Here is a 49314-nt window from a genome sequence, read left to right as displayed (position 1 = left end):
TAGGCGAGTTGCAGCCTACAATCCGAACTGAGAGAAGCTTTAAGAGATTAGCTTAGCCTCGCGACTTCGCGACTCGTTGTACTTCCCATTGTAGCACGTGTGTAGCCCAGGTCATAAGGGGCATGATGATTTGACGTCATCCCCACCTTCCTCCGGTTTGTCACCGGCAGTCTTGCTAGAGTGCCCAACTAAATGATGGCAACTAACAATAAGGGTTGCGCTCGTTGCGGGACTTAACCCAACATCTCACGACACGAGCTGACGACAACCATGCACCACCTGTCACTTTGCCCCCGAAGGGGAAGCTCTATCTCTAGAGTGATCAAAGGATGTCAAGACCTGGTAAGGTTCTTCGCGTTGCTTCGAATTAAACCACATGCTCCACCGCTTGTGCGGGCCCCCGTCAATTCCTTTGAGTTTCAACCTTGCGGTCGTACTCCCCAGGCGGAGTGCTTAATGCGTTAGCTGCAGCACTGAAGGGCGGAAACCCTCCAACACTTAGCACTCATCGTTTACGGCGTGGACTACCAGGGTATCTAATCCTGTTTGCTCCCCACGCTTTCGAGCCTCAGCGTCAGTTACAGACCAGAGAGCCGCCTTCGCCACTGGTGTTCCTCCATATATCTACGCATTTCACCGCTACACATGGAATTCCACTCTCCTCTTCTGCACTCAAGTCTCCCAGTTTCCAATGACCCTCCCCGGTTGAGCCGGGGGCTTTCACATCAGACTTAAGAAACCGCCTGCGCTCGCTTTACGCCCAATAAATCCGGACAACGCTTGCCACCTACGTATTACCGCGGCTGCTGGCACGTAGTTAGCCGTGGCTTTCTGGTTAGATACCGTCAAGGGGTGAACAGTTACTCTCACCCTTGTTCTTCTCTAACAACAGAGTTTTACGATCCGAAAACCTTCTTCACTCACGCGGCGTTGCTCGGTCAGACTTTCGTCCATTGCCGAAGATTCCCTACTGCTGCCTCCCGTAGGAGTTTGGGCCGTGTCTCAGTCCCAATGTGGCCGATCACCCTCTCAGGTCGGCTATGCATCGTGGCCTTGGTGAGCCGTTACCTCACCAACTAGCTAATGCACCGCGGGTCCATCCATCAGCGGCACCGTAAAGCGCCTTTCAAAACGAAACCATGCGGTTTCGATTGTTATACGGTATTAGCACCTGTTTCCAAGTGTTATCCCCTTCTGATGGGCAGGTTACCCACGTGTTACTCACCCGTTCGCCACTCCTCTTTTCCCGGTGGAGCAAGCTCCGGTGGGAAAAGAAGCGTTCGACTTGCATGTATTAGGCACGCCGCCAGCGTTCGTCCTGAGCCAGGATCAAACTCTCATAATATGCTAGTTCCTCACAGCGAAAGCTGATGTGGAACTGTAGTTCGAAATTTACTTTCGAACATCATATAGTTCATTTGTTAAGCTCAATTGTTTGCTAGCATATTGCTTGCTTGTTAAAAATGTTTGTTGTCTTGAATTGAATCAAGACGCCCTACACATTTGGTTTGTCTTACTTTGTTCAGTTTTCAAAGGTCTATTCTTTCTTATTTAACAACTTTTATATCTTAACATTTCTTTAAGAAGTTGTCAATAAGTTTTTCTTTCTTAACTTAGAAAGTTGTTTGTCGTTGTTTCTTGGCGACTTCATTAATATATCATGTCAGTTGTTATTTGTCAACAACTTTTTTGTTGGTATATTAAGGTTTTTATCACCTTATTTTTAACGACTCCGTTATTATAACACAGCATCAAAACCTCGTCAACATTTAAATTCAACAATTTATCATGACGTTTCTTACTGCTTTGTCAGAACAAATAATAATATATCAAGGACTTAAAAAAATTGCAATAGAAAAAATGCTTTTTTCAACGATTATTTTCAAAGCCGAATATTCGTAGAAGATGTTTAAAAATCAACAGTTTTTTGATGTTATTTAATTGTATTATTCTAGTATTTCTCAATTAAAGTTCGTCTCTTTTTAAGGGGAAAGCTACGTAAGAACTTCTTAGAAATCAATAGCCTAGGGAAGTTTGTCAATAAACCCATAAAAAAAACAAGCAAAGTCATCACTTTACTTGTCTTCTGTTCGTACAATTGGTACAAAAATTCTAAAAATCGTCCCTTGCCCTACTACACTCTCTGCTAATATTCTTCCTTTATAGCTTTCCACAAGTTGTTTGGCAATCGACAATCCTAAGCCATTTCCACCTTTTGTTCGTGCTCTTGCTTTATCTACACGATAAAAACGATTAAATATTTTCTTCAAGTCCTCTTCAGGTATTCCCTCACCAAAATCTTGGATCGCGATCTCAAATTCGCTAAGCGTGGATGAAATGGAGATATGGACTTCTTTTCTTGTCGTTGAATACTTTACCGCATTATCTAAAATGATGATAATCAATTGTTCAAAATGATTTCTAAAAATTTGTAGTGTTACTTCTTTAGGTAAGTCATCATCCAGTGTAATAACATAATCAGGATAAAGTAATTTAAAATTATTGAATACTTGGTAAGTCACTTCTTTTGCATTCGTCGTTTCGTTGGCATAATAAACATCCACTTGCTCTGCACGTGATAGATCTAGCATTTCTTGTACTAAGCTTTTCATCCGACTGATTTCTTGCATACTTGCAGTTAGGGATTCTTCTAAAATTTCGGGATCATCTTTCCCCCAGCGATTCAATAAGCTGAGATGCCCTTCAATAATTGCTACAGGTGTTCTTAATTCATGTGATACATCTTCCACAAATTGTTCTTGTTGTTCGATATACAGACGCATACGATCTAGCATTTCATTGAAGATCTCAGCAAGGTCTGCTAACTCATCATCTGTATCAATCTCTGGCATATGGATATCTGATTGTGGATCTTTACGGATCGTATCCATCGTATCTCGTAATACTTTTAACGGTTTTAAGAAGTAGGAAGATAGGAAGAAACCTAAGATACTACTTAGTATCAAGGAGACAATCTCTAGCACGATCAAAGTCAACAAAAGATTATTTCTTATATCATAGAAAGATGAAAGTTCATAAAACGTTTGAGTATAGCCGATTTTTTCTCTTGTTTGTTTAGAATAAATAGGTTGGATCGATAAAAAGCCAGTTTTCCCGTCTAAAGTAACGATCGTTGGGATCTTCCTGGTCGTTTGGATCAATGAACGACTTTTTTCGTGTGTTTTAAAAATCAATTTTTCATCCAGATCGTAAACATACAGATCCATCGATGCTTGACCAAGTTCGGAAATAAAGGAGTCGATTTTCATCAAGTTCCCTTCAATGACAGCAGTATCATCTCCAGTACCACCGGTTTGGTCAGCGTTCGTTAAGTTTCGATAGGCATTGATCAATGTCAACTCCTCATCTGAATTTGATAAACGAGAAGCCGCTTCAGAAATGGTATGTTCGACATTTGCTCTTTCCTTAGCTACGATCAGATTGATCGATGATTTATAGGTGATCACTGCAAAAATCGTAAAGACGACAAATATGAAGAAAGAACTTGCAAAGGCCCACTTGATCGTCAAGGATGGACCTTTAAGTTCTCTTTTTTCGGTTTGATTGTAATTGCTCACGAGCGCATCACGTAACCAGTCCCACGTACTGTTTGAATATAGCTTTCCTCACCAGGAACGTCGATTTTATTACGGAGATAACGAATATACACATCCACTACGTTTGTTTCCACTTCGGTTTCGTAGCCCCAAACTTTGTTTAATAAAACATCCCGTGCAAGTACCACGTTGACATTTTCCATCAAAGTAAGTAATAGTTCATATTCACGCTTCGTTAATTCAATGACTTCATTGCCACGACGTACGACTCTATTTTCTTTTTCGATCGTTAAGTCGCGATAAGTGATCGTTGTTTGTTTTGCCACATTTTTGTCTCCTTCGATGTCGATGCGGCGTAATAAAGCACGTAGACGCGCTAACAATTCTTCGATTGCAAATGGTTTGACGATGTAATCATCTGCACCATGATCTAAACCAGAAACTCTATCAATGACAGAATCTCTCGCAGTCATCATGATAATTGGTGTATTTTTCGCTTGGCGTACGCGACGACAAACTTCAAGTCCGTTCAATTCAGGTAACATCAAGTCTAATAAAATTGCATCCCACTCATTATTCAAAGCAGCATCCAGACCTGTTCGTCCGTTGTAATGTACTTCAGCATTATACCCTTCATGTTTTAATTCTAACTCGACAAATCGGGCTAAGTTTTTCTCATCTTCAATGATTAGAATATTACTCATTCAATTTTGTCCTTTCTCTCCTAGGCTTCTAAACTCCATTATTATACCAATAGTTAATTTAAAATCTATAATCATTTTATCATGGAATACTATTTTAAAAAAGAACTGAAGTCGCCCTCTATAAAATGACCTCAGCTCTTTCATTTATTACTTATTTGTTTAGCATGTTGAAGAATAAAGAAGCTGATTAATCTTCGTTATACCATGAGTAATGGAAGATTCCTTCTTTGTCAACACGTTCATACGTGTGTGCGCCAAAATAATCACGTTGTGCTTGGATGATATTTGCAGGCAAACGTTCGGCTCTGTATGAATCAAAGTAAGCAATCGCTGAAGAGAATGTTGGTACCGGTACGCCTGCTTGAACAGCTAATGCAACAACTTCTCGCACGGCTTGTTGGTATTTCTTAGTGATCTCAACAAAGTAGTCATCCAATAATAGATTTTCAATGTCAGGATTGTTTTCGTAGGCATCAGTGATTTTTTGTAAGAAACGAGCACGGATGATACAGCCGGCACGCCAGATTTTTGCAATTTCACCGAATGGTAAATCCCAGCCATAGTCTTTCGATGCGACACGTAGCTGTGCAAACCCTTGTGCATAGCTCATGATTTTGCTGAAGTATAACGCTTCACGAATTTTTTCGATAAATTCTTTTTTATCGCCGTTGAATTCAAAATCATTCGTATGTGTCAAGATTTTGCTTGCTTGTACACGTTCATCTTTGTATGCAGAGATATAACGGGCAAAGACAGACTCTGTGATCAATGGAAGTGGCACACCAAGGTCTAAAGCACTTTGACTTGTCCATTTCCCTGTTCCTTTATTCCCTGCAGCATCAAGGATCACGTCTACGATCGGTTGACCTGTACCTTCATCGTCTTTACGTGTCAAAATGTCCGCAGTGATTTCGATCAAGTAGCTATCTAATTCACCTTCGTTCCATTCTTTGAAGATATCAGCCATCTCATCGACAGATAAACCTAAAATATTTTTCATCAAGTCATAAGATTCAGCAATCAGTTGCATATCACCATACTCGATCCCATTGTGGACCATTTTGACATAATGACCTGCACCATTTGGACCAATGTAAGTTACACAAGGGGTGCCGTCTTCTGCTTTTGCAGAAATTTGTTCAAGGATCGGTGCAACTAATTCATACGCTTCTTTTTGTCCACCAGGCATGATCGAAGGTCCTTTCAACGCACCTTCTTCTCCACCTGAAACACCAGTCCCGATAAAATTGATACCAGAGTTGGCTAATTCTTCATTTCGACGAATCGTATCTTGGAAGAAGGTATTCCCGCCATCGATCAAAATATCACCTTTGTCTAAATGTGGTAATAATTCTTGGATCGTTGCATCTGTTGCTGGTCCTGCTTTGACCATCAAAAGAATACGACGTGGTTTTTCGATTGAATCAACAAATTCTTCGATCGTGTATGTTGCTTTGAAGTTTTTGTCTGGATGTTCTTCTACCACATCTGTTGTTTTTGCTCCTGTACGGTTGAATAGTGCAACAGAGTAGCCGCGGCTTTCAATGTTAAGGGCTAGATTTTTACCCATGACGGCCATTCCGACAACGCCGATTTGTTGTTTTGACATATAAACTCCTCCTACATATGGGATGTTCTCCCTAATCTCTCTAATTATAGCTTAACATAGCTTACTTGCAAACCAAATAAGTACGAATCGGTGATGTTTCTTACTTCTTATCATTCCGAATACAATTGTTATTTCAGAATCAAAAAAATAAACCTCAAGGCTCCATGGTTAGCCTTGAGGTTTTACATTTTCTAAATAAAATGTATTAAGCTTCTTTAGACATTACGTCCTTACCATCGTAGTAACCACAACTTGCACATACGTGATGGCTTTTTTTCATTTCACCACAGTTTGGACATTCGTTCAATCCTTTGATTGTCAATTTGTAATGAGTACGACGTTTTGCTTTTTTAGCTTTCGATGTTCTTCTAGCTGGTACTGCCATTTTGCTACACCTCCTTGTAAAGTCTCGTATCAATATTTGATACAATATATTCCAATCTTACGCGTTATCATTTTCTTCTGATGCTGAATCAAAAAATTCTGATAGTTTTGCAAGACGAGGATCTACTTTTGTCTCAGCTTCTTCCGTTTTGCGTTTTTCGTACTCTTCTTCGGATAGCACTTCCCAATCGTTCCCTTTCGGTAATTCAGTGGAATGCTCTTCTTCTTCTGTGAGTACACGCATCGGAATCGCCAATAAAATGTTGTCTTCGATCGACTCTGTCACATCTAGATGCGTTCCTTCGATTAAGAGGATCTCTTCTGAAGGTAACTGTACATCTCTACGTTGGTATTGCTCCATCGTCATAAACAATTCATCTACAGACAGTTTGATTGGTAATTCAACTGGTGTCAATGAACGAGTGGACGGAACAGTCAGTGTCGTCTGCGCAGTGTAATGAACGAGATAGCCTTTGTTATCTACTGAGACTAGACCTTCGACTTCCACAGGCGCAACATCTAAAATTGAATCGTCTCGCTTCATAAGAGCCTTTTTTACGTCAAGGGTCTCATGAAAAGTTAACGGTGTCTCTTGGTATTTTCTCAATTCCAATAAAGACCATTTCATAGTTTCATCACTCCTAAGCAACAAAAGCTATTATACAGGGCAAAAAGTCGGTTGTCAATGAAATTTTCTTGACACCTTACACTTCATAAAAAAACACAGAGCGTTTTTCTCATCTACGTGAGATTTATTCGCTCTGCGTTTACTTTGTCGCTAGCTATCACCGTTTGATCAGATATCAAATGTATTGGATCAATTGCATTAAAATAGGTACAACGAACACAAATAGTAAGGTACTCGTCGTGACAAGATTCGTTGCATACTTCACATCACCGTGTGCTTCATTTGCAAGGATTGGTAAGACAGCTAGCATAGGTGTAGCTGACTGTACGATCAACGTTTGTTTCAGTAGAGGGGCTAGTTCTGCACCAAAGGCATATTTACCTATTACCATCAGTCCAATCAATATAGCTGGTGCTAAGATAAATCGACCGATCAAAGCCACGATCGTATCCCGATCAAATCGAATACTTTTCAACCCTGCATCGTATAAAACAATTCCGATATAGATCAATGATAATGGCGTCACGATCCCGCCTACATAATTTAGTGTTGAATTGACAAAATCAGGTACAGGGATCTCTAACACCAAGAAGAAAAGCGCAAGGATAAAACCTAATAAAGGCGCTGGCAAAAGCTTTTTCCAATTCAGCTTCGTTTTCTTTTCTGTTCGATCTTTTGTCGGGTCATCATTAGCGATCAAAAACACACCAAATGCCCAGGTCGATACGGTATTTGTCACATAATAAATTAAAAAGTAAGGTAAAGAGGCTTCGCCAAAAAGGGCAATATTGAGTGGCAAGCCAATAAATATCGTATTGGCATTCACTACTGCATTCATAAAAATCCCCCGTCTACCTGGTTGTATCTTGAGTAATTTTGTTAGTACATAAGCAATCAAGTAGGAAATGATCACTGCAGCGATCGGATATATCAAACTTCCAGATAGTTCAATCAAACTGCTTTTAGTTAAATTCTTCATAACTGAAACAAAAATCGAGGCGGGTAAAGCTACTTTAGTGATCAAGGAAGAGATACTTCCCCCAAACTGTTCATCAAACCACCCCAAGCTTTTTAGTACATAGCCTAATCCAATCATCAAGATTATACTGATCACACTTTCAATTGATTGAAAAAATACCATTTCTTCCATCTCCTCAGTAACCATTTAGTGAAGCAATCTCTTTGTAGATATGAGCCAGCACTGCTCAAACATGTTGCTTCTTCTATTTTTTGTTTTAATCTAAAAGACGATTCGCGTGCCACTAGCCTAGCAGATTACTTATTTCTTTTTTAAGTGTAGTCTTTTAGGTTTGTTATAGTCAAAATTATCGATTACAATAAACATTATTTATATGTCAAGGGAGCGAATCGATTCATGAATACAAGAGATCTTGAATACTATGTTCAAATCGTCAAACAAAAAAACTTTACTAAGGTGGCTAAGTTTTTTGAGGTCAGTCAACCGACGATTACTTATGCCTTACAACGCCTAGAAAAAGAAATTGGTGCCACACTGATTACAAGAGATCGTTCCCATCATGAATTGATTATCACTCCTGCTGGTAAGCAATTATTGATCCATGCACAATCCGTCTTACAAGAAATTACACTTGCTAAGGCAGAGATTGCTCAGCTACAAAAGAAAAAATTGCGCTTTGGTATGCCACCTATCATTGGCAATGAATATTTCCCAAAATTATCGAGCTATTTTATCAAGCATCAATTAATGGGTCAAATCGATATCATCGACGGAGGTTCTCGTGATCTATATGGCATGATTCATCAAGGGCGGATTGATCTTGCGATTCTTGGATCAACGCAACCGATCGTTGATCAAAAGCTAGAAGTCGAGCCATTGTTGGATAAATGCTTCATGATCGTTGTGTCCCCTTCACACCCTCTAGCAGATCGTACAAGCGTTTCTTTTAAGGAGCTAGTCAACGATCAATTTGTTTTATTAAATGAACACTACGTCCATCCTGCTGCGTTTACAAAGCTTTCTAAGCAAACGCATATTGTACCTAAGATCGTTTATCAGAGTAATGACTTAACTATTTTGAAAAGCATGATCCGAGAAAATATCGGGATTGGCTTTCTCACCGAGATCGCGATTCATCCTGAAGATAATCTCGTAGCTATTCCTTTAGCAGATACTGCTCAACCACGTTTTTTGATTTCATTAGCCACTCGTGCACAGCAGTTACCAACGGTTTTACATGAAAACGTGATCGAAGTCATCCATGAATTTATGAAAACCCAAAAATGACTTGCTCAACTCACACACAATAAAAAACAAAAAAAGAGTGCTGAGATTTCTCTCAACACTCTTTTTGATTTTGATTTCAATTAGATAGCTGTTGTTTCTCCGCGATAAACGATACCACGACGAGCGTCAACAGTGATCAATTCACCATCTTTGATCGTTGAAGTTGCATCTTTCGCACCAACGATTACAGGAATATCTTGTGCAATTCCCACAACTGCTGCATGTGAAGTCAAACCGCCTTCTTCAACAACTACTGCTGCTGCTTTTTCGATTGCAGGCATGAATTCTTTGTCAGTTGAAGGAACAACTAATACCATACCATCTTTTGCTTTTTTGATTGCTTCTGCTGCTGATGAAGCAACTACAGCGTTCGCTACAACAGATTGTTGACCGATTCCTTGTGCTTCAAGCAATTTTGAACCAATCATTTGAATCTTCATTACGTTTGTTGTTCCACGTTCACCAACTGGTACACCAGCAGTGATCAAGATCAAGTCACCTTCTGAAGCGAAACCTAATTCGACTGCTTTTTTCGCAGCTAATTCAAACATTTCGTCTGTTGTTGTTGGTTTTTCTGCAACTGTTGGATATACACCCCAGTTAAGCATCAAACCACGTTTTGTGCGTTCGTCAAATGTGACAGCTAAGATATCAGCATCTGGACGGTATTTAGAGATCATTTTTGCTGTATAACCAGATTCAGTTGCAGCAACGATTGTTTTTACGCCTAAGTTTTTCGCAGCACGTGCCACTGATAGACCGATTGTTTCTGTTACATCAGTTTTGTCAAATTCATTTAATTGGAATGAACCTAATTCTGCTAATGCTAATTCAGCTTGTTGGTCGATACGAGCCATTGTTGCAACAGCTTCAACAGGATAGTCACCATTTGCTGATTCACCTGATAACATTGTTGCGTCTGTTCCGTCAAATACTGCATTGGCAACGTCAGATGCTTCCGCACGTGTTGGACGTGGGTTTTCTTGCATTGATTCTAACATTTGTGTTGCAGTGATTACTGGGATACCCGCAGCGTTACATTTTTTGATGATACGTTTTTGAACCATTGGTACTAATTCAGCAGGGATCTCAACACCCATGTCTCCACGAGCAATCATGATACCATCAGAAACTTTGATGATTTCATCAATGTTGTCGATACCTTCTTGAGATTCGATTTTAGGGAAGATTTGAACATGTGTCATGTCTTTTTCTTCTAAAATTTCACGAATATCTAATACGTCTTGTGCTTTACGAACAAAACTTGCAGCGATGAAGTCGATGTCGTTATCTAGTCCGAAGCGGATATCGTCTGCATCTTTTGGTGTAATACCTGGTAAGCTGATTGAAACGCCTGGTGCGTTAACACCTTTACGTGATCCCAGCATACCTGCATTTTTCACTTCTACTACTAATTCACGCGTTGCTTCATCTTTTTCAATGATTTCCATGTCGATCAAACCATCATCGAATAAGATATGTCCACCTACATGAACGTCTTCAAAAAGACCTGGATAAGTTACTGCGATTTTTTCTTTTGAACCTACATGTTCAGGGTCCATTGAGATGCGTGTTTTGTCGCCAACTTCAAATTTGATGTAGCCTGCACGGCCAAAATCTTCTTCAGTTGTGCCTTGAACTGTTGTACGGATTTCTGCACCTTTTGTATCTAAAAGGATGCCAACATCTTTACCAGTTTTCTTCACTGCTTCGCGAACCATTACCATACGTGATAATTGTTCTTCATGGTCACCATGTGAAAAGTTGAAGCGGAAGACATTTGCTCCAGATTCAATCAATTTAGAAATAGTTTCTACTGAATTACTGGCTGGTCCTAATGTACTAACGATTTTCGTTTTTTTCATTTTACAAAACTCTCCCATTCAAATTGTTTATTTAAAGCCATTCAAAGCTTAAATATCTGTTAGATATTGGGAAGACCTGCTTCCCACTCCCATATATATCTATTGATTTATCTGACTACTTTTCTTTATTAGAAAGAAAGTGAGTTGTTCAAGTCATATAATGATAAATCTGGTTGGTGTTTGTTATTTTCTAGTGTGTCGATGATATCAGCCTCAACGATATCGTTGTCGCGAATACCGATACACAAACCACCTTTACCTTGTTGCAATAGTTCAACAGCATGTGCACCAAATTTACTTGCTAATACACGGTCGCGTGCAGTTGGTGAACCACCACGTACAACGTGTCCTAAGATCGATACACGTGTATGATAATCGCCATATTCTGACAATTTTTCTGCAAATTCGTTTCCGCCCATTACGCCTTCTGCCAAAATGATCAAGCAATGTTTTTTGCCACGATCGCGGCCATCTTGGATTTTTTTGGCAACAACTGCCATATCAAAATCATGCTCAGGAATGATGATCTCATCCGCTCCACCAGCAACACCTGACCATAAAGCGATATCTCCAGCATTACGTCCCATCACTTCGATCACGAATGTACGAACGTGCGAAGTTGCTGTATCACGGATACGGTCGATTGATTCTAATACTGTGTTGATTGCTGTATCAAAACCGATCGTAAAATCAGTTCCTGGAATATCGTTATCGATCGTACCTGGTACACCCACTGCTGGGAAACCACGTTTAGTCAAAGCCATCGCGCCATGGTAAGAACCATCGCCACCGATCACAACAAGACCTTCGATACCGAATTTTTTCAATTGTTCGATTCCTTTTAATTGTCCTTCTTCTGTTGCAAATTCAGGATAACGTGCAGAGTATAAGAATGTACCTCCGCGTTGGATCTTATCACCGACATCTGCAACATCTAATCGACGGATATCTCCGGCAACTAGTCCAGCAAAACCATAATTGATCCCGTAAACTTCCAATCCTTCATATATACCTTTACGAACGACTGCACGAACTGCTGCATTCATCCCAGGAGCATCTCCACCACTAGTCAAAATTCCGATGCGTTTCATATTCATCTTCACCTCATTAAATTACTTTATCCTAAGCAAGACTTAGGTTTATAACCTTCTTTGTATTAACCACGACTAACATTCTAACATTATTTTGCTCACTTGTCTTGATTTCCTGATAAAAAAATGAAAAAAAATGAAAGCAAATAGTATCTTTTACCGTAAGTTATTTGAAAACAACATTTTCTTCTTTTAAAAGGTAAGCTAATTGCTTCTTGAGACTGTCTGAACCATCGAGCCAAAAGGCTTCAGATAACACAACTTTTCGTTGGTCTTTTTCATGATACATCACAACAGGAATATATCCTGGGAATTTTTTGAACAATTCTTGCAGTTGTTTCATCGTATCTGGTTGATCTGCCTCTTCTCTGATTCTCAAATAACACGTTTGTTCTGGATACTGCTGTTGCAATTCTTCAGGATCAGCGACTACTTCTGCAATCAGCTGCAATTCTTGATTGTATTTACTGATTTCTGAACGTCCTTGCACGAAAATCACTTGATTTTCTTTGAATAATGGACGCGCTTGTCGGTACAGCTCTGGAAAAACGGTAATAGCTATTTCTCCACTACTATCTGTTCCGCTGACAAAAGCCATCAACGCTCCTTTTTTCGTACGGATCTCTCTTACCTCTTTGACCATCACTAAAACATTTGTAGCTTGTTTAGGGACGATTTCTGTGACTAAATGGACTTTTTTTGCTAATTTAAGTCGCTCATACCCTTCTGTCGGATGACCAGATAAATAGACACCTAAATGCTCTTCTTCTAATTGAAGCTTCTCTTCGAGGCTATAATCTGCGACTTCTTCCTCTTTTAAAGCCATGATATCTAAAAGGTCTAAACTACCACCACTATATAAGATGTTTTGGATCTTACCTTCCAGATCCAACATCAACTGTCTGCGGTTTCCTACTAATTCATCAAAAACACCTGATGCAACTAACGTTTGTAGCAACTCCAATTTGAGCCAACGTTTATTGATACGAATCAGAAACTGATCAACCGAACGGAATGGCCCATTTTCTTTTCGTTCACGAATGATCTCCTCAACAAAATCTCGACGAACACCTTTGATTGCTGTCAATCCAAAACGAATGGTTCCTTTATCCGTCAGCTCAAAACCATAAAAACTTTGATTGATGGATGGAGGGGTCAGCTTTATTTTATACTTTTTTGCCTCAGCAATATACTCTTTTAACTTTGCCGTGTTGTGACGGACGGAATTCATCAAACTCATAAAAAATGCACCAGGGTGATGAACTTTGAGATAGGCCATTTGAAAGCCAACAAAGGAGTAAGCAAACGCGTGGGAACGATTGAACCCATAGTTAGCAAAGCGTTCGATATATTCGTACACTTCATTGGCCTTTTCCTTACTGTACCCTTGTTGGTTGGCACCTTGAACAAAATGATCTCTTTCTTGATCAATCACGTCTTTTTTCTTTTTACTGATTGCTCGCCTCAAAATATCCGCTTGTCCAAGAGAAAATCCAGCCATGGTTGAAGCAATCTGCATAATTTGTTCCTGATACACAATGACGCCATACGTATTTTTCAACATCGGTTGTAGTGAATCGTCGGGATAATGGATTCTTTCCTTCCCTTTCTTACGAGCGATAAATGTATCGATATTTTGCATTGGTCCAGGACGATACAAGGCGTTGACAGCGGCAATATCTTCAATGTTTTCTGGTCCTAATCTTCGCAAGACATTCCGAATCCCGGCAGATTCGAATTGAAAGACCCCTGTTGTTTCGCCACGTTGGAAAAGCTGTAAAGTTTTAGGATCATCTAATGGTATTTCTTTTAGTTCGATATCTTTGTTTTCGACACGTTTGATTGCTTTCACTGTGTAATCGATAATAGACAGATTTCTTAATCCAAGAAAATCCATTTTTAACAACCCAATAGCTTCGACATCATTCATTGTATACTGAGTCAAATATGCTTCATCTGATCCTTTTTGTAAAGGAACTAACTCTAGTAGATTCTTATCACTTAAAACGACACCAGCTGCATGAGTAGAAACGTGTCTTGGCAAACCTTCAAGTATTTTTGCAGTATGGAACAACAATTGATTTTTTTCACTCGCTTGTACTAATTCAACCAGCTTGTTAGAAGTTCGATAAGCCTCATTCAACGTCATTTTCAATTGATTAGGAATCGCTTTAGACCAACGATTTGCTTCGCTTTGTGAAAGGCCAAAGACACGTGCCACGTCTCTTAGTACCATTTTAGCTGCCATGGTCCCAAACGTGGCGATTTGTGCCATATGGTATTGACCATATTTCTCACGAACATAAATCAGCACTTCTTCTCTGCGATTATCAGGAATGTCTAGATCGATATCTGGCATCGTGTATCGTTCTGGATTCAAAAAACGTTCAAATAGCAAGTCGTACTCCAATGGATCTACATCTGTGATCTCCAACACATAGGCGACTAATGACCCCGCAGCTGAACCACGACCAGCACCAGTAACGATGTTGTTTTTATGAGCAAAAGCCATGACATCCCAAACGATCAAGAAATAATCATCAAATCCCATCTGGTGGATCACTGACAGTTCATAATCTAAGCGCTCTTGATAAGCTGCAGTGATCTTTTCTACACGCTTACCTAATTGCTTCTGACAAAGTTCCTGTAAATACTCTCCTGCACTTCGATTTTCTGGTACCGGATAATGTGGTAGTAATTTCTGATGGAACTGAAATTCAAAAGTTACTATTTTAGCTAATTGCTGCGCATTGTTCAACGCTTCTTCCAATCCTGCGTTTATGAATCTTTGTCGTAATTCTGCTTCGGGAAGTAAAAAACCTGTGGCTGAATCACGAGTCGTTTGTCGCACTTCATCAAAAGAGAGTTGCGTTCCTTCACGCAGATGTTTCATTGTTTCCAAAGAAAAAAGTTCCTCTTGGTGCAAACTAGCAATCGGATGTACTGCACAAAGTTGAAATTGATTTGCTCGTAAATAAGCTAGCCATTCTGGAGCTTCTAGAGGCGTTTCTTCTGTGACACCTACATAAAGATGAGAAGATGCTATTTTTTCTTGCAAACTTTGCCAATGGCTATCAAATAATGCTGACACACCGTAGTCATCAGCAATCGATTTTTTGGTTGGTAAAACGACAAGCAAATGATCGAGTTCATCGATCTCGTGAAGCTCGATTTTTTCTCGGATCATTTTCTTGCTTGAGAGCTTGATCAATTGTTGGTAGCCGATCCTATCTTTTGCGTAGAGTAGTAACTCATAATGACGTTCTTGAAACTGGTAGGTCAAGTTCAGTCCAATAATTGGTTGTATTTTTTCACTCATACAGATGCGGTAAAATTCCGCTGCCCCAGATAGCACATCCTTATCTGTGATCGCTAATGTCTGATAGCCTAGTTTCTTTGCTTCTCGAACGTATTCGTTTATGCGAATCGTACTTTGCAACAAAGAATACGAGGTGATCGTATAAAGTTGTGGAAGAAACATTTTTACATACCACCTTTTCCATTCACTTTCTTTTTAGGGGAATATTCGTAACATCAGCTCGTTATCTTGTATGACTGGTTACGTGTATTCGTCTTTCATCATGCTTTTCCCATCCGATGAACGATCTATACTTTTTATACTATCCACTGACGTTGAATGCCTGTTTCTCCCTTTACATTCAAAAAAAATCTGGTAAACTGAACTTAGAAAAGAGGTGTTTGATATGCGATATATCGTCACATTATTTTGGGCAGTCATTTTAGGTCAAGTGGTTGGCTATATCGGTGGTGCATTGTCTAGTAGCCCATATGATTTTACCATGACGACTATTATTTCATTGGTTGCAGGATTGATCGTCATTTTGATCAGCGCTGTTGCAACACCTAAAAAAGAAACTTCGTCCGCTTCACATTCATAAAAGCCGAACAGATTGGAGAAATACTCCAATCTGTTTTTTTCTTGATCATAGTTTTTGATGAAGTACTTTTCTAAAATTAAATAGTGATAAAAGAATATTCGTCAGAACAAAGAGACTAGTCACAATAAACACTGTACTATAATTGTACGCATGAGCGACTGTCGAACCTAACATCGGTCCTAGTACTTGACCAAAGTTCGTAAACATTTGGTTATAGCTGTATACTCGACTGACACCTTCTTCTGGTGTGATCTTGCTGATCAATGTATTGATCGATGGCATCAACGCACCTGTCGAAAAACCTAATATAAAACGTAAGATCCCTAATTGTAAGGGCGTAGTCACAAATGCCATTGGTAAGTAACAACAAAACGAAAGTACCAAACCTGCTAACAGCACCTTCTGATTTCCGATCTTATCCCCTAATTTCCCCAGTCTTGGAGAAGAAAATACTGCTGAAACACCTGATACTGAAACAATCAATCCACTAACAAATAAGATATTTGATGTGTCACCACTCAATTCCCGAATGTACAATGTCAAGATTGGACTGATCGTGGTGATCCCTAACTGTAAGATCAGAGTAGTAACAAATAAACCGACTAACACAGAAAAGTGATCCATTTTAGCAAAAACTTCTTTGGTACTGATCATATCTTTTTTCTCTACCGGTTGGAAATCTTCTTTTACCATGAAAATCGTTAAGATCGTGGTGATCAGTAATAACCCTCCAGTAATCAAAAAAACATTTTCCATTCCGAACCATTGCGCCAAAGCGCCTCCCATTGACGGACCAATCAGCGTCCCTGCCACTGCCCCAGTAGAAAGCGTGCCTAACGCCCAACCACTTTTCTCTTTAGGCGCTTGTGAAGCAATCATCGCTGTCGCATTAGGTATGTATCCAGATAAAATCCCATTAAAGAAACGCATGACTAAAAGCCAATAAGCATTTGGGACAAAAGCTAGTGATCCCATAGTGATCGTCATACCTGCTGCTGCCCGGATCATCATCATTTTCCGTCCTTTTCGATCAGCTAGATTTCCCCAAATAGGCGCAACGATCGCCGCAGCAAAGGCTGTTACTGAAATCGCTAATCCTGAAAATAATTCAATTTGATCCTTAGGTGTACCTAGTTGTTCGACGTAAACTGGAATGAACGGCATGACTAAACTGATACTTGAACCAGTAAAAAAGCAGCCTATCCAAGCTACGAATAAATTTTTTCTCCATTGAACCTTCATCTATCACCCTTCTTTCGTCTCTATTATCATACCTATTTTTGTACGTGTGTGCAACGTATGTGCCAGTATCATTCATTTTTGTCAAAGAGGACATAGACCAAATAAAATAGGAGCAAAGAGTTAGCCTACTCTTCACTCCTATTAAAAATGTCTTTTAAATGATTGCTAAAATGACGAAGTTGAGAATGAATAAAATATCAACAACCCATAAAGCAATTGAAATCTCGTTTGTTTTACCTTTGATCACTTTCATGATCGTGTAGAAGATAAAACCAGCAGCGATTCCGTAAGAGATGCTGTAAGCTAATCCCATGAAGATCGAAGCAAAAAAGGCAGGTAATGCTTCTTCCATATCTAACCAATTGATATCAGCAAACGAAGCCATCATCATCACACCAACTAAGATCAATGCTGGTGCAGTTGCTTGTGCCGGTACAATAGCGATCAGTGGAGAAAATAAGCTACTTAAAGCAAATAATGCGGCTACGACAACTGAAGTCAAACCTGTACGACCACCAGCGCCAATACCAGCTGCTGATTCGACATAAGTCGTTGTATTCGATGTTCCGAAAATCGCACCGATCGATGTTGCGATTGCGTCAGCGAACAACGCTTTATCCATTTTAGTTTTGAATCCTCGTCCATCTTCCAAAGCTTCCTCATCTTCTTTAGAGAAAATACCTGTACGCCGTCCAGTACCGATGAACGTACCGATCGTATCAAATGTATCGGATAAACTAAAGGCAATGATCGTCATCAGGACTTGTGGGATCTTAGAGCTATCGCTGAATAAAGATTGCATCCCTTCCGCACCAAATGCTGCACCAAACGTCGTGCCTAGTTCATTGATTGAATTGCCTAAAGAATTTTGTTCCCAATCGATCGTTCCTAGATCAACAACACCCATCAAGATCCCGATGATCGTTGTTACTACGATACCGATCAAGATTGCACCACGAACATTTTTAACAACTAAGATCGATGTCAAAACTAATCCAATGACAGCTAGTAGGATCGGCGCATTATTAAAGTTTGCAAGTTCTGGAACGATGCCACCGTTGATCGTCACATTCGTCACTTGACCATTATCAAACACAGAACTAGTTATCGCTGATTGATCTGCAGAGAAAGACAAAAATCCAGCATTTTTGATCCCAACGTATGCAACAAAAATCCCAATACCACCGCCGATTGCATGTTGTAAACTCTCAGGAATAGCATGGATGATCATTTTCCGAATATTTGTTACTGTAATAAATACATTAATCAACCCACAAATAAAGACCATGGCTAATGCTTCTTGCCAAGAATAACCTAACCCAAAAACAACTGTAAATGTGAAGAAAGCATTCAAACCCATTCCTGGGGCTTGTGCATAAGGCACATTAGCAAATAATCCCATAACTAAAGTACCGATGATCGAAGCAATGATCGTCGCTAAAAAGACTGCCTGAAATGGCATGCCAGCAGCTGACAAGATCGTCGGATTAACAAATAATATATAACTCATGGCAAAAAACGTTGTTACACCAGCCATTATTTCTGTTGGTACATTTGTATTATTTTTCTTTAGTTGGAAAAACTTTTCCATAAAAATTTCCACTCCCTGATTTTTTCTAACGGACTATATAATATGTAAAAATAAATCCAAATATAATTTTCCGTCGAACATTTATAGATTATATAGACATTTCATTCGTTTTTCAACACAAAACTTTATGAAATGTCATTTTCATATTTTAATGTTCGTGTTTAGCTCAATTCGGTTTGATTCTTTTCTATTTTTGCTTTAAAGCATTTATTTTTCAGAAAAATCTGTACCTTGTTTATTCATTGAAATATGCTAGACTGAAACAAATCGTTGTTTGAAAGGAATGACAGCATTGAACAAAAAATTGATTGCGATCGACTTGGATGGAACAACGTTGAATCCTGAGTCGATCATTACTTCTAAAACCCAAGAGACATTGAGAAAAGCCATTGATGGTGGCCATCATGTCAGTATTGCAACCGGACGTCCTTATCGAATGAGTTATCAATATTATCAACAGTTAGAATTGACAACACCGATGGTCAACTTTAACGGTGCGCTTGTGCATATCCCAAATCAACAATGGGCTGGAGAACAAGAAACATTGATCAATAAAGAGATTGTTTTTGAGATCTTAGCGCAAAAAAATCAATTGAATCTAGATTTTATTGCTGCGGAGAATCGCGACACTTTCTTTATCGATACTTTTGATTTTTTTGACGCAAAATTCTTTGCTTCACCAAATCCTAAACCAGAAAACCTACTGTCTCCACGAAATCTAACAACTAACCCTACGTCCTTATTGGTACGTACAGAAAAACAATATGCTGAACAAGTTTCTGCCGAACTAACACGTCAATTTGGGAAGCATGTCGATGTAAGGACTTGGGGTGGACCAATGGCGATACTAGAGATTGTTTCAAAAGGGATCGAAAAAGCGAAAGGAATCCATCAAGTAGCGAATTATCTATCGATCGAACAAAAAGATGTGATTGCTTTTGGTGATGAACACAATGACTTAGAACTTCTTGAATATGCGGGCTGGGGTGTGGCAATGGCTAATGGGACTGAGCAACTAAAAGGCGTAGCCAACGATGTCACTGAACAAACAAATGAAGAAGACGGTTTGGCGAATTACCTTGAAAAATTACTTTCATTATAAAAAATCCGTCTGGGGCATTCGTCCTCTCGCACCACTTAAAACCAAATAAACAGAGGGAGCAGAAGTAAGCTCTTCAAAAATAAGGCGCCATCCACAAAATCTTCGTGGATGGCGCCTTATTTCTTGAGGCTAAATACTTCGGCTCTGACCTCTGTTATCTGTTTGCCATGAACATATCGTAATAAGCATTCATGATTTCTTTGGCTATGACCGAATTCATATGGTCTTTTTCATCTAGCAGGTTTGGTAAGACAACACTTACCGCAATCTCAGGATTTTCTGTTGGTCCGTAAGCCACAATATTACTATTGACTGTTACGATATCGGGATGACCTTCAGCGACTGTTTCGGCTGTCCCTGTTTTAGCAGAAAGATCCATTTTTGCATCTGCTAATGATCGAGCAGTCGTGTAGTTATTTGTTCCATGGACTACTTGATGGAATCCTTCACGTAAAAGGGCCATCTCTTCAGGAGACACGTCTACTGTATTTTCGACAACTGGTTCCATCTCTTTTTTCACTTCACCTAAGTTACCATTCTCGTCGTTCCCGTAAATGCCTTTGACAATGCGTGGTTGGATTCTTTTTCCACCGTTTGCTACTGTTGCTGCATATTGCGCTAACTGGATCGGGGTATACGTATCGAACTGGCCAAATGCCAAGTCAGTAAAGTTTCCTGGTGTGAACCAGTCTTGTCCGTTGTCTGCATTGAATTTCTTCATGTATTCAACAGAGTGTGAGATCCCCGCAGACTCATTTGGTAAATCGATCCCTGTGACTGTTCCAAGTCCAAATTGTTTAAAGCCGTCACGCAATTGTTCATACGCTTGTGCCTCTTCACTTAGACTAGGTAAGCCCATATTTGGTACGTACTCTAACCCTAGCATCTTCAACGCTACTTTGATCATATAGGTATTTGATGAAAGCTCTAACGCTTGGACCACATCCAAAGGTACAGATCCAGTACGATTGAAGACGGAGCTTTTTTCTGAAGAGCCTTGTAATCGAATCGGTTCATCTACTAATACTTGATTACCGCTGATCACGCCACTTTGCCAACCGGCGGCTAACGTACCTGCCTTTACAACAGATCCTGGAACAAAGGCATTCGTGATCGTACCAAGGGCATTTTCAGTCAACTCTTTTGAGCCTTGCCCATGGCTGAAACCCGTCATCGCTAATACTTCACCTGTTTGAGGATTCATCGCGACTACATACGCACCTGGTGAGTATTGGGCTTTTCCATTATCGACTAATTTTTGATAATTGTTTCTAAGAATCTCTTCGACCTTCGCTTGGAACTCTGCATTGATCGATAACATCAAATTCGATCCTTTTTCTCCTGCATACAATTCTTTTTGTTGGATGACATTTCCATTGTTATCTAAAGTGATTTCATATTGTGTCTTTGTGCCTTGCAAGACATCTTCATATTGTTTTTCTAAATAGCTTTGGCCTACTCGGTCATTACGTGAGTAGCCTTTTGCCAAGAATTCTTCCACTTGATCGGCAGGTAAGCCTTGTTTTTCTGATGTTACGCTTCCTAGAATACTCTTTATGGAATCCGCCGCATTATACTGGCGTACCCAGTCAGTTCCTGTTGAAACACCTGGCAGGTCTGATGCATGTTCTGCCACGATCGCCAATTCTTGATCTGTAACACCAGAATTTTTGATGAAAACTGTATTCAGTTCATACGCATTATTCATTCGTTTAAAAATCGTTGCTGCTTTCAATTGTTCCTCATTGAAATTGATTTCCTCATCTGTCACTTTATCTACAGTTGCTTGGTATTGCTCACTCGTACTCAAGCTTTTTTCTTTTGCCGATAGGCGTTCAGTCGCAGCTTTCAAATGATCGGGATCTGCTAACCAAAAATCCTTCTTATCACGTGTAGTCAAATTTTCATCCACTGGCATATCGATCAACTGTGTCAAGGTATTTGCTGTTTTCAGCAAATCCTCCGCTGTCATATTTCTGCCTCTCGTGAATGTGATTGCTTGGTTGGCTTGGTTTGTCACCAAAGCTTTCCCAGTGGCATCGTAGATCATGCCTCGGGGTGAACTTACTTGTACCGTTAGAGACGAAGATGATTTGACTTTTGCTTCTAGTTCCTCACTGTTTACGATCTGCAAATAACCTAATCGAGCAATCAATGACACGAACAACGTAAATATAATGAAAAAAAGGAAATTTAAACGAAAGGGAACATGTGACCGTCGAAACGTTTTATTTTTTGGTTCTTGTGTTCCTTTTTTTATTCGATCTAACCAAGAATTATTTGTATTTTTTTTCATAAAACTTTTCATCATTCCTTCTTTTTCGCCTACTTATAGGCTCCATTGTACCTAAAAAAAACAAAATTAAAAAGTAAAATCCTGATCCGCAAGAAATTCTTTAATTCTCGACCCAAAAAAGACTAGTTTGTTTCACAAACAAGTAATGTGTCACACAAATGGATTCTAAAAAACTTTAAAAAATATGGTTATTTTTGAAAATAAAGTTTTCTTTTACTGTGAAACAATGGAAACAAATATGACATTGTGGAAAACTATCATCTGTTATTTCATTTTTGTTTGACATAATTTTTGATCACTTCTTTGGTTTGAGTGACTTTCTCGGTTAATTTTTCATTCTTTGCCATATAAAGATAAAAAATGATATCAATCGTTGCAAATTGAGCCAATAATGAGTTAGTTGCTGCACTTCGGTTCGTGATTTCTTTTGGTCTTGATGTCTGGACAACGACATCGGCCAATTTACTTAATCGGTTATTTCCAAATTGAGTCAATGCGATAATATCGATTCCCATTTCTTTGGCTAACTGTCCGATCATCACCACTTCTTTGCTGTTTCCTGAGTTAGAGACAAGCCATAGCACTTTTTTTGTTTCATTACTCACTAATTGTGGCAATAAGACGTGGATGTCTTTTTCAAAAATGATTGGTTTTCCTACACGAGACCATTTTTGGAGGATATCCTCAACGACTAAAGAAGATGCGCCCACACCATATAGATAAACTGTTTGTGCTTCTTCCAGACGCTCAACGACACGTTGGATCATCTCCTCTTCTAAAATATCCACGGTTTCTTTGATCGCTACTTGCGCATTATTCCCTAATTTATGTTTGATTGAATAAAATGATTCATTTGGTTCAATATCGCTGAATCCTTCCACGATACCTGCTTGTAATTCGGTGGAAATAGTGATTTTAAAATCCGTTAAACTTTGAAAGCCAAGTTTTTTGGAGAAACGAACAACTGTGGGAGCGCTCAGGCCCGCCGCTTCTGCTAACTCATTGGCTGTCATCGTTGGTATTTTTTCTACATGTGTTACGATATAATCTGCTAATTTTCTTTCGGCAGAAGAATAGTCATTCATCATACTTTCAATGCGACTCACTACGCTCATCTCATACACATCCCTTTTTCTAAATGTCTATGTCATTATATCATACTCAAAGGCAAACAATTCTCATACTAAACAAGAAAATAGAGAATATCCTTTGTTCTCTGCCTGCTCAACCGATTACTGTTATTCCTAAAAATCAATCGCTAAAAAAAGAAGCCAAGGTATAAGTGGCAACATGTCACACCCTTATCTTGGTTTCTTTTGACTTATCATTTATGGAGTTTCACAGAATCAGCTATTAAAAACAAAAAAAAGAAAGAAGCAACATCCAAAAAGAAACTAATACCCATCATTCAGTTCAAACAAATTGCCTTCTGGGTCTCTAAAGTAGGCACTGGTAAATCCTCCCCAAGCCTCTATTTTCTGAGGTTCACCTAAAAAAGTGACACCATTTGCGGTTAACTTCGCATAGTCCTTTTGGATATCCTTCGTAGGTAATATGATCACCACTGTATCAGATATTCCATTTTTAGCAGACTGTATATACCCTTTGACCAAAGACATTTCTTTTGCTGACGTCATATCAAAACAGTTAGGTTCTCCTTTTGCCATAGCAAATGACGTATACGGACCTTTTCGATTTCCCCATGTAGGAACCAATCCTAATTTTTTTGTGTAAAAATCATAACATTCCCCATAATCTTTTTGAATCAACAATCCGATTTTTGCCTGATTAAAGTTCATCTATCGACCACTCCTTTTTTAAGTTAGTTTTATTGTAGCAACTTAGGTTAGTAACGTATTGGATAGAAGCGACATTTTTCGCTGCTCACTCAACTTAACAAACTCAATGGGTGTGAGGCCAATATTTTTTTTGAACTCATTGATAAAATGGGACTGGTCATAATAATTTCCAACAAGCTCCCTTCGATCGGCAGGTTGTTTTAATAAAATGGTCAAACTATGATGAAATTTTATGGTCGATAGAGCCAATTGTGGGGTGAGACCGTAATGCTTTTTGAATAGCCGTTGGACATGCCTTGGACTAAGTCTCATATATTCGTATAATGCTTGTGGGGAAGCTAATTTTTTTATATATAGTTTTTCAAATAACTGAATGTATTCCGTCGAAGAGATACATTTGGCTAATCCGGATAAATAGCTGATCAGCGATTCTTTCATTTCTTCAATCGTGAGCGCAAAAAGATGGGTTGTATCAAACCCAACATCTACTTCTTCAATGAACAACACTTGATCCATCGCTGCTGTTGCCTCTCGACCAGTTAAAGCAGAAAAAGCACCTGGCTTTAAGCGAAAACCAATATAGTGTTCGGGAAACCTTGAGAGAAAGTTGAAGTCCGTTTTACTTGAACCAGTATAGAAAACAGATTGCTCCAAAACATTGACAATCAAATCAATGCAACCGTCGGCGATGATCACGTCGGTGACCGTACCGCTAAAGTCAAATGAAATAGACTCCCACATACACACCAAGACATCTGCTAAGACTGGGAGAACCGTTTCTTTATAATGTATTTTTTCTTCATATGCTTGATGAAACAGATGATGAGGTTGGATCGGTTGATACATTCTCTACGTTCCCCCTTATTTATCTAATACAATTATTTTAGCACGATCTAGCGTTTTGACGTGTGTAATGAGTGCCCCATAAAAAAACAGGAAGGAACAATTCTTTGTTGTCCTTCCTGTTTTTATTAAATTAGGCGTTGGTTCTCTTGCTAACTCGTCTTAACGGCTGTAATTATGAACCTCTTCTGCCATTGCATCGACAAAGATATTCAAGTCCTCTACAGCAGTTTCTTTACTACCATATCGGCGGATATTGACTGTTGCATCTGCCACTTCTTTATCCCCAACTACGATTTGGTATGGGATTTTTTGCGTTTGTGAGGCACGGATCTTATAACCCATTTTTTCATTGCGATCGTCGACTTCTACACGCAAGCCTTTCATTTGTAGACGTTCTTTGATTTCATAAGCGTAATCTGAATGAGCATCAACTGAAACTGGGATGATCGTTGCTTGGATCGGTGCCAACCAAGTTGGGAATGCGCCTTTGTATACTTCTGTCAAGTATGCCACAAAGCGTTCCATTGTTGAAACGATGCCTCGGTGGATAACGACTGGGCGATGATTATTTTCGCCATCTTCTCCTACATAAGTTAAATCAAAGCGTTCTGGTAATAAGAAGTCTAATTGGATCGTTGATAATGTTTCTTCTGTTCCCAATGCTGTTTTAACTTGGACATCTAATTTTGGTCCATAGAAGGCTGCTTCTCCTTCCGCTTCGAAATAGTCAAGTTCCATTTCATCCATCGCAGCTTTTAACATGATCTGTGCTTTTTCCCACATGGCATCATCGTCAAAATATTTGTCTGTGTTGTTTGGATCACGGTAACTTAAACGGAAGCGATAGTCTGTAATATTGAAATCAGCGTAAACTGCGACCATCAACTCCAACGTACGTTTGAATTCATCTTTGATCTGATCAGGACGAACGAATGTGTGTCCGTCATTCAATGTCATTTCACGTACACGTTGTAATCCAGACAACGCACCTGATTTTTCATAACGGTGCATCATACCAAGTTCTGCGATACGGATCGGTAACTCACGGTAAGAATGGATTGTATTTTTGTAGACCATCATATGATGTGGGCAGTTCATTGGGCGTAGCACGAGCATCTCGCCATCTCCCATATCCATTGGTGGGAACATATCTTCTTGGTAATGATCCCAGTGACCTGAAGTTTTGTATAACTCTACGTCCCCCATGATCGGTGTATACACATGTTGATAGCCTAAGCTGATTTCTTTGTCTACGATGTATCGTTCGATCGTACGACGGATTGTTGCACCTTTTGGTAACCAGAAAGGTAAACCAGAGCCAACTTCAGGAGCTACCATGAATAATTCTAGCTCTTTTCCTAGTTTGCGATGGTCTCTTTCTTTTGCTTCTTCACGCATTTGGATAAACGCTTTTAACGCTTTTTTATCAAAAAATGCTGTTCCATAAACACGTTGCATCATTTGGTTATTTGAATTTCCACGCCAGTAAGCTCCTGCCACAGATAATAATTTGAAGACTTGGATACGACCAGTTGATGGGACATGTGGCCCACGGCATAAATCGATGAATTCTCCTTGTTGGTAGGCAGTGATGACTTCGTCTTCTGGTAATTCGCTGATCAGTTCCACTTTGTAAGGGTCACTTGCAAAGATTTCTAATGCTTCTTGTTTTGATAACACACGACGTTCGATCGGCAAATTTTCTTTGACGATCGCCATCATTTCCGCTTCGATCGCTGGTAGGTCTTCGGCACTGACTTGGCTCTCACCGTTATCAGTATCGTAGTAAAATCCTGAATCGATTGCTGGTCCTACACCAAAGTGGATATTTGGATATAAACGGCGCATGGCTTGTGCCATCAAATGAGCACTTGAATGACGAATCAAAGCAAGTGCGTCTTCATGATCAGGTGTCACAATCTCGATTGAGCCATCCTCTTCGATCCCGCGGTTCAAGTCGATCAGTTCGCCATTCACTTTTCCAGCTAAGGCTTTTTTGGCTAAACTTTTAGAAATACTTTCTGCAATTTCTGCAGTGGTGATCCCTGGCGCAAACTCTTTGACTGCACCATCAGGAAATGTCATTTTTATCATAGGGGTTCCTCCTTTAAATTTCCGTTTTTAGCTTCGCCACCAATAAAAAAAGTCCTAGTATCTGTACAGATACTAGGACGAAAAATTCGTGGTTCCACCTAATTTTGAATACGACATGCGTATTCCTCAAGCGTGATAACGGTACGACCGCCTCTGTTTCAACAAAGGTTTCGAAAGTGGTCATCCTTTGGTTTTCTCCTGGAAAAGTTTCAGCCTAGCTTTTCCTCTCTTATCGAAGACTCTCAAATTCAGTTGTCTTTCTCATCAATCATCTATGTGTTTATTTAACCACTATTATTTCAAAAAATCAAGTCTCGAATTCACTTATTTTTTCCATTCACCATTGACACCATACGTGCCTTTTTTCATTTCGTTGATAATTACATGAATGTGTTCTTTTGGTGCTTGCGTATTTTTATGGACCGCCTCGGTGATATCTTTCATCATGTTTTCTAATTGTTCTGGGCTACGTCCTTCGACTAATTCAACATGTACGAATGGCATGTTTTCAACTTCCTTTCATCGTTCACTTTTGTATTGATCAACTATTGCTTCTCTCTTTGCATCATACCGCAAAAAGATTTTGCTGAAAAGTCTCTTTTATCATTTTGCCTTTAATTTTGTGTGATCATGGCATGTGGTTGTTGTTTCGCTGATTTTTTTGCACGTAACGCACTTAAAATGGAAACTGTATCAACCACTTCTTGAAGCATCGCGCCAAACAATGCTGGAATGACTCCTGTACTGGCAACGAGCATCAAAAAGACACAGACAAAAATCCCAATCAAAACAGATTGTTTCGCTACTTTCATCGTTTCTCTAGAAATCATCACTGCTTCTGCTACTCGTTCTAAATCATCTTTCAAAATGACGACATCTGCGCTTTCACTTGCAGCAGTTGAGCCATGTGCGCCCATGGCGATGCCTACATCTGCGACAGTCAAGGCAGGAGCATCATTGACACCATCTCCTACCATCGTGACAGGCCGCTTTTCTTTGGGGATACTAGTTAAAATCGTTAATTTATCTTGTGGTAAACAACGAGCATGAACTTCGGTCAAGCCAACTTCCTCGGCAATTGCTTCTGCAACCGTACGACCGTCCCCAGTCACCATCAGTAAGTCGGTGATGCCTTGAGCTTTCAAGCGAGCGATTGTTTTACTTGCTTCTGGACGGATTGTGTCTGAGAAGTAGATCGTGCCGGCGTATTTTTCATCAATCGCCACATAGATCGCAGTTGTATCTGTTTTAGCTTCTGGAACATCAATAAAGCGTGCATTCCCTACTTTAACCTGCCTGCCATCAACCGTAGCGGTAATCCCTTGCCCTGAGATTTCTTTCAAATCAGTGACTGGCAACAATTGGGGAACTGCTTGAACTAAGGAACGGGCCAAGATATGGGCTGAGCCTTGTTCCGCACTCGCCGCCACACGTAATAATTCCGCTTCTGAAAACCCTTGAACGGGAGCGACACCAGTTACTTCAAGCATCCCTTTGGTGATTGTTCCTGTCTTATCAAAGGCAATCGTTTTAGTCTCTGCTAATTTTTCCACAGCGGTACCAGTTTTGACAACGATCCCACTTTTACTTGAACGACTCATTCCCGCTACTAAAGCAACAGGTGCAGCCAAAATCAATGGACATGGCGATGCTACAACTAAGACTTGCACAAAGCGTACAGGATCACCACTAGCCCACCAAGCGATTCCGCCGATCAAGTAAGCGATCAAAGTAAAGGGAACAGCATAACGATCTGCTAGACGGACAAAACGTGCGGGTTTTTCTTTCGATTCCTCTACTAGTTTGATAATTAATTGATACTGGCTATCTTCTGCCCGTTTCTCAACCACCATTTTGACAGATGAGTCCCCATTGACCGAACCGGACATCAATTCATCACCGACTTTCTTGCTCATCGGTTTTGCTTCTCCAGTCAATGACGCTTCGTCAAAAGTAGATTCCCCCATGATCACTCGTCCATCAGCTGGAACGATTTCCCCTGGTTTGATCACCAGATGATCGCCGATCTCAAGTGTGTCTACCGCAACATCAAGTTGTTGATCTCCTTGCAATTTATGGGCAGTTCTTGGCGTATTATCTAATAGGGATTGCAATTCCTGACCTGCTTTTTTTTGCGCATAGTCTTCCAAACTTTCGCCACCTGTCAACATGATCAAAATCATCAAACTCGCCCAATATTCATTGACGAGCAATGTCGCAACAATAGCTGTAATCGCTAAAATATCGACCCCATATTTCCCTGAACGCAGTGTTTTGATCATTTCGACAAACATCAAGAAGGCGAGTGTGCCACCGGTGATAGCAATGATCATAAACGCAAGGCGAGGACGGTCGAACATAAACTCACTGATGAGGGCCACCGCTCCAATCAGTAGTGTCATTGCAAATTTTTTAAAATGTGTCATTTCGTTCAGCTCCTTTCTCCACATTTAGAATACCTGTTCTCTAAAGCCATTTAAACTAAAAACCCCTAAATGAAAACAACTATCACTCTCATGTAGTTTTGCGTTTATTTTTAGTTAACTCACTTGTGTACCTTTTTTAGTCAAACTGTGCTATACTTTTAATTCGTTATTTACGGCGGAAGGAGTAAACGATGCAATGAATGAAAGACAATTAGAACAACAGCATGTGGAAGAAACCACACAAATGATCCAACTTGAACAACGCCTATTGAATCGCAAATTAAGCGACTTGACTGAAAAAATGAATGACTCCACAAAAGAAACAGCTAATCACAAAATACGTAGCGGCTCCAACGAGTCTTTTTATGAGTCAGTGGTCGAATACCGCCAACATGAACAAGAATTGCTTTTAAAATACCATACATTAGAATCTCAGCAAAAACGTCTGCAAACATTAGAAGTAATGAAAGAAAGTCCTTACTTTGCTCGTATCGATTTCAAAGAAGAGACGGAAAAAGAAACTCTCTATCTTGGCATCGCCTCATTGAGAGATACAGAAGAAGAAACCATCGTGATCGACTGGCGTGCACCGATCGCTAACCTGTATTACGAAGGAGAAATCGGCCCTGCTTTTTATGAAACAGATGTCGAAAAAATCGACGTCGAACTTCTCTTGAAACGACAGTTCAAAATCGTTGAAGGAAAAATCGTCTCCATGGTCGATACATCTGAAGTCATCAATGATGATTTTCTATTAGAAATCTTGGATGACGCATCAAGTGCTCACATGAAAAACATCGTGTCGACGATCCAAAAAGCACAAAATGCCATTATCCGTGACACCAACAGTAAAGTGATGCTGATCGAAGGAATTGCTGGAAGCGGTAAGACTTCAGCATTACTTCAACGTATCGCATTCATCCTTTATCACAATCGGAAATGGCTAGATGCTGAGAACGTCTTATTGTTCTCACCAAACCATCTGTTTTCTGATTACATCTCCACTGTTTTACCATCTCTTGGTGAAAGTGGTGTTCCGACACAAACCTTCAAAAATTATTTACAGCAATTAGTTCCTGAATTTGAGTTGACTGAAGAAGAACAACAAGAAGTCGGTTTCCTTTCTGGTGCTGATGACCCGATAAAAACGTTGAAATCCGGATTGACTTTCGTTGTTCTCCTGGAGACTTACATCCAGACGATCACTGATTTTGGGCCATTGTTCCGTGAGATGAAAATCAATGGTCGAACGATCCTATCCAAAGAAGCGATCCGAAAATGGTACCAAGAAACCAATGAACTACTTCCATTGCATCAACGTCTATCTTTATTACAGACAAAGTTATTGAAAAAATTAGGCGGTCTGCAAAAGGATGAAACCCGTCAGAAGTGGGTCAAAGAGCTTGCTGAAGAACAACTTCAAGAACTATATGCAACCGATCCAAATTTAGAATACACCGAACAAAAAGAAAAATCATTGCGTAAAAAACTTACGAATCAAATCGTGAAAAAAAGATTCCGTAAAGTTCACCGAGGAATTTTACATTATCAATTCGTCAACTTACCGAAACAGTTTCTTCACTTTTTACAAACGATTCCTAAAACGATGTTAACCGCACATGGAATCAGCGAAACTTCTTGGAACGAACATCTTCAAGAAGTCAAAATGAACTTACGGAAAAGAGAATTGCCACAGGAAGACGCCGTCTTGTACTTCCTATTGATGCGTCGAATCCATCCTGTATCAGTCACACAAAAGGCAAGGTATATTTTCATTGATGAAATGCAAGATTTTGCTCCTTCGCAGGTCGCATTGCTGCAATCAATCTATCCAACTGCCAATCTAACATTTTGTGGGGATCTGAACCAAAATGTTTTTGGGAACGAGACGATCACTGGTTCGTTAGAGTCGCTTTTCCCAGAGAAAGAAGTGACCCAATTCCAATTGACGACGAGCTATCGCTCCACGAAGCAAATCACTGATTTTGCCAATCATTTCTTAGCTCACGACAATCTTGTAGAAACAACGGCTCGTGAAGGTCGCCTACCGTTGATCGTCCAAAGTGATTCATCTACAAGCAAAATCAACTGGTTGGAACAAACGATCATTGACACGAAAGAGCAAGCAAAATATTGGCGTACCGCGATCATTGGTAAAACGATCGCTGAATGTGAAGCACTCTATGAACAATTGCCTGTATCCCTGAAAGATCAAGTCCAATTGATTGCTGATGAATCTGATTTTATGAAACGTTCGATTATTCTTCTTCCTGCTTATCTAGCAAAAGGATTAGAATTTGACCGAGTCTTTTTATGGAATGTCGATGATGCACATTTTAATTCTGGTCATGACAAACAAATCTTATATACAATGTGTACGCGTGCCATGCATGAATTGATCCTATTTACATCAGCGAAAGACGCTTCTTTTCTACAAGCATTGGCTACTGAAAATCATGAGTCTCTCGCTTTAGATTGATTCGTTATTAAAAATAAAAAGCATCAGGGGAATCAGTCCTCTCGCACCACTTTAAACTGAATATACGGCGAGAACAGAAGTAACCTCTTCAAAAAATAAGGCGTCATCCACAAAAATTGAAAAAACAATTTTTGTGGATGACGCCTTATTTCTCGAGGCTAAACACTTCTGTCTCTGCCTCTTTTTATTCATCTATCGATCATAACATCAATTCTGTGTTTGGGTATTTCAAACGAACAAGTGAGACGATCATTCGCAATTCTTCGATATTTTCGGGATATTCTGGGTCAAATACTTTACTATGGCGACCAATCCCTCCGTTATCGATCAGACGATAAATACGATTCCAATCCATAAATTGTTCGACTGTTTGGAAATTACTGATCGGGTAACCCCCACTATCTAATATTTCTGATACACGAAAAGCCAAATAAGCTGTATCAATGACTTTTTCTTTTTTCGTATCTACTTTTTGACTTGTTTCGATCAATATCTTTTCTGGTTGATGCTTCAGACTCCAGTCCAATAATAAAAAGAAAGCTTCCATCCGATAATCTTCTTCAAACAACTGAAATGCTGAGTCAGAACGTCGAAAAAGCAATGGAATCAAATATTTTTTTTTATAGATCAGCATGGGCGCGCGATCAACCATACATTCTAGATAACGATTCAAATAGCCTGTGCCTATATAGTTTCCTAAACGATAGCCTTCTACCCCATAAGGTGCATATTTTTGTGCAAGCTTTGAGCAATCGGTGATATTGACTGCCAACTCTTCTACTTTTTGGTAACCGCTTAGAATACGTTCGAAAGGCTCTAGATTAATTTTTGCTTCCATTATTCTTTCCCCGCCTACATCAAATTACTATTCGTTTACTCACGATACTTTAATAATAACACAGGTTGAAATAGAAATGATAATAAATCACAAAAAAACTGTAACAAATAACACAGGATTTTTAATTTAACTACTCTGTATTTGTTCTCTTTCTTTCATATCGTATGACTACACTTCTTTTTTAGCTTCACCGATATTTTCTCTTCTCCGATAAAATCGTATAAATAAAAGTACGAAAGCAAAACATGACATTAGCTTTTTAAGCAGGATAACAGCTGTTTGTTTTTTTAGGAAAATAAAAAAGTGTCTGGACATTCATCCTCTCGTAACACTTAAAACTGAACAAACGGCGGGAACAGAAGTATCTCTTCACAAATAAGGCGCCAGCCACAAAAATTTGAAAAACAATTTTCGTGGCTGGCGCCTTATTTCTCGAGGTTAAACACTTCTGTTCCGACCTCTTTTATCCGCTTTATTCGATTAATCTTCTAAAGCAACATTATGGAAGACATGTTGGACATCTTCTAGATCTTCTAATACATCGATCATTTTTTCAAATTGTTCCAAGTCTTCGCCAGTCAATGTCACTTCATTTTGAGGGATCATTTGGATCTCCGCAATTGAAAAGTCAGTGATGCCTTTTTCTTTTAGTGCTTCTTGAATACTGTGGAAATCTGGCACTTCTCCGTAAACGATGATTTGGCCATCTTCTTCCATGACATCACGTACATCGATGTCCTTTTCCATCAAGTATTCTAAGATCTCATCTGCATCTTCACCGGCAAAACCAAAAATCGCGGTATTGTCGAACATATAAGATACTGCCCCAGAGACACCCATATTTCCGCCGTTTTTACCGAATGCTGCACGCACATCAGCGGCTGTGCGGTTTACGTTGTTGGTCAATGTGTCTACGATCACCATTGAGCCATTTGGTCCAAATCCTTCATAGCGCAATTCAGAGTATGTTTCATCCCCTGAACCTTTTGCTTTTTCAATTGCTCGGTCGATGATATGTTTTGGTACATTGTAAGTTTTAGCGCGCTCAATGACGAAACGTAGTTTTTGGTTAGCGTGTGGGTCAGGATCACCTGATTTTGCTGCTGCATAGATTTCAATTCCGAACTTCGCATAAACTCGGCTGTTGTTTGCATCTTTAGCTGTTTTTTTAGCTACGATATTGGCCCATTTACGTCCCATAGTTTCACTTCGCTTTCTGATTTGATATAGGATAGATTCTTTTTGATTCGTGCGGGAACACACAAAACGTCCTGTTTCATTATACTTGTGAATCAGGTTTATGTGAAGCTTTTTTTCTCTTCGATCGTTTCGATAAAGACTGGTTTTCGCCCAAATACTTGTTCCGCTACCTCGCCACCTAAGCGATAGATTTGATCACTGCGAACGAGTAGTTTTGCCACTTGCGCTTCTTTTTTGCCGATTTTCGCAAAAAGGGCTAAGGCTTTTTTATTTTTGAGACATGCTCTACCTGCTGCTGTAAAGCCCAACACATGGATGTATTCTTGCATCTGTTGCTCTCTCATCTCTTCTTTTTGGATATTCAATAACACGTAGCACGACAGGCGTTGGATCCTCGTCCACGTATAGCGTTTTGTTTTGACTTGTTCGACAAACTCGTAAAATGTATTAGCTGTCTTGGCCGCTTCTAACATCCTGATCTCTAAACCTTCCGTCATCTGGTAGATTTTTTGCAACGAGTCAACGGTGGAAGAAAGAAGACGGTATTTTAGCAAGGGCCAATAGGATGTCCAAGTTTGCAAACTTTCTGTCTTTAAAAATCTCTCTGTCTCTGAGGGAACTGTTGCAGAAATCGATCGATTTTCCGTTAATGCTTTACGAATCGCTGTGGCACTGGCTATTGTTTCTTTTGGTAACTCTTCATCATGATAACCAGCCCCTTTACGGTTGATCGGAACTAGTTCCATTGGATGTTCATAGGTAGCATTTTCTTTTGCATAGCTCAGCCCTAGAATATGATTAGGCGAGGAAAAATCAAGTGAGATTTCTGGGTAGACGTGCTTGAATACCTGTGTCATCTTTTGCGGATAACTCATTGTCTGATCGGGCAACTCTTGAAATGCTTTGGTGATTTGATCCTGATGGTGCAAAACAAATTGACCAAATGCTTGATAATCGAAGGTCGCTTCATCTTCTGTTCCAAAACATAAATAGTCACAGTTTAATTTTTGCAACAGTTGAACTGCTCCTTTAGCAAAATAATCAGCAGATTGTACTGCCCACTCGATTGGTAATTCAACCACGAGATCCACTCCGTTTTTCAAGGCTACTTCTGCACGTTGCCACTTATCTAAAATCGCCGGTTCACCTCGCTGCAAAAAATTGCCACTCATCACCGCAATCACTACGTCGGCACCGGTTCGTTCCCGTGCTTGCTGGACATGATAAAGATGACCATTGTGAAAGGGATTATATTCAACAATGATGCCACATACTTTCATTCGCTTTTCTCCTTTCGCCTAGTAAAAAAGAAGAGACTAAGCTTTTTGATCCAGCCGTCTCTCCTTTTTATTGTTTGCTACAGTTCGTCGATTTCGCCTTCTTCTTTCTGGGCGACAAAAAACCAACGTCTGGATTCTTCGTTAGGTGTTTCGTCTGTAAAATCAGCGAATACTTCTACTTTAGCAAATCCGCTATTCTCTAACATCCGCAAGTAGTTTTCTAGTGGATACGTACGTTCTTGATGTAATTCATCTTCACGTGTGAACGTACCGTCTTTTTCTTGTGATTCGACAAAGAATGTCAAATAATGTTCAATGCTATGTTTTTCTTTCCCCGTATAACTATCCCAAAGAAAGGCAAAATCGTCTCCTTGGTAATGATAACTATACTCCGGAAATACTTGATCGATTTGATAAACGGAATGGACATCAAACAAGAAACGGCCGTTTTCTTCCAATGCCTGATAGACTTCATCGAATACTTGTTGTACTTCTTGATCGTTTTGCATATAGCACAAAGAATCTGAGAAACAAGTGATGGCTTGGTATTGCCCACTCTCTGATAGATCTAACATATTCCCTTCAACAAACTGTACCGATGCTTCTTCTTCATAGGCACGTTGACTGGCGATCATCAGCATTTCTTCTGATAGATCCAAGCCAGTTACATTGTAGCCGTCTTTGGCAAAAGCCACAGCTAATGCTCCTGTACCACAAGCTAGTTCAAGGATGTTTTTAGTTGTTTCAGGCAAATGGCGTTTAGAAAATGCGAGCCATTGTTCATAAAGCCCGTCATCCATGACTTCATCGTAAATAAAGGCAAATGTTTCGTAGGCCATGTTAATCCAACCATTCAGTCAAATCGACAAGTGGCGCATCTGACCATAACTTCTCTAAATTATAAAACCCACGTTCTGGGGCATGGAATACATGGATGATCAAATCACCTAGATCGATCAGAATCCATTTGCCGCCTTCTTTTCCTTCTACGCGTTTTACTTCGTATTTGCTTTCTTCTTCTTTTTCAATGATTTCTTCCACGATGGCATTGATCTGACGTTCACTGTTTGCTGAACAGATCATAAAGTAGTCAGCTAATAGCGACACTTTACGGACGTCTAAAGCTAAAATATCTTCTGCACGTTTTGAATCTGCTGCTTGGACAGCGATTTTTAATTGTTCTTTACTATCGATGATGATTTCCTCCTAATGGGTCAGCTATTTTGCCACCCAATGATTATATGTTTCAATTGTTTTTGGATAAATTTTGCTCTCTTGCGCAATCAAATGTGCTAATGTATGTTTGGTTTCGAATGCAACTGCTTCATTTAAATCGATCATGGCGATCTCACGGGCTTCTTTGACACCTGGAAAAGAACGTCCTGGTTCGATATAGTCAGCCACATAGATGACTTTATCGAGTAAGGACATCTCAGCAGCTCCTGTCGTATGGAGACGGATTGCTTGTAAGATCTCCTCATCAGTGATGCCTAATTCTCGTTCAACAAATGATGCACCGACTAATCCGTGCCAAATTGCATTTCCATAAGCTAATAACTCTGGATCAAGTTGCTCACGTTCGATGAATAAGATAAACTCATCGTCTGGTCGTTCTTTCGCATAATCATGTGTCAATGCGGCGATACTCGCTTTTTCTGGCGAACAACCATACCTTTCAGCAAGTGCAACAGCTGTTTGTTCTACACCCAAAACATGTTTGAAGCGTTGTTCACTCATTCTCATTTGGACTTTTTGCATCAAGATTTCTCGAGTATAGGCCGTATAATCTGTACTATAATTCATGTTGATACAATCCTTCTTTCTGAATATAATCCAAGACTTTATCTGGGATCAAATAACGGACGGAACAACCTTGTTGAATTTTTTGACGAATCTTTGTCGAACTTAGATCAATCTCAGGGACATCGACCCAGATCACAGGATACGGGGTTTCCACTTGATACCCACGTCGATGGATACCGACAAAGTGGACCATTGTCATTAACTCGTCGATTTTGTACCACTTTGGTAAATATTCGACCATATCACCGCCGATGATAAAATAGTAGTCCGTATCAGGATTATTTTGAGTCAAAGCCTTCATCGTGTCATACGTATAGCTTTTGCCGCCTCGTTCGATTTCAATCGTTTCAATCGTTAGAAAAGGATTGTCTTCGATCGCAAGTTCCAGCATGTTTAAGCGATGTTCTGCCGGTATAGTTGGCTTTTCATCCACATGAGGTGGTTGATAGGAAGGCATTAAACAGACATGGTCTAGTCCTAAATTCTGTCCTGCTTGTTCTGCCATCACTAGATGGGCTAGATGCACAGGATTGAAAGTTCCGCCCAAGATCCCCACCTGTTTTCTTTTCGCATAAAGATGGGGCATTTCTTTTGGAAATACTTGAGGTCGAACAAAGGATTTCGCTTGCGATTTCATCTTCGTCACTCCTTAGATTGCATGTACTTCTTTAGATATCCGTTGGTATTTCTCTTTAGATGATGCTTTGTATAAAACAAGCACGCGTCCGATGATCTGAACCACTTCACATGCGATAGCTTGTTCTAATACTTGTGCCACATCTTCTGCGATCTCATCTGTATTTTGCAACAATGATACTTTGATCAATTCTCTTTTTTCAAGTGCTTCTTCGATTTGGACGATCATTGCTTCATTGATCCCACCTTTACCGATTTGGAAGATCGGTTGAAGATGGTGTGCCTGACTACGTAAAAATCGTTTTTGCTTTCCTCTTAAACTCATGTTTTTCCTTCTTTCTTAAATCAGTGCTTTTCTTCTTAACACATGTACCCCTTTTGGCGCCCAGCCTGCGATGACTGCTGGTTCCGTTACCGTGATCCAGCCTAGTCCTGCAAAGACGATATCTGTCTTTTCTTTTACAGAAAACTCAAAGCGAACAAGTTCAGGGAATTCACTGACTTCATTCGGACGTGGTGGTTGCAATAAGCCGCCTACATGTTTTTCATAAAAAGTATCGGCTTTTTCTAATTTTGTCCGATGTAAATTGACATCATTTGATACATAAGCAATAAATGAACCTCGTTTGCCACTGATAAAGTCGAATCGAGCTAATCCTCCAAGGAAAAGCGTTTGACCTTCATTCAGCTGATACACCTTAGGCTTGATTTCCTTCGTCGGTGCGATGATACGTAAGTCTTTTTTGCCTAAATAGTGGGCCATTTGATGGCGATGGATAATTCCTGGTGTATCGATCAAAAATTGGCCATCATCCAATGGGATCTCGATTTTATCTAACGTTGTTCCTGGGAACTGCGAAGTCGTGATCACTTCTTGGACGCCTGCCGTATTTTTGATGATCTGATTGATCAATGTCGATTTCCCGACATTCGTCACACCAACGATATACACATCTCGACCCTCACGATATTTTTCGATTTTCTCTAGAAGTGTTGTCATTTCAGGTGCTTTTTTTGCGCTTGTCAACAACACCTCGACAGGTCTTAGCCCTGCTTCATGGGCACGCTCATTCATCCATTGGATCATTTTTGATTTTTTTAATGATTTAGGTAAAATATCGACTTTGTTCCCAACCAAAAGAACTGGATTGTTTCCGACAAAACGATGTAATCCAGGAATCAGTGAACCGTTGAAATCGAAAATATCCACCACATTGACGATCAATGCGTCTTTTTGACCTAATTCATTTAGTAATCGCAAGAAATCATCATCTGTCAGTGATACATCTTGGATCTCATTATAATGTCTCAAACGGAAACAACGTTGACAATAAACATCCCCTGTTGCTAACCCTTTTTCAAGTGCTGCTTTTGGTGTATAGCCTAATTCATCAGGATGTTCAGTTTGGATCATCACGCCACAACCGATACATTGCAATTCTTCGTTCATTCAATGCCACCTCGCCAATCCATATCTGGATGTTTCTTTACTAAATAACTCATGATCTTACGTTCCCAGAACCGATTGAATTTCGTCTTCCAACTATCAGTTTCAATGATTGGTTTAACTAAGACACTACGGATACCGGCACTATTCGCGCCACGAATATCGGTCATGATCTGATCACCAATCATGATGATTTCTTCATCTGCCAGATCCAACATTTTTTTTGCTTTATTGATTCCCACTGGCAAAGGCTTCAAAGCTCTTGCAACATAAAGTAGCTCAAATTTTTTAACTGCACGAGCTACGCGTTCTGAGTTGTTGTTAGAAACAACGACTACTGGTATGCCCGCATTTCTCATTTCTAAAATCCAAGTGAACAATTCTTCCGTTCCATCTGGATTATTCCAAGCAATCAGTGTATTATCAAGGTCCGTCAAGACGGCTTTGATCCCTAGTTTTTTCAGTTGTGCAGGGGTAATTTTATAGACGGCTTCTACCATCCATGTAGGTTTATAATTTGAAAACATGTTGTCTCCTCATCTGCAAAAAATGAAGGAGCACGATATGTACTCCTCAACCCCATATTATACTGTAAAATCTAAAAAAAAACTACCTCTATACATTAAACCTTTTAATGGAGGTAATAACAGAAGGAACCAGCTCCAAAAAATAAGCAATCAGCTCATAAAATAGATTCTTCTATATTCTTGAGTTGGTTGCTTATTACTGAAAGAGTTGCTTTTGGAACATCATTCATATAATTTTAGAAAAACCTAAAGAACTGAAATCACTATCCATAGGTAATGTTGGAAAAGAGCGCCATTTCTTATATCTTATTTTTTACTACAATACTTTGGCCAAAAAATCGATAGTCCGAGGCTGGCTCGTCCGCTCCAGCACCTCACTAGGTGTCCCCTCTTCCACGATCTGTCCTTGATCCATAAAGATGATTCGATCACCCACTTCTTTCGCAAAGCCGATTTCATGAGTGACAATGACCATCGTCATCCCTTCTTGTGCCAATTGCAACATAACCGAGAGTACTTCACCCACCATTTCTGGATCAAGTGCCGAAGTAGGCTCATCGAACAACATGACGTCTGGTTGCATTGCCAACGCTCGGGCAATCGCTATCCGTTGCTGCTGTCCACCTGATAAAGAGTAAGGATAGGCGGTGGCTTTATCTGACAAACCAACTTTTGCCAATAATTCCAAAGCGATCACCTCGGCTGCTTTCTTAGGCATTTTTTTCACTTTGATTGGTGATAAGGTGATATTTTCTAATACTGTCATATTGGGAAATAGATTGAACTGTTGAAAAACCATCCCCATTTTTTCTCTTGTTTTAAAAATATCGTGTTTCTTATGTGTGATATCCGTTCCCTCAAACTCCACCGTACCGGCTGTAGGAGATTCGAGTAGATTCAAACAACGGAGAAACGTACTTTTCCCTGAACCTGAAGGGCCGATGATCACTACGACCTCCCCGGCGGAAATAGTCGTAGTAATTCCTTTCAATACTTCTGTTTCCCCAAATGATTTATTTAATTGTTTGATCGTTACTATTGATTTTTCCATACGACATTCTCTCCTAACGTTGATACCCTTTTCCGAGTTTTTTCTCCCAACTACTCAACAACCGCGATGTTACAAAGGTCATAACGAAGTATAACCCTGCGGCAATAAAATAAGGTTCCAATGGGATATAGGAGTTTGAGATAACGATCTGAGCAGATCCCATCAATTCATTGATACCGATCACTGTCAGTAAAGAAGAATCTTTGATCAACGTGACAAACTCATTTCCTAATGGTGGCAGGATATTTCTCAACGCTTGTGGGAAAATGACATAACGCATCGCCTGTATAGGACGTAAGCCTAGTGAATACGAAGCTTCTGTTTGTCCCATATCAACAGCCGCAATCCCTCCACGAATGATCTCAGCAACATACGCCCCAGAGTTCAGTGATAATACGATGATTCCTGGTATCAAACGCCCTAAGTCGATGGTTAAAATCCCCACGGACCAATCCACCGCTGGAAAGAAACGTTGCAATAAGATGAATCCGATCATGATCTGCAATAACATCGGTGTGCCTCTTAGTAATTCGATATAACTATTAGCTAACCAATTCCAAGGCTTGATCTTTGAGCGCTTCATCAATGCCATGGCTAGGCCAATCATTGTACCAAAGATGACTGTCAAGATCGAAATGACGATCGTAACGACCGCGCCGGATAAAAAATACGGTAAGTACTTATCTAAAAACGAAAAATTCACACTGCGTCCCTCTATTCTGTCGCTGTTTGTTCAGCTAGTTCATGATTTTTTTTGATGAATTCATCGATTTTTCCCTCATCACTTAATTTTTTGATGATTTTATTCAACTCTTCTTGTAATTCTATACTCCCTTTTGGTAAGGCGACAGCAAAAGCTTCATCATCTGATTGTTCCAAAGGGATATCTGCAATCATCAAGTTGGGGTTCTGAGCAATATATGCTTCGGCAATCGTTTGTTCAACGACCATGCCATCCAGTGAACCTTGATTGATCTCGATCACCATATTTGGCACTTTATCGATCGTGACTACTTTAGCTTCTTTGATTTGTTCGTTGATCACTGCTTCTTGGATCGAGCCTTTTTGCGCCCCTAAGCTTTTACCTGCCAAGCGATCAATGCTTGTGAACGTGTTTTCATCTTTTTTATTGATCACGAGAACTTGTGGCGGATTGTAATAGTTGTCGGTGAAGTCAAATTGTTCTTTTCGTTCTGCGGTCGCTGAAATCGCTGAGATCGCTACATCGACTTTCCCTTCTTTTAAAGAGGCTAACACCGTGTTGAAACTCATATCTGAGAGCTCCAATTTCACACCAAGCTCATCTGCGATGGCTTTAGCTAAATCAATATCCGATCCGACGATTTGATCTTTCCCATCAACGATCGTATGAAATTCAAACGGCGCATAATCAGCAGACGTCGCCACTTTCAATACACCACTTTCCTTGATTGCTGCTAATTGATCGTTTGATTCAGCTGCATCCCCATTCCCGCAAGCTCCTAATGCGAATGTTGTAACTAAAAATAAAATAATTCCGGAAATCTTTTTCATTGTCTCGCCCCTTATTCATTTTGTTCTGTCATTATAGCATGAAAATTTCAAAAATAAACTATTTTTTTGTATATTTATTTAATTTTATTCGTTTTTATGCTTTTAAAATGAATAATAATCACGAATTAAGAATATTTATTTTAATATTTCAAGGGAAGAAATGAAAAAGCTGAGAACCAAGTCTCAGCTTTTTTATTTGATTTTCAGTCTATTTTACTTTGTTTCTCAAAGCCAAACACCTCTGTACCAAGCTCATTGGTTCCGCTGATTTACGCTAAATCACACAATTAATATCGTTTGTCATCTTGATTTGTTCAATTCTTGTAAACTATTGTTTTCTTTCTTGATTTTCAATTTTGATTACATTTTGCATTAGATAAGCAACTCCGTTAACTGTATCTGCAAATGAAATAGAATTCGCAAAAGAATTAACTGAGCGATATTTGTCCCATAGTTTTTCCAAATAACCGCTCCCTTTTATCTTTTCGATTTCCCTTTCATAATAAAAAGATAACGGTTTGTTGTCTCCACGTTTTGTAAATGTATTTCGGACACTTTTATATAGCTCTTTCATATCAATATTTTCTAGTTTTCGGATGGCAAATAGGTCGTAGTAATCTTTCAATCTCGAATTGTCTGTCCCAAAGTTAAATGTAGCACTCAGCTTTTCTGCAATAATCTGTTCTGTTGGATAAGCTGGAATCTCCACTTTTTTATCTTCAAACATCAATTGATGATGATGTATATCTACTTCAGGATAAATAGAATCTCCTGTTGTTACATCCAATTTAAATGGGACACGTATTTTTTCTAAATGAGCAATCAATTTAATTTGAAACCCAGGATAAAAATCAATTTCCCTTGTCTCTTTAATCTCTTGAACAGAGAAAACAATTCCCTCTTTCGTAGGTTTACTAGTTAATTCTTTAAAGATGTTCTTCAATTTTTCTTTAGTTAATTTACTATTTCTAAATGTCGTATCAATATCAATTGTTGTTCTTCTATCAATTCCATATTTTGAACCTAATAGAAAACCACCTTTCAAAATAAAGTCATTTTTATACTTCGATTCAGAGATTTGTTCAACTAAGCGATCCATCATAAAATGCCTTTGAACTAACTGTGCATTTAATCCTATACTTTTTGCAAGATTTCTTGTTTTTGCTGTAAATTGTGTAGGGGTCATATTTTCTCTCCATCAATACAAACTCTGCATATGATATTTCATTTCTTTCTCTACATGTAGTTTTGTCATATAATCTCTTAATTTACTTGGGTCTCTCATAGGATCTCTCATGTACTCTTTTAAAGCTTCTAATTTCATTTCATATTCAATTTCATATCTCGGATTCCAAATATCACAAAGAGTTCGTTCCTTATCGTATATAATAATAGGATTTCCTTGAAAGGAAGTGCCCTCCACTTTCCCTAACTCGTATACTTCCTTCTTCACAAAATGAAATTGTAACTGTTGCTCTTTCGTAATTGAACGATTCACATTATAACCATGTGGAAAAGTCAAATGAATGAAGTTCGGCATGTTTGTAGAAAGTTGATATATATCTAATGTCGTTTCATGAGAAAATATTCCTCTGGAAAATCGTTGCTGAAGACAAAATAAATCATCGATTCCATGACCAGTCTCTACATAATAACCACGATCAACTTTCATCAAAATTCCTTGATTCACCAATCTTTGTACAGTAGTTGCTGAAATTCCTAATTTTCTAGCTTCCTTCATAGATAAATTTCCATCGCGAATACGCAACAACTCTTTCAGCTTATCTTGCATTTAATCCCCTCACTTACGTTACAAATACACTACATTAAACTTATCATAATAGTGTAATTGTAACAAGGCATTCTTCATGCGGGAAAGAAATGGTCGATTACTGTGTAATGGATGTTTCGCGAATATCTGGACAATATAACTTCCTGAAAGCTATACCAAGACGATAAGATACGTTAGCAAGTTTATGCACACACCAAGAACGCCTTACACTATAACTATTCAGATGGCCTACTTAAATAGTTAAGTACCAATATCCAGCACTAAAAAGAAATACCTATGGTTTCAACAACTTTTAAAATTTCAAATCAAAAATCCTGATTCGGTACAGAAAAATATTTTTAATCAATTAAAAGAACAGGGAAAAGATGGTGCCCCCTTCTTTCTGTTCAAATTATTCTGAAATTCCTCTACTTCAATAATCATTTTGCAAGAAGCATCGTTTTTTAAGGCTATTCCTTTACTCAACTATTCCTCATTCCCTGACACAAAACTATATTCAATCTTATGTGAGTCAGATAAACGATTTCCACTTTCACCTACCCAAGAAAATTCTTTTCGATAATCCTTTCCGACTAACGTTGTCGTTTTCTTCTCCTGATTGACTTCGACTGTTACATGTTCGATCTCTTTAACAAATGTTTGAAAAAGTTCATTCGTTTTTAGGTCTTGTTCTGCGGATGTAAAATCTGGTGTCAGCAAACTTTTGATTTCTTGTTCTTCACTGCTTGAGAGTTTTAAATCTGCGGGATCTTGATCAAGGCTTTGTGCCAGTTGGATTTCTTTCATGATTTCTAAATTTCCCTCTTTAAGAGTATAACTTCCTCTGTTTTGTAGCGTCCCAGCATTCGTCACTTGAACAATTTCGACGTTTTTTAATCGGTCCTCATTCGATTTAGAGCAGCCAGTCAAGAATAGCGACAAAGAAATTACACCTCCAAAAAAAAGAACATAAAATAACTTACTTAACGACTTATAAAACACAACATCAACTCCTTTTTAATAAGAATATCACACACAAAAAAATATCAAATAATAACTAAGTTATGATTTGATCGGAAATAATAAACTAACTATAATAAAATTGTAACAAATAAAAAAAAGAGGTTTAATATGAAAAAAAAGGTTATTTTTAGTTGTTTTGTTGGCGTTACTTTTTTCAGTATGTTGTTACCTAGCCAAATCGTCCAGACCCAAGAAATAATCGAGCATACAGAACCATTTTCTAGCATCCAATCAATAGGTTCAAATTCAGATAACTTAGACTCAAAAAGCAATATTGACTAGATATTGGACGTCAGGATGGATTAAAACAGGAAGACCCGCTCCCGCAGTAGCTTTCTTTCAAAGCGGTGCATATAGGGGATGGTTAAGCAGATATCGTGAACTACCAAGTCATTATGGTACAACTGGTTATTATGAAGGTTACTTTTATCATAACTCCGTTCCATTTCCAGTTCCATCAAAATTAAATATTTTGAACAATGACTTATTATCACCAATTGATGAGGAGGGTCTAAAATGAAATATTTCAAACAAATTTTAATAGCTTCAATAGTAATTTCTGGTCTATTTTTATTTACTGAAAGACACAATGCAAACACAAACTTAGCAATAGCGGAATATACCTCAATATCTATAGAACCTTTAGGTAGTAAAATCATCTATCACACAAGACGATCTACTACGTTAGCCGGGTTAACTAACACCATGATTTATAATGATGGAATTTATTGCGGACAATTAACTTTACAGTCTTGGTCTTATGAAAAAGATTTTTCAACTGGAAGAATGTGGTATGTGGGTATATATAAAGGAACTGTACGTTCTAATGGTGGTTGTCCTATTGGTTAATTAATTAGTGAGAAAAATGAACAATAAATAAACTGCAATAAAGGACAACTTCACTTCATTTTTTCTCGCTATTATCTTAGACATCTCAAAAAGCTTGTACATGTATATATATTGAATAGTAGTATCTAACCACAAATAGCCCGATTTGATAAACCAAATCAGGTTATTTGTGGTTAGAAGATGTTTATTTTTATGTATTGCGATAATTACACAGTAAATAAGTGGGATATACTTCATTAAAAGAATAAAAACGGTACATTTAATTACGCGTTAACCTAGTTTTTTTCAATTTTTAGTGTATAACACAACATTCAATATATACTCTATGAAAAATTACTAAATTTTTTTAAGTTACAGAAATTCAAATTATCTCTATCTTTAATATCATTCTTCCAATTAACATTTTCCATTTTTCTTTTATATAATCAACAATCAAAATCTAATACCTAAATAATTACACATCAAGATACAATCTCTAATAACTAAATATCAGTGTAAGTTTAAAAATCTAAGAAAATTCAATGAAATTAGTTTTTTATATTAAGTTAAATATATATCATAAAATTTTTTCCATTTTAACCCTTACAATCAAAAAGAAACAAGAATATTTTCTAAAAAAATCATATAATTCCTATTTTATTTCCCCTTTTAACTAGCAAATCATACAAATAAACACATTAAATATATAAATCATAAACCAATATTTATCCATTTATAGGATAAATCAGAAAAAACTGTAGAGGCAATTCTCTACAGTTTAAATCAAAAAACTTCTTAATATTTACGAAAACGTTGGTAGCGTTGTTCGATCAATTCTTCGGTTGGTTTCTGACAAAGTTCGGTCAGTTTTTCGATCAATGCTTTTTGCATCATACGCGCAACTTTTTCTTTGCCTAAAGGTTCCCCATTGAATGTTTCGGGGATCACTCGATCAATGACGTCTAACTCTAATAATTCACCAGCAGCGACTTTCATCAATTCAGCGGCTTCGGCTGCTCGGCTGCCGTCTTTCCAAAGAATCGAAGCAAAGCCTTCTGGTGATAAAACAGCATAGATCGTTTGTTCTAACATCCAGACTTCATCGGCTAATGCTAAGGCTAGTGCCCCACCACTACCGCCTTCACCAATAATAATACTGATGATCGGTACCTTCAAATCCGACATTTCTAATAGATTACGGGCAATCGCTTCCCCTTCACCACGTTCTTCTGCACCGATCCCACAATAGGCACCCGCAGTGTTGATCAACGTAATGACCGGACGGTTGAATTTTTCTGCTTGTTTCATTAAACGCAGTGCTTTACGATAACCTTCCGGATGAGGAGAGCCAAAATTCCGACGAATATTTTCTTGCAAGTCACGGCCTTTTTGGATGCCAATGACGGTCACTGGTTTTCCGGCTAATTTTGCTACGCCTCCGACAATCGCTTCATCATCACCAAATAAGCGATCACCATGAAATTCTTGGAACCCTTCAAAAATCGTTTCAAAAAAATCAAGACTTGTCCAACGATCTTTTGCCCGCGCCAGTTGGACGATATCATGAGCAGTTTTATTCATGGTTGATCCATCCTTTCTGCGTATGCAATTCTAATAATTGATGGATCGTGTCCTTGAGTTCTTTTCTTGGAACGATGTGATCCACAAAGCCATGTTCCAGTAAAAATTCTGCTTTTTGAAAATCTTCTGGTAGTTCTTGTTTGATCGTTTGTTCGATCACTCGGCGGCCAGCAAAGCCGATCAAACTTTGCGGTTCAGCTAAGATGATATCCCCTTCCATCGCAAAGCTGGCGGTAACACCACCTGTCGTCGGATCTGTTAAGACAGTCAAATAAAATAGCTGTTTATTGCTATGACGTTTGACCGCTGCGGAGATTTTGGCCATTTGCATGAGAGAGAAAATTCCTTCTTGCATCCGGGCGCCCCCTGAAGCAGTGAATAATACGACGGGTAATTTTTTACTCGCCGCACGTTCAAACAAACGAGTGATCTTTTCCCCTACGATCGTGCCCATACTTCCCATGATAAAATTAGGGTCCATGACACCAATAGCAAAAGGAATGCCTTTAATAGTCGCTTGACCAGTTAGAACTGCTTCATGTAAGCCAGTCTTTTCTTGCATCTTGCCGATCTTTTCTTGATAATCAGGGAAATCAAGAGGATCTTTTGTGACGAGATCCGTATCCCATTCCTCTAAACTTTTCTCATCAATGATCAACGCTAATCGCTGCCATGCGCCGATTCTAAAGTTATAACTACAGTGTGGACATACTTTTTCTTCCCCGATATCTTTTGTGTAGATGATATGTTTACAATTTGGGCATTTCGCCCACATATTGTCAGGGACCGATGGTGCATTCGTTGGCTTGATTTCTCGATTAGGATTGATTCGAATGTATTTTTTCTTTTTGAATAAAGCCATCTTATTCGTCTCCTATCTCCGTCTCGGGAATCCAGTTTGGTAAAAACTCTTCTTGTAAGAATGCGGTACTGTAATCACCAGCAATCACTGCAGGGTGACTGATCAGATCCATTTGGAATTCAGCATTCGTGATCACGCCATCTGTCACGATCTCGCTCAATGCCCGTTGCATTTTCATTAACGCATCGAAACGTGTATCGCCATGTACGATGACCTTAGCAATCATTGAATCATAATAAGGGGGAATCGTGTAACCTGAATAAACCGAACTATCGACCCTTAATCCCATACCACCAGCTGGTAGCAACAAATTCTTGATTTTGCCTGGTGAAGGAGCGAAATGAAATGCTGGATTTTCTGCATTGATCCGGCATTCGATCGCATGCCCTTGGAAAATGATATCTTCTTGTTGGATCTCTAGTGGTCGTCCGGCCGCAACCTCGATTTGTTTTTTGACAAGATCGATATTTGTGACCATTTCTGTTACTGGATGTTCAACTTGGATGCGGGTGTTCATTTCCATAAAATAACAATCACCGGATTCATCCATTAAAAATTCGATCGTTCCTGCATTTTCATAATTCACTGCCTTTGCTGCTCTGACAGCTGCTGCACCTAAGTGATTTCGTTTTTCCTCAGAGATCACAACAGATGGTGATTCTTCTAAGACTTTTTGATTATTCCGTTGTAAGGAACAATCACGTTCACCTAGATGCAGAACATGACCAAATTGATCACCTAATATTTGCACTTCAATATGTCTTGCGGGATAAATGATTTTTTCCAAATACATATCATCGTTACCAAAAGCAGCTGCTGCCTCTTGTTGGGCGGATGAAAAATGTTGTGGTAATTCTTCTTTTGACAAGACTTTGCGGATTCCTTTACCGCCACCACCAGCGGCGGCTTTAAGCATCACTGGATAGCCAATTTTTTCTGCCACTTCCAGTGCTTCTTCAACAGTCGATAGCACACCATCACTACCTGGGATCACAGGAACATCTGCTTGTTGCATCAACTGACGTGCGTTGATTTTATTCCCCATATCATCGATCG

43 protein-coding genes, 1 rRNA gene and 1 pseudogene (2 of these 45 only partly in view) are annotated in these 49314 nt (G+C 39.1%); 7 read left to right on the top strand and 38 right to left on the bottom strand.

The features are described from left to right. The 7 genes from IGJ99_RS05130 to IGJ99_RS05100 all read right to left on the bottom strand — a co-directional run. Window positions 1-1345 (bottom strand): 16S ribosomal RNA (locus tag IGJ99_RS05130) (it extends 216 nt beyond the left edge of the window). 730 nt (window positions 1346-2075) lie between these two features. Next, entirely contained in the window at window positions 2076-3578 is a 1503-nt protein-coding gene (locus tag IGJ99_RS05125; RefSeq protein ID WP_065096743.1) for a HAMP domain-containing sensor histidine kinase, read from the bottom strand. Continuing rightward, window positions 3575-4261, bottom strand: coding sequence for a response regulator transcription factor (locus IGJ99_RS05120; protein WP_010735834.1), 687 nt, complete (start codon window positions 4259-4261; stop codon window positions 3575-3577). Before IGJ99_RS05120 ends, IGJ99_RS05125 begins: the two co-directional genes overlap by 4 nt. A 187-nt stretch (window positions 4262-4448) precedes the next feature. Next, window positions 4449-5870, bottom strand: coding sequence for an NADP-dependent phosphogluconate dehydrogenase (gene gndA, locus IGJ99_RS05115; protein ID WP_034688385.1), 1422 nt, complete (start codon window positions 5868-5870; stop codon window positions 4449-4451). A 205-nt stretch (window positions 5871-6075) separates the two neighbouring features. Continuing rightward, window positions 6076-6255: a 50S ribosomal protein L32 gene (gene rpmF / locus IGJ99_RS05110; RefSeq protein WP_010735836.1), complete on the bottom strand. Its 180-nt coding sequence runs from the start codon at window positions 6253-6255 to the stop codon at window positions 6076-6078. A gap of 57 nt (window positions 6256-6312) precedes the next feature. After that, the gene (locus IGJ99_RS05105; RefSeq protein ID WP_438770656.1) at window positions 6313-6882 is read right to left on the bottom strand and encodes a YceD family protein; all 570 of its coding nucleotides are present in this window, start codon (window positions 6880-6882) and stop codon (window positions 6313-6315) included. A gap of 175 nt (window positions 6883-7057) precedes the next feature. Then, window positions 7058-8023 (bottom strand): AEC family transporter, encoded by a 966-nt coding sequence (locus IGJ99_RS05100; RefSeq protein ID WP_019723059.1) that lies wholly within the window; start codon window positions 8021-8023, stop codon window positions 7058-7060. A gap of 234 nt (window positions 8024-8257) precedes the next feature. Between IGJ99_RS05100 and IGJ99_RS05095 the strand changes: the two genes are divergently transcribed. Continuing rightward, complete coding sequence (locus IGJ99_RS05095) at window positions 8258-9148, top strand: LysR substrate-binding domain-containing protein (protein WP_019723060.1); 891 nt, start codon at window positions 8258-8260, stop codon at window positions 9146-9148. Between the two features lie 80 nt (window positions 9149-9228). Here the strand turns inward: IGJ99_RS05095 and pyk are convergent, their stop codons facing one another. From pyk to dnaE, 3 genes are all read right to left on the bottom strand, one after another. Then, window positions 9229-11013 (bottom strand): pyruvate kinase, encoded by a 1785-nt coding sequence (pyk, locus tag IGJ99_RS05090; protein WP_010735840.1) that lies wholly within the window; start codon window positions 11011-11013, stop codon window positions 9229-9231. Between the two features lie 128 nt (window positions 11014-11141). After that, window positions 11142-12104, bottom strand: coding sequence for a 6-phosphofructokinase (gene pfkA, locus IGJ99_RS05085; RefSeq protein WP_034691339.1), 963 nt, complete (start codon window positions 12102-12104; stop codon window positions 11142-11144). A 166-nt stretch (window positions 12105-12270) separates the two neighbouring features. Beyond that, complete coding sequence (dnaE, locus tag IGJ99_RS05080; protein ID WP_409173788.1) at window positions 12271-15585, bottom strand: DNA polymerase III subunit alpha; 3315 nt, start codon at window positions 15583-15585, stop codon at window positions 12271-12273. Window positions 15586-15808: 223 nt separating this feature from the next. On the opposite strand from dnaE, the gene IGJ99_RS05075 reads away from it, so the two are divergent. Then, window positions 15809-16003, top strand: a complete 195-nt coding sequence (locus IGJ99_RS05075) for a YjzD family protein (protein WP_010735843.1) — start codon at window positions 15809-15811, stop codon at window positions 16001-16003. A gap of 45 nt (window positions 16004-16048) precedes the next feature. Here the strand turns inward: IGJ99_RS05075 and IGJ99_RS05070 are convergent, their stop codons facing one another. Continuing rightward, the gene (locus IGJ99_RS05070; protein WP_010735844.1) at window positions 16049-17245 is read right to left on the bottom strand and encodes a multidrug efflux MFS transporter; all 1197 of its coding nucleotides are present in this window, start codon (window positions 17243-17245) and stop codon (window positions 16049-16051) included. Window positions 17246-17399: 154 nt separating this feature from the next. Further along, the gene (locus IGJ99_RS05065) at window positions 17400-18836 is read right to left on the bottom strand and encodes an NCS2 family permease (RefSeq protein WP_010735845.1); all 1437 of its coding nucleotides are present in this window, start codon (window positions 18834-18836) and stop codon (window positions 17400-17402) included. Between the two features lie 292 nt (window positions 18837-19128). Here IGJ99_RS05065 and IGJ99_RS05060 point away from each other — a divergent pair, with 292 nt between their 5' ends. Continuing rightward, window positions 19129-19938: a Cof-type HAD-IIB family hydrolase gene (locus tag IGJ99_RS05060; RefSeq protein WP_409173787.1), complete on the top strand. Its 810-nt coding sequence runs from the start codon at window positions 19129-19131 to the stop codon at window positions 19936-19938. A 154-nt stretch (window positions 19939-20092) separates the two neighbouring features. On the opposite strand, the gene IGJ99_RS05055 is transcribed toward IGJ99_RS05060, so the two are convergent. From IGJ99_RS05055 to IGJ99_RS05025, 7 genes are all read right to left on the bottom strand, one after another. Then, the gene (locus IGJ99_RS05055; protein ID WP_438770655.1) at window positions 20093-22249 is read right to left on the bottom strand and encodes a peptidoglycan D,D-transpeptidase FtsI family protein; all 2157 of its coding nucleotides are present in this window, start codon (window positions 22247-22249) and stop codon (window positions 20093-20095) included. Window positions 22250-22503: 254 nt separating this feature from the next. Beyond that, complete coding sequence (locus IGJ99_RS05050; protein ID WP_010735849.1) at window positions 22504-23349, bottom strand: MurR/RpiR family transcriptional regulator; 846 nt, start codon at window positions 23347-23349, stop codon at window positions 22504-22506. Window positions 23350-23628: 279 nt separating this feature from the next. Then, on the bottom strand, window positions 23629-24033 hold the full coding sequence (locus tag IGJ99_RS05045) for a VOC family protein (protein WP_010735850.1): 405 nt from the start codon (window positions 24031-24033) through the stop codon (window positions 23629-23631). Window positions 24034-24075: 42 nt separating this feature from the next. Then, window positions 24076-24879, bottom strand: coding sequence for an AraC family transcriptional regulator (locus tag IGJ99_RS05040; RefSeq protein WP_010735851.1), 804 nt, complete (start codon window positions 24877-24879; stop codon window positions 24076-24078). A 159-nt stretch (window positions 24880-25038) separates the two neighbouring features. Further along, window positions 25039-26973 (bottom strand): threonine--tRNA ligase, encoded by a 1935-nt coding sequence (gene thrS, locus IGJ99_RS05035; RefSeq protein WP_019723795.1) that lies wholly within the window; start codon window positions 26971-26973, stop codon window positions 25039-25041. Between the two features lie 324 nt (window positions 26974-27297). Continuing rightward, window positions 27298-27477 carry a 2-hydroxymuconate tautomerase gene (locus IGJ99_RS05030; protein WP_002287649.1) on the bottom strand — a complete coding sequence of 60 codons (180 nt, stop codon included), beginning with the start codon at window positions 27475-27477 and terminating at the stop codon, window positions 27298-27300. Window positions 27478-27587: 110 nt separating this feature from the next. Then, window positions 27588-29399, bottom strand: a complete 1812-nt coding sequence (locus IGJ99_RS05025) for a heavy metal translocating P-type ATPase (protein WP_077151433.1) — start codon at window positions 29397-29399, stop codon at window positions 27588-27590. A gap of 196 nt (window positions 29400-29595) precedes the next feature. Here IGJ99_RS05025 and helD point away from each other — a divergent pair, with 196 nt between their 5' ends. Then, window positions 29596-31878, top strand: a complete 2283-nt coding sequence (helD, locus tag IGJ99_RS05020; protein ID WP_438770654.1) for an RNA polymerase recycling motor HelD — start codon at window positions 29596-29598, stop codon at window positions 31876-31878. A 199-nt stretch (window positions 31879-32077) separates the two neighbouring features. On the opposite strand, the gene IGJ99_RS05015 is transcribed toward helD, so the two are convergent. From IGJ99_RS05015 to IGJ99_RS04940, 16 genes are all read right to left on the bottom strand, one after another. After that, window positions 32078-32716, bottom strand: a complete 639-nt coding sequence (locus IGJ99_RS05015) for a hypothetical protein (RefSeq protein ID WP_019724515.1) — start codon at window positions 32714-32716, stop codon at window positions 32078-32080. A gap of 480 nt (window positions 32717-33196) precedes the next feature. Continuing rightward, window positions 33197-33916: a YebC/PmpR family DNA-binding transcriptional regulator gene (locus tag IGJ99_RS05010; RefSeq protein WP_029594248.1), complete on the bottom strand. Its 720-nt coding sequence runs from the start codon at window positions 33914-33916 to the stop codon at window positions 33197-33199. A gap of 98 nt (window positions 33917-34014) precedes the next feature. Further along, window positions 34015-35196 (bottom strand): nucleotidyltransferase, encoded by a 1182-nt coding sequence (locus tag IGJ99_RS05005; protein WP_137072130.1) that lies wholly within the window; start codon window positions 35194-35196, stop codon window positions 34015-34017. Between the two features lie 77 nt (window positions 35197-35273). Beyond that, window positions 35274-36035 (bottom strand): class I SAM-dependent DNA methyltransferase, encoded by a 762-nt coding sequence (locus IGJ99_RS05000; protein ID WP_010735859.1) that lies wholly within the window; start codon window positions 36033-36035, stop codon window positions 35274-35276. A gap of 1 nt (window position 36036) precedes the next feature. Then, a complete protein-coding gene (gene rsfS, locus IGJ99_RS04995) occupies window positions 36037-36390 on the bottom strand; it encodes a ribosome silencing factor (RefSeq protein ID WP_034688417.1) in 354 nt (117 codons plus the stop codon). 24 nt (window positions 36391-36414) lie between these two features. Continuing rightward, complete coding sequence (gene yqeK / locus IGJ99_RS04990) at window positions 36415-36999, bottom strand: bis(5'-nucleosyl)-tetraphosphatase (symmetrical) YqeK (protein ID WP_438770653.1); 585 nt, start codon at window positions 36997-36999, stop codon at window positions 36415-36417. Continuing rightward, on the bottom strand, window positions 36989-37636 hold the full coding sequence (locus tag IGJ99_RS04985; RefSeq protein ID WP_153830349.1) for a nicotinate-nucleotide adenylyltransferase: 648 nt from the start codon (window positions 37634-37636) through the stop codon (window positions 36989-36991). Before IGJ99_RS04985 ends, yqeK begins: the two co-directional genes overlap by 11 nt. Before the next feature lie 12 nt (window positions 37637-37648). Continuing rightward, a complete protein-coding gene (gene yhbY / locus IGJ99_RS04980; RefSeq protein WP_019724120.1) occupies window positions 37649-37960 on the bottom strand; it encodes a ribosome assembly RNA-binding protein YhbY in 312 nt (103 codons plus the stop codon). Between the two features lie 15 nt (window positions 37961-37975). Further along, window positions 37976-39085 carry a ribosome biogenesis GTPase YqeH gene (yqeH, locus tag IGJ99_RS04975; RefSeq protein ID WP_010735864.1) on the bottom strand — a complete coding sequence of 370 codons (1110 nt, stop codon included), beginning with the start codon at window positions 39083-39085 and terminating at the stop codon, window positions 37976-37978. Further along, window positions 39082-39609, bottom strand: coding sequence for a YqeG family HAD IIIA-type phosphatase (locus IGJ99_RS04970; RefSeq protein WP_010735865.1), 528 nt, complete (start codon window positions 39607-39609; stop codon window positions 39082-39084). The genes yqeH and IGJ99_RS04970 overlap by 4 nt, the downstream gene beginning before the upstream one ends. Window positions 39610-39925: 316 nt before the next feature. Next, window positions 39926-40660, bottom strand: a complete 735-nt coding sequence (locus tag IGJ99_RS04965; RefSeq protein ID WP_375152169.1) for an amino acid ABC transporter ATP-binding protein — start codon at window positions 40658-40660, stop codon at window positions 39926-39928. A gap of 13 nt (window positions 40661-40673) precedes the next feature. Further along, a complete protein-coding gene (locus IGJ99_RS04960) occupies window positions 40674-41363 on the bottom strand; it encodes an amino acid ABC transporter permease (protein WP_226076818.1) in 690 nt (229 codons plus the stop codon). An 11-nt stretch (window positions 41364-41374) separates the two neighbouring features. Then, window positions 41375-42193 (bottom strand): transporter substrate-binding domain-containing protein, encoded by an 819-nt coding sequence (locus IGJ99_RS04955; RefSeq protein WP_438770652.1) that lies wholly within the window; start codon window positions 42191-42193, stop codon window positions 41375-41377. A gap of 328 nt (window positions 42194-42521) precedes the next feature. Then, the gene (locus IGJ99_RS04950; protein ID WP_153830347.1) at window positions 42522-43379 is read right to left on the bottom strand and encodes a nucleotidyl transferase AbiEii/AbiGii toxin family protein; all 858 of its coding nucleotides are present in this window, start codon (window positions 43377-43379) and stop codon (window positions 42522-42524) included. A 12-nt stretch (window positions 43380-43391) separates the two neighbouring features. Further along, on the bottom strand, window positions 43392-43985 hold the full coding sequence (locus IGJ99_RS04945) for a type IV toxin-antitoxin system AbiEi family antitoxin domain-containing protein (RefSeq protein WP_195514478.1): 594 nt from the start codon (window positions 43983-43985) through the stop codon (window positions 43392-43394). 465 nt (window positions 43986-44450) lie between these two features. Further along, window positions 44451-44966 carry a hypothetical protein gene (locus tag IGJ99_RS04940; protein WP_438770651.1) on the bottom strand — a complete coding sequence of 172 codons (516 nt, stop codon included), beginning with the start codon at window positions 44964-44966 and terminating at the stop codon, window positions 44451-44453. A gap of 129 nt (window positions 44967-45095) precedes the next feature. Between IGJ99_RS04940 and IGJ99_RS04935 the strand changes: the two genes are divergently transcribed. From IGJ99_RS04935 to IGJ99_RS04925, 3 genes and pseudogenes are all read left to right on the top strand, one after another. After that, the gene (locus IGJ99_RS04935; protein ID WP_023519414.1) at window positions 45096-45269 is read left to right on the top strand and encodes a hypothetical protein; all 174 of its coding nucleotides are present in this window, start codon (window positions 45096-45098) and stop codon (window positions 45267-45269) included. After that, a pseudogene (locus IGJ99_RS04930) lies at window positions 45253-45507 on the top strand (hypothetical protein); the annotation flags it as partial. The gene IGJ99_RS04935 and the pseudogene IGJ99_RS04930, both read left to right, overlap by 17 nt. Continuing rightward, window positions 45504-45836: a hypothetical protein gene (locus IGJ99_RS04925; RefSeq protein ID WP_023519413.1), complete on the top strand. Its 333-nt coding sequence runs from the start codon at window positions 45504-45506 to the stop codon at window positions 45834-45836. The pseudogene IGJ99_RS04930 and the gene IGJ99_RS04925, both read left to right, overlap by 4 nt. 774 nt (window positions 45837-46610) lie before the next feature. Here the strand turns inward: IGJ99_RS04925 and IGJ99_RS04920 are convergent. The 3 genes in view from IGJ99_RS04920 to IGJ99_RS04910 are tightly spaced (at most 1 nt apart) and all read right to left on the bottom strand, a layout consistent with a single transcriptional unit that may run on beyond the window. Next, window positions 46611-47396 carry an acetyl-CoA carboxylase carboxyl transferase subunit alpha gene (locus tag IGJ99_RS04920; RefSeq protein WP_010735869.1) on the bottom strand — a complete coding sequence of 262 codons (786 nt, stop codon included), beginning with the start codon at window positions 47394-47396 and terminating at the stop codon, window positions 46611-46613. Beyond that, window positions 47389-48258: an acetyl-CoA carboxylase, carboxyltransferase subunit beta gene (gene accD, locus IGJ99_RS04915; protein ID WP_375152168.1), complete on the bottom strand. Its 870-nt coding sequence runs from the start codon at window positions 48256-48258 to the stop codon at window positions 47389-47391. The genes IGJ99_RS04920 and accD overlap by 8 nt, the downstream gene beginning before the upstream one ends. Before the next feature lies 1 nt (window position 48259). Further along, window positions 48260-49314, bottom strand: partial view of an acetyl-CoA carboxylase biotin carboxylase subunit gene (locus IGJ99_RS04910; RefSeq protein WP_137072113.1) — the 3' portion only. The gene runs 325 nt beyond the window's last position; only the last 1055 of its 1380 coding nucleotides appear in the window; its start codon lies off the right edge, out of view; its stop codon occupies window positions 48260-48262.

It is taken from the genome of Enterococcus sp. AZ095b (genome assembly GCF_051714725.1).
Classification (GTDB): Bacteria; Bacillota; Bacilli; order Lactobacillales; family Enterococcaceae; genus Enterococcus_B; species Enterococcus_B pernyi.
Note: the sequence above shows the minus strand (reverse complement) of the source record. Positions and strands in the feature narration are given on the sequence as shown.

Excerpts from the sequence above, each read along its gene's own strand:
- IGJ99_RS05010 (WP_029594248.1), bottom strand. The coding sequence starts at position 33,916 with ATGGGACGTAAATGGGCCAATATCGTAGCTAAAAAAACAGCTAAAGAT.
- IGJ99_RS05100 (WP_019723059.1), bottom strand. The coding sequence starts at position 8,023 with ATGGTATTTTTTCAATCAATTGAAAGTGTGATCAGTATAATCTTGATG.
- IGJ99_RS05040 (WP_010735851.1), bottom strand. The coding sequence starts at position 24,879 with ATGTATCAACCGATCCAACCTCATCATCTGTTTCATCAAGCATATGAA.
- IGJ99_RS05000 (WP_010735859.1), bottom strand. The coding sequence starts at position 36,035 with ATGGCCTACGAAACATTTGCCTTTATTTACGATGAAGTCATGGATGAC.
- yhbY (WP_019724120.1), bottom strand. The coding sequence starts at position 37,960 with ATGAGTTTAAGAGGAAAGCAAAAACGATTTTTACGTAGTCAGGCACAC.
- IGJ99_RS05075 (WP_010735843.1), top strand. The coding sequence starts at position 15,809 with ATGCGATATATCGTCACATTATTTTGGGCAGTCATTTTAGGTCAAGTG.
- IGJ99_RS04950 (WP_153830347.1), bottom strand. The coding sequence starts at position 43,379 with ATGACCCCTACACAATTTACAGCAAAAACAAGAAATCTTGCAAAAAGT.
- IGJ99_RS05095 (WP_019723060.1), top strand. The coding sequence starts at position 8,258 with ATGAATACAAGAGATCTTGAATACTATGTTCAAATCGTCAAACAAAAA.
- IGJ99_RS04920 (WP_010735869.1), bottom strand. The coding sequence starts at position 47,396 with ATGAATAAAACTGCTCATGATATCGTCCAACTGGCGCGGGCAAAAGAT.
- IGJ99_RS05055 (WP_438770655.1), bottom strand. The coding sequence starts at position 22,249 with ATGATGAAAAGTTTTATGAAAAAAAATACAAATAATTCTTGGTTAGAT.
- accD (WP_375152168.1), bottom strand. The coding sequence starts at position 48,258 with ATGGCTTTATTCAAAAAGAAAAAATACATTCGAATCAATCCTAATCGA.
- IGJ99_RS05065 (WP_010735845.1), bottom strand. The coding sequence starts at position 18,836 with ATGGAAAAGTTTTTCCAACTAAAGAAAAATAATACAAATGTACCAACA.
- pyk (WP_010735840.1), bottom strand. The coding sequence starts at position 11,013 with ATGAAAAAAACGAAAATCGTTAGTACATTAGGACCAGCCAGTAATTCA.
- dnaE (WP_409173788.1), bottom strand. The coding sequence starts at position 15,585 with ATGTTTCTTCCACAACTTTATACGATCACCTCGTATTCTTTGTTGCAA.
- IGJ99_RS04935 (WP_023519414.1), top strand. The coding sequence starts at position 45,096 with ATGAAAAAAAAGGTTATTTTTAGTTGTTTTGTTGGCGTTACTTTTTTC.
- IGJ99_RS05005 (WP_137072130.1), bottom strand. The coding sequence starts at position 35,196 with ATGAAAGTATGTGGCATCATTGTTGAATATAATCCCTTTCACAATGGT.
- IGJ99_RS05025 (WP_077151433.1), bottom strand. The coding sequence starts at position 29,399 with ATGACACATTTTAAAAAATTTGCAATGACACTACTGATTGGAGCGGTG.
- IGJ99_RS05050 (WP_010735849.1), bottom strand. The coding sequence starts at position 23,349 with ATGAGCGTAGTGAGTCGCATTGAAAGTATGATGAATGACTATTCTTCT.
- helD (WP_438770654.1), top strand. The coding sequence starts at position 29,596 with ATGAATGAAAGACAATTAGAACAACAGCATGTGGAAGAAACCACACAA.
- IGJ99_RS04945 (WP_195514478.1), bottom strand. The coding sequence starts at position 43,985 with ATGCAAGATAAGCTGAAAGAGTTGTTGCGTATTCGCGATGGAAATTTA.
- IGJ99_RS05070 (WP_010735844.1), bottom strand. The coding sequence starts at position 17,245 with ATGAAGGTTCAATGGAGAAAAAATTTATTCGTAGCTTGGATAGGCTGC.
- yqeK (WP_438770653.1), bottom strand. The coding sequence starts at position 36,999 with ATGAATTATAGTACAGATTATACGGCCTATACTCGAGAAATCTTGATG.
- IGJ99_RS04925 (WP_023519413.1), top strand. The coding sequence starts at position 45,504 with ATGAAATATTTCAAACAAATTTTAATAGCTTCAATAGTAATTTCTGGT.
- IGJ99_RS05015 (WP_019724515.1), bottom strand. The coding sequence starts at position 32,716 with ATGGAAGCAAAAATTAATCTAGAGCCTTTCGAACGTATTCTAAGCGGT.
- IGJ99_RS05105 (WP_438770656.1), bottom strand. The coding sequence starts at position 6,882 with ATGAAATGGTCTTTATTGGAATTGAGAAAATACCAAGAGACACCGTTA.
- IGJ99_RS04970 (WP_010735865.1), bottom strand. The coding sequence starts at position 39,609 with ATGTTTTCAAATTATAAACCTACATGGATGGTAGAAGCCGTCTATAAA.
- IGJ99_RS05030 (WP_002287649.1), bottom strand. The coding sequence starts at position 27,477 with ATGCCATTCGTACATGTTGAATTAGTCGAAGGACGTAGCCCAGAACAA.
- gndA (WP_034688385.1), bottom strand. The coding sequence starts at position 5,870 with ATGTCAAAACAACAAATCGGCGTTGTCGGAATGGCCGTCATGGGTAAA.
- IGJ99_RS04985 (WP_153830349.1), bottom strand. The coding sequence starts at position 37,636 with ATGAAATCGCAAGCGAAATCCTTTGTTCGACCTCAAGTATTTCCAAAA.
- IGJ99_RS04965 (WP_375152169.1), bottom strand. The coding sequence starts at position 40,660 with ATGGAAAAATCAATAGTAACGATCAAACAATTAAATAAATCATTTGGG.
- IGJ99_RS05120 (WP_010735834.1), bottom strand. The coding sequence starts at position 4,261 with ATGAGTAATATTCTAATCATTGAAGATGAGAAAAACTTAGCCCGATTT.
- yqeH (WP_010735864.1), bottom strand. The coding sequence starts at position 39,085 with ATGAACGAAGAATTGCAATGTATCGGTTGTGGCGTGATGATCCAAACT.
- IGJ99_RS05045 (WP_010735850.1), bottom strand. The coding sequence starts at position 24,033 with ATGAACTTTAATCAGGCAAAAATCGGATTGTTGATTCAAAAAGATTAT.
- thrS (WP_019723795.1), bottom strand. The coding sequence starts at position 26,973 with ATGATAAAAATGACATTTCCTGATGGTGCAGTCAAAGAGTTTGCGCCA.
- pfkA (WP_034691339.1), bottom strand. The coding sequence starts at position 12,104 with ATGAAACGCATCGGAATTTTGACTAGTGGTGGAGATGCTCCTGGGATG.
- rpmF (WP_010735836.1), bottom strand. The coding sequence starts at position 6,255 with ATGGCAGTACCAGCTAGAAGAACATCGAAAGCTAAAAAAGCAAAACGT.
- IGJ99_RS04955 (WP_438770652.1), bottom strand. The coding sequence starts at position 42,193 with ATGAAAAAGATTTCCGGAATTATTTTATTTTTAGTTACAACATTCGCA.